A 57,671-nucleotide genomic window follows, 5' to 3' on the forward strand; every position below is an offset into this window, starting at 1 on the left:
TTTAAATCACAGATGCTTGGGGTTGTTTGAGCCATGTCGGATACTCATCTTAAAACAGCAAAATGGTTCAGTTAGAACCGAGTAAAATATACTTGGCTTATATATCTGAAATTTAAATTGCGCAATTAAATTTTGCAGTCGGCTAAGATTAATTTTTGCGTTGGTTTTTTGAAGGCGTGCAGGCTTTAGAATAAGTGCTTAATGAGTTCGCTGTTAACAGGCGTTTCAGCTTGTTTATTTCGGTTAAACAAGCTGAAAATTAGTCTAGAATTATGCGTCTGTAGCTTGAGCATCTAAGTTATCGGCTGTCGATATTGCTGGTTTACTTTGGACAAAATAAACCGATATTGCACCAATGACTAAGGCTGCACCCGCTAAACTCATCATACTAATGGCGTGATTATCAAAACCATAAAATAAGATTGGCCCTGCAATTAACCCGCAAATTATTTGTGGGCCAGCAACCGTAAAGTTAAAGATCCCCATGTAAATTCCAGTTTTACTAGCAGGTACTGCTCCCGCTAAAATGGTATATGGCATCGCAATTAACGCTGCCCATGCAATGCCGACACCCATCATAGGGACTAACATGCCAACTGCACCCATAGGAACAGAGACTTGAGTAATTAGTAAGTTTAAATCTACGATTTCAGGGTTAGTAAATTGCCCCATAGTTAAGAAGCCAATGCCGCCAGCAGCAAGACCAAAAGCATAAGTTGGTTTTCTACCTATAACATTAGCCATTTTACCCATAACGGTTGAGAATAAAGCAGCTGAAATATACATAACCGCATATAGAATACCGATCCAATCACCAGCTGCACCTCTGGCTGCCGTCACTTCAGCTGGAACTTGATCAACAGATTTAATATAGTCAGGATCAAACCATATTGGATCAACGCCCCATGCGGTTTGGGTTACGGCAGCAAATATGTATACCCACATCAAAAACATAGGTGTCCAAGAGAAAAACTGAACGATAGCGAGTTGCTTCATCACACTTGGCATTTCACGCATTATACCAATCGATGCTTTTAGCCTTTCAATTAAACTTAATTGAGGTTGCGTGGTTCGTGGTTGCTCTTCCGTTTCTGTTATTCCTTTGTATTCACGGTAAGTCTTAGGATCGTATTCTTTGGTTTTGTAAACTGTCCAAATCACAGATGCCAACATAATTGCTGCACCTAAGTAGAATGACCAAGCAACAGTTTCGGCAACTTCACCTAATTCAGCTTTATTATTCATTGCCAATACATTGGTTAATACAAATGGTGCGATAGAACCGACGACAGCACCTAAGTTAATCAGAAGGGATTGAATTGAGTAGCCTTGATTTCTTTGTTCTTCCGGTACCATGTCTGAAACTAAAGCTCTAAACGGTTGAAATGCAGTATTAAAAGCTGCATCCATGATGGCGAGCATAATTAGACCAAAAATAATCGGCTGGACAAACATGACAAACACAGGTGCTTGGGGCATTAAAATCATTGCAATAGTGGCAATAATCGCTCCAGCAAGTATAAATGGACCTCGGCGGCCATATCGAGTCCAAATTTTATCTGAAGACGCGCCAACAAGAGGTTGGATTATGATCCCCATAATAGGTGCTAGTAACCACATGTATGAAAGCGAATATAAGTTTGCGCCTAAGTCTGAAAGTACCCGGCTAATATTTGCGTTTTGTAAAGCAAAGCCAATTTGTACGCCTAAAAAGCCAAAGCTAACATTCCAAATTTGCCAAAAACTGAGTTTAGGTTGTTTCATGACGTGAAGTCCTCTTTTAACAGCATTTAATATCGCTCAATATAATCTGTATTAATTATTTGTATATAGAATGTTGCAATACATACGTATGCAGGCTTAAGAAGGTCATTAATTGTTTGCTGCCCTAATATTATTCCGTTATTTATGGGGGGATATTTTTGTTGTTTTAGATCAAACTTTGGGGTGACTTAATTAGAAATTTATAACTTTAGGGAGGATAATTAACCATAACAGTAGTATGGGATTAAATCATCAGCTATCGATTGCTTAGCTTTCATATTTATTGTTGTCTGCCCAAATGCCACCCTCAAAATTGGAATCTATTATGAATAGACGGAACACTCAAATAATTGATGAAGAAGTCACTTTTTCTGAAGAGCAGGAATTGGTCTCGACAACGGATTTACGCGGCGTGATAACTTATGCTAATAAAGCATTCTGCGATATAGCGGGATATGAGCTATCTGAACTGGTTGGTAAAAATCACAATATCGTGCGGCATCCTGACATGCCTAAGGCTGCATTTGCAGATTTATGGGATAAACTAAAAGAACAGAAAGCTTGGCGTGGAGCAGTTAAAAATCGTTGTAAAGACGGCCGATATTACTGGGTGGATGCATTCGTTACCCCAATTTTTGATAAGGGACAGTTAGTTGGATATCAGTCTGTTAGACGTAAGCTCGCGCCAGAATATAAGGCTCAGGCAACTAAACTTTATCTAGATATAAACGCGCAAAAACGCATTCAAGCGCCTTTTTATACTTCCAGCCAATTTAAAAACTTTTGTTTTGGTACAATCGGGGCCGCCATTGTTGGTTTGTGTTATTTGTCACCTTTATTTGCTATCTCGTTATTAGTTTTACCTTATTTAGTTTTTAATTTAGAGCTATTTAAAACGCCCTTATATTTTAATCAGTTAAAAAACGATTATGACAGCGTTTCAAGATTGGTTTATTCAGGCTATTCAGCGACGAGTCCTGCTGATTTTTTATTTAAGATGCAGCAAGGTAAAATCAAAACGATTTTAGGTCGAGTGATTGATAGCACAAGTACACTTGAACAAGGCGCTGAATCTTTATTACAAGCTTCGGAGAAAGCCAAATTGGGAGTTGAGAAAGAGGTCGGTGAATTAAATCAAGTTGCGACTGCAATTGAAGAAATGGTGGCAACTAACACAGATGTCGTTAAAAGCACGGTCGAGACTTCACAAAAAGTGGAATCGGTACACAGAGATTGCCAAACAGCTACCGAATCTATGAGTTCAACGATGGAAAAAGTTGCTAAATTGGCTGAGGATGTTTCACGCTCTGCGAGTGCAGCGACTGAACTTGCCGCTGAAGCTGAGCGAATTGGTGAAGTGATGAATGAAATTCAAGGCATTGCTGATCAAACCAATTTACTCGCTTTAAATGCCGCGATTGAAGCTGCTAGGGCGGGTGAACATGGCAGAGGCTTCTCCGTTGTAGCGGATGAGGTCAGGGCTTTGTCTAGTCGAACACATACTGCAACCGAACAAATTCAAACTTCAGTTAATGAGATTCAGTCAACTTTGATAAATTGGTCAGAGACTATGTTGGAAGGTAAAGCGTCTGCTGATTTATGTGTCGCAGAAACAAAAGAAACTCAAAGTTTAGTATTTAAGGTACATGATGATGTAGCAATTATTGCTGATTTAACCGCACAAATATCAACAGCCTCTGAAGAGCAAAATATGGTATCTCAGGAGATTAGCCGAAATATCATTAACATTAATGACGCGTCGCGGGATAACTTGGTACAAGCCAACATAGTGGAAGCAGAAGCGATTAAAATTGAAAATAGATCCGCTAATCTCGCATCGCTTGGTATTACATTCGGTCAGTAGGGCATAACCGATTAAAATTTTGGGTGCAAAGGCAGATTGCTATTATAGAGTTTAACTTGTATAAATCGATAATCTAAAATGATGCCTACTGAATGTGTTGGTTGCTTAAATTTCACTGAATAGGAAGCAAAATGCCATATGATCTGACAACCCGCCTAGTTATAGGGTTATCTTCTAGTGCTTTGTTTGATTTAACTGAAGCTGATACCGTTTATCGTAACCATGGCGAATCAGAATACAGGCAATACCAGCAACAAAATTTAGACCGGCCACTCAATAAAGGCGTTGCATTTCCACTTATTCGGCGTTTACTGAGTCTAAATAAATTAAGTTCCCCGGACGATCCGCTTGTTGAAGTTATTTTGTTGTCTCGAAATGATCCAGATACTGGGTTAAGGGTCATGAATTCGATCGAGCATTATCAGCTAGGTATTAGCAGAGCCGTTTTTCTCCAAGGAAAATCGCCTTATAAATACATACCTGCTTTTAATATCGAGTTATTTTTATCTGCAAATATTGAAGACGTTCAACAGGCAGTGGCGGCTGGTTACCCTGCTGGTCAAATTTTATCTGGTCATATTTTAGATGATATAGCAGACACTGAACTTAGAATTGCTTTTGATTTTGATGGTGTGCTGGCAGATGATGAATCTGAATTAATATATAGGAACTCGAAATCCATATCAGATTTTCATGCTTACGAAGCTGAACACCAAGATGTTCCTCATAAACCTGGTCCTTTAAAGAACTTCTTACAACGAATCTCTCGCATTCAAAAGTTAGAACTCGCCTTGTCAGAAAATGATGCCAGTTACCGACCTATTTTAAATGTTTCTATTGTTACGGCGCGTAATGCACCTTCACATAAGCGGGTGATTAAGACGATGAAAGCTTGGGATATTATGGTTAATCAAGCCTACTTTATGGGCGGGGTTGAAAAGTTAAAAGTCCTTGAAGTGATAAAGCCGCATATGTTTTTTGACGATCAAAAATTGCATTTACAGGCTTCTTCCGCGTTTTTACCTTCTGTCCACATACCTTTTGGGACCGCTAACCAAAAATCTAATTAGCCTGTTACGGATGAACCTTGGGTTGTAAAACCAATTCCCCGGTTGAAGTGAACACAGTCGCTTTCGTAATTTATTACTTTCATTAAGTTGAGAGGCGCTTGGTTAAGCAGGATGTAGATGATTATTTTCCCAGTATTATTAGTTGGTTATTCAAATCTTGTTATTTTTTGTCTGAATTAAATTTATTTTTATTGTTTGACCTTTTGTATTATTTGTAAGTTGTGACTACAATTGAATTGTAATACATGTTTTCGTGTGGTGTAATACACAAAACTTTGGTCAAGATAAAAAGGTAACTAATATGAAGGGTAAAACTGTACTTGTTTCTGGTGGTGGTCGTGATATTGGTAAGGCATGCGCAATTGAATTAGCCAAAAGAGGTGCTAATGTATGTATTACTTATTACTCAAGTGATGCTTCTGCTGCAGACGCTGTCAAAGAAATTGAAGCATTAGGTGTTAAAGCCATTGCGATTAAAGCAGATTTAACAAAATTAGAAGATGTTGAACATGTTGTTAGCAAAACGGTAGAAACTTTTGGTAGCCTAGATAGTTTATTACATGTTTCTGGTGGTTTGATCGATCGTGTGAAAATTGCTGAAATGAGTGATAGTCACTGGGATAGAGTAATGGATGTTAACTTAACTTCATTATTCATGATGACAAGAGCTTGTATCCCGCACATCAATAAAGGCGGCAGTATCGTTACTTTTGCTTCTCAAGCAGCGCGTGATGGTGGTGGCCCTGGTGCTGTGGCTTATGCAACTAGTAAAGGCGCTATAATGACATTTACTCGCGGTTTAGCTAAAGAGTTAGGTCCTGATATTCGTGTAAACAGCTTGTGCCCAGGTATGATTAGCACTGGTTTCCACGACACTTTTACTAAGCCTGAAGTTCGTGTAAATGTTGCTGGTGCAACTGCATTAAAACGAGAAGGTACATCTGAAGAAGTGGCTAAGTTAGCTGCGTTTTTAGCGTCTGACGAATCTTCTTATATGACAGGTAACTGCGTAGATATTAACGCAGGTTTATTCTTCTCATAAAACCTACAAGGGGATACGTGTTATCCCCGTGCCCTACTTGAGTTCTAGATAAGAAATTAGCCAATTAACTGTATCTAACACTATTCTCATTTTAGGCATGTCATTTTTCTTATAACAGCCGGACTTTACAATCGAATTAAAGCTGTTATCAGGAAAAAGGCCCTCAAGAAAGCAAGTTGTTATCCCGAATCGCTAAGTGTTTCTGCCTGCTACGACATGATCAAGTGAATATAAGCCTCTAGTCTCTGTCGTTTTCTTTTTAACCTGCTCTAATGCCTTCGCTTCACTGGCATCAAATAATGCATTTATCAAACGCTCAAAGTGTTTATGCATAGCGGTTCTGGCTGCTGATGAGTTATGCGTTTTTAGTGCTTTAAGTATTTCTCTATGTTCTTCTAAGCGCTTGTCATGCCCTTGATTACATATGTCTTTATAGGCATTGACGACTTCAGCTCTGCTGCTTCTTATTTTCCATAACCCTTGTATCGCAGTTAGTACTGCATTATTTTTAGTGGCTTTAGCAATTAGAAAATGAAATTCTTTATCTGCCTTGTCGACCTCTACCCCGGATTCCATTTGCGACATGGTTTTTTCTAGGGATTGTATTATTTCATCTGAAATTGTCACTGCTGCTAGGGCGGCTGCTTCACCTTCGAATAAAGCACGAGTTTGGGTTAATTCAAATGCACTTATTTTTAGGTTGTTAGGTGCTTCATGTTGGTTGTTTAACACGTACACACCAGAACCTGTCTTTACTTCAACGCGTCCTCTAACTTCTAGTGCAATGATTGCTTCTCTAATTGTCGGACGACTGACTTTGTAAGTTTCTACAAATTCTCGTTCAGGCGGCAAACGGCAACCTGGAGCAAATTCCCCAGAATCTATTCTCGCTTCAATTTTTTCAACTATGTGCCAAAACATTCTTTTATTTTTCATATTTATTCTCTAAAGATATTGGTTGATAACCATAGTTTTATCCCATCAATCCCCTTATTTGTTAGTGCTTATAGGTGACAGTCGTAAAACCAAAAATAATAAAAACACTTATCATACATAATGGTTATATTCTAAAAAATATTGTAAGTCAAATTATTGTATTTTGTTTGACATATTAAGGGGTGTTTGGTTAGAATGAATTATCAGTCATTTATTGATTGAATACTAAGTAACCAAAATAAAGGTTCAAGCATTATGAAAAACATAACTACAAAGAAAAACGCAATAACGAGTTCAGCTGTTTGTCATTGTGTTTAGTGGAATAGATTTTAACGATTAAGTCTGTCCTTCGGGAGCGCTCCGTTTTATTTAGGGCGCTCTATTTTTTTCCAAGAGGTTGGGAATATGAAATTAATTATTAAAAATATTTTAGCTTGTTTAGTTCTAGTATTAACAAGCTTAGCCTTAATCAAAAATTCAGTTGCGGCTGAATATTTAGTAGGCTCACAACAAGAATATCGTCAAGTTACAAAAAAATTAAAAGCGGGTGATGTTCTAGTTTTAAAAAATGGGGTATGGAAAGATTTTGAAATTGTTTTTAAAGGTAAAGGAACGAAAGCTAATCCTATAACCTTAACTGCTGAAACTAAAGGTAAAGTCATTCTATCTGGTTTGTCTAATTTACGTATAGCTGGAGAATACTTAATCGTTAAGGGATTGGTTTTTAAAGATGGATATACACCTACAAACGAGGTTATTTCATTTAAATATAACAGTAAAGAATTAGCTCATAATAGCCGAGTTACTGAAGTTGTTATTGACGAATATAGTAATCCTGATCGTTTTGAATCTGACTATTGGGTCGGCATGTATGGCCAAAATAATAGATTTGATCACTCTTTTTTACGTGGTAAACGTAATAAAGGTGTGACTATGGCTGTTCGTTTAAATACCAAAGAGAGCCAAGAAAATCGTCATAGAATCGATCATAATTATTTTGGTCCGAGACCAATATTTGGCTCTAATGGCGGCGAAACTTTACGCATAGGTACTAGCCATTACTCATTATCTAACTCTTACACTTTAGTTGAGAATAACTATTTTGATCGATGTGATGGTGAAGTTGAAATTATTTCAGTTAAATCTGGAAAGAATATATTACGAAATAACGTATTTTTTGAATCTCAAGGTACGTTAACTCTTCGTCACGGTAATGGTAATTTAGTTGAATCAAATCTATTTATTGGAAATGGGGTTAATCACACAGGTGGTATTCGAGTTATTAATAAAGACCAAATTATCCGCAATAACTATTTATCAGGTTTAACGGGTAGCCGATTTGGTAGTGGTTTTACTATTATGAATGGTGTACCTAATTCTAAAATTAATCGTTATCACCAAGTAGAAAATGCATTAATTGAAAATAACACCTTTATTGACATAGATAATATTCATTTGGCAGCGGGTGCTGATTCTGAGCGCACGGCGGCACCAATTAATTCAGTGTTTAAGCGCAACCTGCTGGTAAATCAGTCTAAGCAAACACCGTTTAGTATTTTTGATGATATCTCAGGTATTAAGTTTAGTGACAATCTAGCTAACTTTAACTTGAGTAAAATTAATAGTGGTTTTGTCAGCAAAAAAGCAATAGAGCTAAACAAAGATGCGAATGGCTTGCTTGTGGCGAACTCTAAAAACTATGGTGCACAATTAGATTTTGTGATTGATAAAGCGAAAACTGGTCCAACTTGGTATGATAAATCTGATCTTGCTAAGCAATTTGATAGTGGCAAATTAGTCAAAGTCTCGCCAGCGGATAGCGCACTTTCAAAAGCAGTTTCAGCGGCGAGTTCAGGTGACATTATCGAACTTGAATCTGGTGAATATGTTGTTAGTAAAATCTTAATGTTGAATAAAGTCTTAACGATTAAAGCTGCAGATAATGCCAATGTTGTTGTGTATCCAGAAAGAAGTACATTGTTTGAAATACAAAATTTTGGCGCACTAAAAATTGATGGATTGACTATAAGTGGTTTAAAAGCACCTGATTCAAGCGGTAATACACTGATTAGAACCCAAAAGTGGGGTATGTTTTATAACTATCAATTAACTGTGATAAATAGCAGAGTCATTGATTTGGATATTAATCATTCTTATCATTTCTTTGATGCTGGTTCTCGTAGCTTTGCTGATCACATCACAATCAAGAATAGCGTATTCAAAAATATTACTGGTGACTTCTTACGTTTGAACAAAGAGACTGATGACCTAGGTATATATAATGCTGAGTATGTCACACTGAAAGACAATGAGTTCGACAATATAGGTGGTGCTTTACTTGACCTTTACCGTGGCGGGACGGATGAAAGTACTTTTGGTCCTCATGCTTATGTTAAAGGTAACAAGATACATAATATTGGCCATAGCAAACGCAATAAAATTAATGCCGCGATTAAACTTCACGGTGTGCAACAAAGCTATGTTTCTGGCAATCAATTTACCCAAAGTGAGCTGATAAAGGTTGAACATACAGTCGGTGATCCTGTCACTGAGATCGAGAACAATCAATTTACTGCTACAGCTAAACCAGAAGCCGTTGAGTTGGTGTTTAAACAAGCATCAACTGCAAAAATCACTAACAACACGTATCAATAAGGATAGGGTTAACTGATGAACTTAAGCCAATTAAATAAAAGCATTGTTTTGAGTTGTGTACTCGGGGTAAGTAGTTTCACTCTAACGACTTTCCCAAGTGTTGCGGGACAAATCTTGGCAGATAAAACCGTTCAGCAAATCACGCATCCTAACCTGGTCAATACATTTTCTGATGTTGAGGCTATGCGATCTCAATTGAACGTTGAAGGGCGATTTAAAGCGACATTTGAAGCAACTAAATCAGCTCTAGATATCGCTATTTTAGAACCGATTAATGTTCCTTTTCCAAAAGACGCGGGTGGTGGTTACACGCACGAAGTACATAAGAATAATTACAAACTTATGTACGATGCTGGCATTATTTATCAGTTAACCAAGCAACAGAAGTATGCGGATTTTGTCAGAGATGTTTTAGTTAAGTATGCTGAGTTATATCCAAAATTATCATTACATCCTGAGCGTAAAAGCTCAAATCCAGGTAAGTTATTCTGGCAGGGATTAAATGAAGCTGTTTGGTTAGTTCATACAATACAAGCTTATGATGCTGTGTTACCTGCTTTATCTGCAGAAGATCGCCAGGTTATTGAGCAAGGTGCTTTAAGACCGGTTGCCTTATTCTTATCAGAAGAGTCACCAAATACTTTTAATAAAGTGCATAACCACGGAACTTGGGCTACTTGCGCGGTTGGTATGACAGGTTTTGTATTAGGTGAAGATGAATGGGTTGAAAAATCATTATATGGTTTAGATAAGACCGGAACTGGCGGATTTATGCGCCAGTTAGATGAGTTGTTTTCGCCAGAAGGCTATTATAATGAAGGGCCTTATTATCAGCGATATGCATTAATGCCGTTTGTTACCTTTGCAAAGGCGATTGAAAATAATCAGCCAGAACGTAAAATTTTTGAACACAGAGGTCAGGTTTTATTAAAAGCGATAGAAGCAACTGCTCAGTTAAGCTATGCGGGTTTGTTTTTTCCAATTAATGACGCCATCAAAGATAAAGGTATAGATACAATCGAATTAGTTCATGGTGTTGCCATTGCTTATGGTGTTACCAAAAAGGCTGGTTTATTGGGTTTAGCACAACAGCAAAATCAAATTATTTTAACGGGTGACGGCTTAAAAGTAGCCAAAGCACTAGATGCTAATTTGGCTCAGCCTTATCAATTTAAAACTCAATTATTTGGCGATGGTGCCACTGGTAAAGATGGTGCGTTTGCCGTTCTGAGAACTGGTAGCGAAAGTGACTCAAGCGTTGTGACATTTAAAGCTACGGCTCAGGGTTTAGGTCATGGTCATTTTGATAAGCTAAATCTATCTTTTTACGACAAAGGTCGTGAAATATTATCTGATTATGGCGCAGCTAGATTCTTAAATGTAGAAGCTAAGTTTGGTGGTCGTTACTTACCAGAAAATGAAACTTACGCGAAACAAACGGTTGCTCACAATACTGTGGTTGTTGATGAAATTAGCCATTTTGATGCTGATACTGATACCGGAAATATGAACCACCCCGAGGTAACATTTTTTGCTGAATCAGACAAAGCAACAATTGTTTCAGCAGAAATCAGTACGGCTTATAAAGGTGTCAAATTAGCAAGAACGATAGCTTTGATAAAGGATGGCGACTCTGATTTAATCCTTGATATTTTTGATGTTGAATCAAAATCTGAGCATCAATATGATTTGCCATTTCATTATGAAGGCCATTTCATTCAAGCTAATTTCAAATATCAGCCTGAGCTGGAATCCTTAACTGCATTAGGTCAAGCAAATGGCTATCAACACTTGTGGTTAAAAGCACAAGCTCAGCCAAAAGAAGGCTTAGCAAAGTTAACTTGGCTTAATGATAACGGACGTTTTTATACCTTGAATACTCTAAATGAAGAGGGTGGAGAGGTTTTATTTGTGACGACAGGGGCGAATGATCCTGACTTTAATTTACGTCATGATAATGCATTTATCTTAAGGGTCGATGGTAAACGTAAACATCAATTTGTCAGCGTGATTGAAGCTCATGGTGAGTACAATCCATCTAAAGAATACACACTTGATAGTGAAAGCTTGATTACGAGTATAGAGCAACAAAAACAGGGCTCTGTTAATTTGGTCATCATTAAACGAGCGCGTGCTGAAGATATGATATTAGCTTACCAAACAGGTTCTGCAATCACTCAATCTTTCGTTATTGATGGTCAAGAATATACGCTCACTAAAAATATTGAGCTCTTCTAGTGAGTGAATGTAGCAGCGTCAGCATATAGATATAAGCGTGATGTTGACGTCGCTATAGTATTGGCGTGAGGAAGGAAAGGCTCCTTTCTGAGTATAAGTCGTTGTGTAATTGGCAGTCTGGTTGATGGGTCTGTTGAAGCCGTAAAAAAGGTTAATTTTGATGAATAAAATTGCATTAATGGGCGAGTGTATGTTTGAACTAAGCTCGGTTAAAGATGGCTTACTTAAGCAGTCTATAGGTGGTGATGTATATAATACCGCTGTGTATTTAAAACGGGTATTTCCTTCTGTAGATGCTGGGTTATTTACTTGTGTCGGTCATGATTCAATCAGTGACAGTATGCTTGAGCAATTTAATGCAGAAGGCCTAAATAATAGCCTTATCAACCAATCAGATAACTTGATACCGGGTGCGTATTTAATCAACACAGATGACGAAGGTGAAAGAACCTTTGTTTACTGGCGAGATAATTCTGCCGCGCGACAAGTGATGAAAAATATGACTCACGCTCAGGCTAAAAATTTAGAAGATGTCGATATGTTTTTCTTCTCCGGTATTTCACTTGCCATTTTGCCTGAAGAAGATTTAAGTGCTTTTTTTGAATTAGTGACGAAGCTTAAATCGGCCGGTTGCAAGATAGTATTTGATCCAAATTATCGAGCTAGGCTGTGGCAAACACCAGCAAAAGCCAAACAAGCTTTTGAACAATCATTTGAACTATCCGATTTATTATTACCGGGTGTTGATGATTTTAAGCAGCTTTATCAATTAGAGACTGGACAACAAATACAGGCATTTCTAGCAAGTTATTCAATTGACGAGGTTGTGATTAAAGACGGCCCACAAATGGTAACTTGCATTAAGGGATCACAAACTTACAACATAGAAATTACACCAGTTAATCATGTTGTCGATACAACGTCTGCCGGTGATTCGTTCAATGGTGTTTATTTAGGCGCTCGATTGTCCGGAATGACAATTGAAGAGTCAGTGAAATTAGCTGCACAAGCGGCAGCTATCGTAATTCAATACAGTGGTGCGATTGTTCCTAAACAATCTTTTACATTATCTAGGCCAGCAGCCTAATACAAGGGTGATAATTTCATGAAAAACTTCTCTGATTTAATGGGGAAACAGCAAGTCTTACCAATTATTCAAGTTGATACAGTCGAAGACGGAATCAAGGTTGCAGAAGCTATGCAAGCTGGTGGTGTAAAGGTAGTTGAACTTGTTTTACGTTCGCCAGCTTCTTTAGAAGCATTAAAACAAATTAAACTAAATTTACCTGATTTGATTGTTGGTGCAGGCACAATTTTAGACAAAGAAACGCTTGATAAGGCGCTAAGCATGGGGGCTGATTTTATTATTACCCCAGCAATCACGCCGACATTATTAGCAGCGTTAAAAACCTGTCCAGTACCTGTAATCCCTGGTGTTTCTACAACTTCTGATGTTGCTTTAGCGTATGAAGCGGGTTACCGCGAAATGAAATTATTCCCTGCTGTGTTATCTGGCGGTGTTAATTTCTTGAAAGCCGTTGGTAGTGTATTTCCTTTAGTGAAATTTTGCCCAACGGGTGGGGTTAACCGATCTAATGTGGATAGCTTCTTAGAGCTAGCTAATGTTGCTGCTGTTGGTGGAACTTGGTTGGCTGATAAATCTTGGGTTAAAAACCAAGAGTGGCAAAAAATCACTCAAGAATGTGAGTTTGTTCAACAAGCTTAAAATTGAGTGTCATATTTACTAGCGCCCAAAGTGACAAGGTAGTCACTTTAAACTCATTTTGAGGATACTTAATAGGTAATACTTATGCATACAAGAAGGCCCATCATTATAGCCAATTGGAAATTGAATGGCGGCATTGATCTAATGTGTAGCTCAGTTGTCTCATTTATTCGTAAACACTACGAAGCTGAAATTGTTGTCTGTCCACCGTATATTTATATTCGTGACATGTTAAATTTTTTACAGTATTCCGAAATTCGAATTGGTAGCCAAAACGTCAGTAAATTTGAATCTGGTGCTTATACGGGTGAAACGTCGGCGCAAATGCTGAAAGAAGCTGGCTGTAAGTATTGCTTAATAGGTCATTCTGAAAGACGCTCCATGTTTAGAGAAAACAATGCGAGTTGCCGAATTAAAGTGCAAAGAGCATTAGAAAACAACTTAACGCCTGTACTGTGTATTGGTGAAAACCAAGAAGAGCAAGAGAATCAAATTACTAAAGATGTGTTAATACGCCAGCTAACGGAAGGTTTAGAAGGCATAGATGTGCAGCAGCAGAATATTTGTATTGCCTATGAGCCAATTTGGGCTATTGGCACCGGCAAGGCCGCAACACCTCAAATGGCGCAAGAAATTCACCAATTTATTCGCCATGAATTAATTAGTATGTTTGGTGAAGAAGCGGGTCAAAATATTCGTTTACTTTATGGCGGTAGCGTCAATAAAACCAACGCCAAAGAATTATTGAATCAAGATGATATAGACGGTTTATTGGTAGGCGGCGCGAGCTTAGACCCTGAACACTTTGTTGACATTTGTCAGCAAGCGACCAATCAAGCAGAAGCACAATTAGCTTAAGTTGGAGATATTAGTATGACTACAAATTTAAATCCTCAAGTTGCAAAAATATTAACAGAAGGCGGAGTTGTGACTGGCGAAGATGTCAGTGCTTTATTCGCCTATGCAAAACAAAATAAGTTCGCTTTACCAGCTATTAATGTAGTAGGTACAAATTCTATTAATGCAACATTAGAAGCTGCAAAAATAGCTAATTCACCTGTCATTATTCAATTTTCAAATGGTGGTGCAGGTTTTGTTATTGGTAAAGGCTCTGAGTTATCTTCAATTGATGCTGCTGTTCAGGGGGCCATTGCTGGCGCTCATTATGTGCATCATGCTGCTAAGGTTTATGGCGTACCCGTTATTTTACATACAGATCACGCTGCGAAAAAATTATTACCTTGGATAGATGGCTTACTTGATGCAGGTGAAGCTTTTTATCAGCAAACGGGGAAACCTTTGTTTAGCTCTCATATGTTAGATTTATCAGAAGAGAGTTTGCAGGAAAATATTGAAATTTGCGCAGAATACCTAAAACGTATGGCTAAAATCGATATGACTTTAGAAATCGAATTAGGTTGTACAGGCGGTGAAGAAGACGGCGTTGATAACACTGGTATAGATAGCTCAGCTTTATATACTCAGCCTGAAGATGTGGCATATGCGTATAAAACTTTGAGTGAAATTAGTCATAAATTCACCATAGCTGCGTCGTTTGGAAATGTGCATGGCGTTTACAAGCCGGGTAACGTCAAACTTACACCTGAGATATTAAAGAATTCTCAGCAATTCGTTAGCGAAAAATTTGGTTTAGCACACAATAGTCTAGATTTTGTTTTCCACGGTGGCTCAGGCTCTGACATTCAAGATATACGTGATGCGATTGATTACGGTGTGATAAAAATGAATGTCGATACCGATACACAGTGGGCTAGCTGGCAAGGCGTAAAAGATTTTTATATCGAAAATGAAGGTTACTTACAGGCACAAATCGGTAATCCAGAAGGTGAAGATAAGCCAAATAAAAAATATTATGATCCAAGAGTTTGGTTAAGAAAAATGGAACAGCAAATGGCTGCGCGTTTAGCCACTACTTTTGCGGATCTTAATTGTGTTAATCGTTGTTCGGTGGACGGTTAATATGCAAAGACTGATATATACATTAAAACAAGATCAAGTCGATTTAGACTTGATCATGGTGATTAGAACTGTCCTTGCTAGCTGCAAAGAAATTGCTTTCAGAGTTGGCCAAGGCGCGTTAGGTGACGTTTTAGGCTCAACCTTAGATGAAAATATTCAAGGTGAAACCCAAAAAAAACTCGATGTTATTGCTAATCAACTGATAAAAAATATGTTGTTGACTGAGAGTAATGTCGCTGCAATTGCATCAGAAGAAGAAGATGACATAGTTGCAGGCAATGCAAACGGTAAATACATCATAGCTTTTGATCCTTTAGATGGTTCTTCTAATATAGATATTAATGGTCAAATAGGTACTATTTTTACTATTTTCCCTGCTGTTGAAGGGCTGGCACAGGATGATCCTCGTCAGTTCCAACAAAAAGGTCGTAATCAACTTGCTGCTGGTTATGTCCTTTATGGCCCATCAACAATGTTGATGCTAACAACAGGTAAGGGTACTAGATGTTTTACACTTGATAAAACCCATGGCGGCTTTTTATTAACAGATGAGCAAGTGAGCGTTCCGGCTGAAACCCAAGAGTTTTCAATTAATATGGCTAACGCTAGGTTTTGGTATGAGCCTACAAGTCGTTATATTGATGATTTGCTTTTAGGTGAAACTGGCGTACGCAAAAAACGTTTTAATATGCGCTGGAATGCCGCGATGGTTGGTGATATTCACCGAGTTCTATCTCGTGGTGGTATTTTTATGTACCCTAGTGATAATCGAGATCCGAATAAACCAGCTAAATTAAGATTGTTATACGAAGCATATCCAATGGCAATGCTAGTTGAAAATGCCGGCGGAAGGGCTTCTAACGGTACTGCAGATATTTTAGATCTAGAGTTAGAAACTTTGCACCAAAGAGTACCTGTTATTATGGGGTCATCAAAAGAGGTAGAAATCTCAACTAGCTACTATACTTAGCTCATTATAAATCAGCTCGATTTTTTCGGGCTGATTAACAGTTCCTGTAGTGTGTGTAAGCTCAGGGAAGAGCTTTTTTGGAGGCGCCATGAGAAAAGTATATTGTGTGATCTTGTTATTAATAATGAGTTGTCAACATGCAATAGCTAGTAAGCGGGTCGCCTGGTTAGCACCAATGAAAGCAGACACCAATGGACAGGTTGTTTTTAATGAAGGAAACCAATTTTGGCAGTTGACTCATGACTTTATCATTGATGCTGCAAAAGATTTAGATATTCAAGTTGAAATTTTTTTATACGATAAAAATCGATTTGAGATGGTGGCTAAAGCCAATCAGATTACAGAAAGCAAGGTAGCATTCGATGCTGTTTTATTTGGTAATTATCAAGACAAAGGTAATGAAGTCTTAGAAATTTTTGAAAAAGCTAACATCCCAGTTTTTACTTTTATTACTCATTTTAATCACAGTAACAAGCAACTCATACCGCGTAAATCATACAAGTATTGGATAGGCCAATTTATTACAGACGATGTTGCCTCAGGTAAAATCCTCGCCAATGCCTTAATTGACAAAGCGAGTAAAATAAATGGCAAAACCCCAGCTATGGTTGCGATTGGTGGTGAATATGGCCACTCTGCTAATATAGACCGTCATTTAGGCTTAATGTCTTCAGTACAAACACTTAATGTTGACCTCAAACAATATTTATTTGGTTCGTGGAAACGAAGCCGAGGAGAGCGTGTATACCGTTCTATTACTAAGCGATACCCTAATTTATCGGTAATTTGGTGTGCTAACGATGAATTAGCCCTAGGTGTATCAGATGCGATGAAAAAACGTAATGAGACCAATGTGATTATTGGCGGGATAGACTGGAATCTTGAAAGCTTAGCTGGCGTTGCCAATGGGGATATTTATGCAAGTGTGGGTGGGCACTTTTTACACGGGGGATTTGCACTGGTATTAATTTATGATTACTTATCAGGTTTTGATTTTGCTAAAGCGAGCTCCGAGCAGCAAGTCACTTTTTCTCAAACCTTATTGTTGTTGACCCAAGAAGATAAAATTAAAGTAGATAAATTACTTGTTAGCTTAAAATCTAAAGCAATTTTTGACCATTTAGACTTTAAGTCGCTTTCAGCTGCTAAGCAAAAAAAATACAAGCAATATAATTTTTCAATTCAAGATTCATTGTTTTTAAAATGAATGTAAAACATTATTATTTAATTGTTTTACATTGTGTATTACATTTTTCTTGCCTGATGTATTATTCTTTGCTATTTTGTGTATAAAGTTTTTTGGTTGTTAATAAATGGTTTTAATTTTTGTCATTAATTGGATTTGTTGACTAAAATGTCACGATCTAAAATTAATTTTGGCAAGGCACCGAGCAATGCCAGTGTGGTCGTTTGAAATGTATGCTCGATGAATTAATACTTTTTTTATATTTGATAAATTTACAATAAGTAAGATTACATTCATTTGTATATTATTTTATGTAAAACAATATGTATGCTTGAGGTGTTTTATGTCGGTTGGATTTAAGTCTTTATTCTTGCTTGTATGCTGTCTAGTGCTAAATACAAGTTATGGTTATGAACAAATTAGACACAATAAAATTAGCTCTGCCAAAGAAGATTATCAATTTAAAATGCTCAAACTGGCACTTTCCTATAGTGACAAGCAGTTTACTTTTCAAGAGCAAGCTCAATATCTCAATCAAACTAAATTATTAAAAGAGTTAGAATCCGGCAGAATTGATGTTGCTTGGGTCGGTACTTCGGTTGATTATGAGGAATCTTGTTTACCTGTCCGCATTCCATTATTTAAAGGTTTACTTGGCCACAGAATATTCTTAATCAAAAAAGGTAACCAAGCCAAATTTGACAACATAGATAACCTAGCTGCATTATCAAAGCTTAGAGCAGGGCAAGTAACTAGCTGGACTGATGCTAGAATACTGAAAAAAGCAGGTCTCAACTTAGTCAGTACCAATAAATATAATAATTTGTTCCATATGTTGGATGGTGAAAGATTTGACTATTTCCCAAGAAGTCTATATTCGCCTTGGAGCGAGATGCTGAACTATCCAGAACTAGACTTAGAAGTAGAAAAGTCATTAATGATTGTTTATCCCTTACCCGCATATATTTTTGTTAATAAAGAAAATAAAGCGCTCCATCAACTCATTTTATCTGGTTTTATGAAGGCGATAGAAGATGGACAGTTTGATAAGCAATTTTATAATCACCCGTTAATTAAAGAAGGTTTAGCTAAAAGCCAGATAGATAAACGGATTATTTTAAAAGTGTCAAATCAAGAAATTTCACCATTAACGCCATTAGACGATGATCGGCTTTGGTTTGATATTGAAAAATTTAAACAACAAAACGCAATGTAATACTGACTTGAACGCATTAGATTCTATTCAGATTGATTAATGAATAAAATCGGCTATTTTTCAAAACAGAAAAAAGCTGAACATAAGAACTAAGCATATTTTGCTTAGTTCTTTATTCGTAGCTATAGGTGTAAAGATAAACGCTTTTAAACTGTTTCATATTCAACCCTGGTGTTATCGATAAGTTATTGTATTGTTAACGTTTATTTCTAATTTTATAAGGTGTAAATTTTTACTCTAACTATCTCTTAAAAGTGTAATTATTTACTTTCGTATCTTAGGGGGTGTTGACGTTTTCTGTACATATTTTGTTCTTATTAAACACTTTTTGATCGCGGCGCGAGATATACAGCATTATAGCTCATTCAGGTAGCTCACTACATTTCAATCGCTATGCTTTGTCTAAATCTCAAACAAACTGCTGCAAAATTGTACTCAAAAGATCAACACACCCTAGCTAGACGACTCGTAAAAACCATATTTAAAACGTTAATTTTCAAACTTATTGCTATTTTATGTCCTACTTCACCATATTCACAGCTGTGAGTTTTATTATCTCAGTTAAGTCAGAGCATGCTTTTGCTCCGAATAATTAACTTCAAAGCAAATAATTTTGAAAAGGTGTAGTGTTTTACTTGGCATCAACTCGTCTAACCATGCTGAATAGCACAAAGGTGTAGTATTTTACTTGGCATCAAGTCGTCTAAACATGCTAAATAGTACAAAGGTGTAGTATTTTACTTGGCATCAACTCGTCTAACCATGCTGAATAGCACAAAGGTGTAGTATTTTACTTGGCATCAACTCGTCTAAACATGCTAAATAGCACAAAGGTGTAGTATTTTACTTGGCATCAACTCGTCTAAACATGCTAAATAGCACAAAGGTGTAGTATTTTACTTGGCATCAACTCGTCTAAACATGCTAAATAGCACAAAGGTGTAGTATTTTACTTGGCATCAACTCGTCTAAACATGCTAAATAGCACAAAGGTGTAGTATTTTACTTGGCATCAACTCGTCTAAACATGCTAAATAGCACAAAGGTGTAGTATTTTACTTGGCATCAACTCGTCTAAACATGCTAAATAGCACAAAGGTGTAGTATTTTACTTGGCATCAACTCGTCTAAACATGCTAAATAGCACAAAGGTGTAGTATTTTACTTGGCATCAACTCGTCTAAACATGCTAAATAGCACAAAGGTGTAGTATTTTACTTGGCATCAACTCGTCTAAACATGCTAAATAGCACAAAGGTGTAGTATTTTACTTGGCATCAACTTGTCTAAACATGCTAAATAGCACAAAGGTGTAGTATTTTACTTGCTGTTAGCTCAGTTTAATCTGCCAAGTAGCACAAAGGTGTAGTGTTTTACTTGGCATCAACTCGTCTAAACATACTAAATAGCACAAAGGTGTAGTATTTTACTTGCCGTTAGCCCAATTTAATCTGCCAACTAGCACAAAGGTGTAGTATTTTACTTGTTGTTAGCTCAGTTTAATCTGCCAAGTAGCACAAAGGTGTAGTGTTTTACTTGGCATCAACTCGTCTAAACATATTAAATAGCACAAAAGTGTAGTGTTTTACTTGCCGTAAGCTCAGTTTAATCTGCCAAGTAGCACAAAGGTGTAGTGTTTTACTTGGCATCAACTCGTCTAAACATACTAAATAGCACAAAGGTGTATTGTTTTACTTGCCGTTAGCTCAGTTTAATCTGCCAGTTAGCACAAAGGTGTAGTGTTTTACGTGTCGTTAGTTACACTGTGAAAATTTAATAATTCAATAGCTTCATGGGGTTAGCTAATTCTTATCCTGAGTTAAGGTTAGGTAAAAAGTGCCACTAGTAATACAACTAAACACGAATAGTGTTCTAAGTAACAGCAATCCAATCATGAACATTTTCATCTATCGAATCTTTTATTACACACTGACGCAGTATCTTCTCGGTAAGTCGATGTGTGTATTTATCTACTTTTAAGCTAGTTAACATAAAAAATGACACTATTAGTTATGCCTAATAAAAAGGTTAATTGTTAACAATATATTGTATTTTGGTTGTTCTTGTGTATTATTGTGCTGCACTAACTTAACAAAATATAAGTTTTTTATTACAGCTTGATTTGAGGTATTAGATTTAAATGAATGTATTTAATTTAGATAAATGTAAAAAAATTGGCTTAGTCGCAGCATTGGGTTTAACGAGTTTTTTTACACAAGCGTCTACCTACAATGTTTATACTGAAGCACAATTAAACACAGCTTTAGAGTCAGCTAAAAATAATGGTTTAGACACAGTAGATACCATTAGAGTGAATGGTACGATTAACATTTACGGCCAAATCGATGTTAAATCTTCAGTTATCATTACGGGCGCAGAGTCGAATAGAGGTTCTAAATTAGTTAGACGTAATACCGTTTTTTATAATCCGCTTATAAATGTTCAATATAAAAATGTGACAGTTCAAAATATTACACTCGAGGGTATAGGCGCAAATACGAATCAACAGTTACTTTCTTTAGCGGGTGACGACACAAGTAATAGCGCTTTAATTAACCTGCCTGCAACGAGTTATGCGGCTAATCCCAAAGCTTTTTCTGCTGTCAATGTTAACTTTTTTGATAGTGCAATTGGGGTCGCATCTGTCGGCATTTTACCGCAAGATTTAAATATTTCTTATAATACGTTTCAAAACATTAACCGAGCAGTGGAATTACTTAGAGATGTAGATAGAGTCGATGATGCATTACTTGCTAATGTAAGTATTCAGATGAATGGCGAAGTTATTGGTATGTACGGTGGTAAATTAAATATTTCCAATAACCTAATTAATGCAGAAAATATGCGTTTAGCCATTTCTCTTGATGGCGGTAATGATGGTGCTGGATTTGTTGGGACTGGCTTTCAAAATCCATGGTCTGAAAAACGTCAAAGATTTACAGATAAACCCGTTTATTATTCTAATACAATCGGCGAAGCAGTAATCAACAATAATAAAATTGGCTACTATCAGCATTCTGATGGCAATGTTTGGACCATTGGTCAAACTCGCGAGTTTGGTATTGCATTGGCAACAGTCGCAAATATTTATGTTGTGGGGAATCATTTACGCACTGGATTAAATTATATTACTCAAGCTGATGGTGTAACGCCTGTGGCGAATGCAAGTTATGGTTTTGGCTCTGCAATTAATGTTGAACACAATGGAGAAAATATTGTTGTGCAAGCTAATCATATCGTTGTCGGGGCTAAAGGGTCAGGCGCAAATGCATTTACTGTGCTTGCATTTAATGATCATGGTGCGTTTTGGAATATTGCACAAGCCTCTAAAAATTTAACTTACGCTGATAATGTCATTTCAGGCACGGGTCAAAACGTGTTTTATGCTATTGGCTATCGAAATCTTAATATGATTAATAATGATGTTCGTAATTTCAACTCAACAGGCCCTGTGTTTGGTTGCGCAGGCGTTGTTTCACCCATCAACAACTTTCTCGCGAATGTTCCTGGCGGTTACAGTAATAGTTACATGCAGCAAAATGTATCTACTAAGGGGCGTTTATGGTTTGATGCTGTCCGAGATAATGGCCAATTAGTTGGTGCTTTCAAAGGTCAAGGCCCTAGAGCTCCAAGATCTTTCTACTATCTTGCTGGAGATGACCCAAAAAATCCAAGATTTGGAGATGCTCAAATTGTCGATTCGAGCAGTGTTCTAAGTTGTAATTAGTTTAAGAAACATGGCCTAAGATTTTTTCAAAAGTTCTAGGCCATTTTTGTTTATTTTTAAATTTGTGCTAGTTTAATTTTATCGAGGAAATGTAATCATTAACCGTAGGTCAAGGAATGAATCGACTCATCACGAATGGACTATTAGGCTTAATTGCTGCTAGCTTGCCTTTATTTGCTCAACTTTTAAGTACCAGTTATGGTACAAAATCTACACTTGGTTTTGATATCCTGCTGTATCAACCTTTTTCTTTTGCTTATATTTTATTGATCTTTGTTGTGTTTAATTTATCCAATCTTTATTTACCTTGGGCAATAAAAAAAGAATCTAAGGTACGTTCTATGTCTGAAGCTTTACTTTGGACTTGCGGCTGGTTTATTAGTACATTTTTACTATTGTCGCAGCTGCATTTTATATTAAGTGGTCAATGATAAATTCATGTGAATTATGAGCAAAGCGCACATAACAGCGATATGTGCGCTTTATGATTAGCTAATCACAAGTTTGAAGCGTGTTTATCCACTCTGATATTAATTGAGTCGCTGCTGTATCTTCTTTTAACCTTGCGATAGGTGGCATAGTTAGGTTTTGATCATTTGATTTCATTCGCATTAATAAAACGGAACTATCTGCGTCCCCTAGCTTAATTAACTTAGCGCTATCATCTCCTAGATTCGTTAAAATAGGATCGGACTCACAAACATTCATGTTATTTAATGGAGTTGACATTCTTAAGTCCATAGTGGAACGATTGGTTGTGCCTGGTCGATGACAACCTGAGCAGTTTGAATGTAAATAACTTTTGGCTCTGTCTTCTAAGCTAACGGATGAATCATCTAAAGCAAACAATTTATCGGACTCGCTACTCCAAATTGGCTGGGAAAAATAACCAGCACTAGTTAAGTAATCAACTTGGTTCGCATTGATGTTTGGATCTTGTTTATTTAACTGGCTTACTTCTACACCTAAACTAAAGTTTGCTGCATTAGTATGGCAACTCCCGCACTGGTTTTGACTTGGAAAAGTATGTGTAAAACCATCTCTTTTTGTCGTTTTTCCACTTGATAATAAATTTGCTTCAGTTTGCTCTGAATTCCATTCGTAACTATAGCCTTGCCAACCCGTAGAATGATTCACTAATAGCCGAGTTTCTAAAAATGTATCACCATCGAGAAAATGTTTAATGAGGATACTATTTTCTGGGAATAAGAAGTCTCCATCTAACTGAACATCTATTTTTGTGTTGTTTGGAATCGCAAATGCTCTCTGCTTTAAAGCACCATCAGACCACAATGAATTGTTTATTGAGTATTCAAATACACCTTGAGCAGAGCTTTTATTGATAGGATCAAAACATCCGGTATCACTTAATTTATCTGGCATAGTGGCATTTACACCACCGCCTCCAGAAATTTTATACACATTGATACCTGTTTCTGTTTCATCGTCACTAAAAAATTGTAGTTGGTAAACTTCGCCATTGTTACCTTGTGCCATAGCCGCTATACCGTGGCTTGAGATTAAACTTGATTCATCAGTTCCGACTAACGCATCTGCAGCCACTTGCCAGAAATTGCCGCTATATATATCACCAAATATATATTGGCCGAATAAACTCGGTGATTCGGTACCGCGATAAACATAGCCGCCTACGACAGACACGCCTGAATCTCGCCCGTAATCTGAAATGGGCAGTTGGTAAGCCGATTGGTCACAATTCGCTTGGATACAATGGGCTCCTTCCATGATAGGCCAGCCGTAATTACCACCAGATATAATTCTATCTATTTCTTCGTAACGGCTATCGCCTACGTCACCAACCCAAGGTATACCTGTCTGGCTATCGATGCTAAATCGCCAAGGGTTACGGAAGCCATAAGCAAATACTTCTGGACAATCACTCGTGCGAGTATCTTCAAAGTGCTGGCAAATCGCTTGCCCTGTATTGAACGGGTTATCGTTTGGAATGGTATAAGGGTATGTGTCCACATCGATCCTGATTAAACTTCCATAGAGGTTATGTAAGTTCTGCGAATGAAAATCCATTTCACTATCGCCAAACGAGGCGTATAACATTCCATCATTACCAAAAGCGATATCGCCACCATTATGGAAGGGGATTGGTTGATCAAGCGTGAGTATGACTTTTTCGCTATTGGCATTTATTTGCCAATTAGTTGTGTCGAAATTAAAAGAAGAGAGTGTCGAACGTCCTTGATTGTTAATATCATTATATAAAATAAAAACTCGATTCTCGGCTTGGCCAAAATTAGGATGAAAGGCAATGCCTGTCATGCCCATTTCGCCATTGGTTGATACTTTACTGCCGATATCTAGTACTTGATTAAACTGAGTCACATTATAATTATTCTCTATGTGGAAGACTTTTCCTGAGCGGTTTAGTAACAGCCAATAACTATTATCGTTTTGAGGTTGAACCATCGCCAGCACATTCGGTATAGCAGGTAGATTAGGGAATGCTTTGGTTTTTGTTGGAGAGCCTGTTGTCACTACGGCAGCTGGTGGGACACAAGAATCATTATTTAGTCTTACTGCATGTTCAATCGCGGGGTTTTGTGGTGGAACCTCCACTGGCGGGTCTGGTTGTTCTGAATCATGATTAGATATCTCTATTTTGGTATCATTACAAGCTATTAGAGTTAACGATCCTATTAGCAGTAGACTAGAATATGTTTGTTTTATATTCACAGCAATCTCCTGTTTCTGTGTCCTTGTTTTAGGCTAGAAATTATTTTATTTATCTTAATTATTGAACCGAGCTCATTTTATATTTCCATTAGTCACTAAATCTCGACTGGAACAAATCAAGTTTGTTCTTGGCTTTAACAATAAGATCAAATCCTTATGCTTTAAAGATGAAATCTGTGAACGCTATAACAAAAGGAACTAATTACGCTTTGCTTTTGGTCACGAAAATACAAATGTGTGAACCTAGTATCAAATTATTTCACGCTAATTTTTGCTGTAGTTAGGGTTGCTAATACTTATTCGGTTGTTTAAACATATACTTGATTTTCTTTCTCTCTATGTGGGAAGGTATGTCCAACAATCGAGCTAATCTATATTACTTAGCATTTACATCCAAGGGTAAAATGAAAGGATAAAGTTTGGCAAAAATTATTTTACAAGGGCATATCTTAGTTCCTGAAAATGAGTTATTAGAAATAAAATCTGCGTTGCTGATTCATAGCGCTTTAACCCAAGCTGAAGCGGGTTGTATTATTTTTGAAGTTAATCAAGATGCAGAACAAGCTTGCAAATTTTATGTCTATGAAGAATTTATCAACAAGGCAGCATTTGATTTTCACCAAGCTCGAGTAAAGCAATCTGATTGGGGAAAACAAACTCAGAATGTTTCAAGACATTATCAAGTTAAAAAAGTTGATTAATTGCGCTATTGGTAATTAACATTAAATACAAGGACGTATTATGCGACAAATTAAACTCGTACTCGCATTTTTGGTTACATTAGGATTCAGCTTGGTGTGGATTGATTATTTAACCCATAACCAACTTCTGTATGCCACTAAAGACTATTTCTTGCTAGAGAGTCAAGTGGATAATAAGCGTGTTGAAATCCCTCAAAGAGTCGTTAAACCAAAACCTGAATTTTCCAGCTTAGCGCTAAACAAAACGCCACCAGATAAACTTTCTTCGCACCAACAAAAATCACTCAAAGAATTGAATGAAGCTGAAATTTTAGTCCCACCAAGGGATAACCAGACAACAAAAACACATAAATTAAATCATGCGGATAATCCATATCTAGTTTGTACAAGATCAGGCAAAGAAGAAATTAAGGTTAAAAAGCATGGAGGTTTATATGTGTGGGTAGACGACAGTGGCGTTAGACATATTAGCAGCCAACAACCGGATTTAGATTTGCAAAAAGTTGAGTATGTCGGGGGAGAATCATCACTGGATTATTTTGATCTTAAATTAGATGTTACAGGCTTATCCGCACAGTTTAAACCGGAGTTAAGTGCTAAAATTACCCAGATATTTAAATACTACCACGCCCTTGTGGGTTTCGGTTTATTACAAAAAGTGTATATAGATCAACACATGTTTGCAGATAGAGTCGATTATTTAAATTTTGCTGAAGAAAATAGCTACGCTGATGCTGATAATGCTTCAGGTTTTTATTTACACAAAAGTAAAAAAGCGGCGATTTTGATGCAACACAGTGAAGCTAAAACATTAAGCGTCAGCTTACATGAGGCAAGTCACGCGATTCATCACGGTATATTCGGCCAACTTCCGAGATGGTTGAATGAAGGTCTATCTGAGTATAATGAAAACCTGTCTATTAGATACCAAACTAAGCATTTTTTACCGAATCCAAGTTGGTCAAACAATAATTACATTAGCGCTAAGCTATTACCCTTAAAACAGTTATTGAATGCCACTAAAACTGATTGGGATGGAGAGTTGAGACAATCTCTGTATGCAACGAGCTGGTCATTTATCTATTATCTAATGGATAGCCCAGAACGTAAATCTGCGTTAGCTCAGTTATTAATATACGAACAACAGCAAGCTTGTAGCCAAGTAGTTGCATCGGACCTAGAAAGATATTTAGCGAGATCACTCGACTTAATCCAGAGTGATTTTTCTACATGGCAAAGGCGTGCATTAAGGCAGCATCAGTTTTAATTTGGTGTGTTTTAAAATAGCCACAGAGTGTAAATAAAGTGTATTTTACTTGATTCATAAAACATATGATGTTTATATAGATTGTAATTGTTGTGTTTTCTGATTTGTTATTGGTTAGTTAAAACTGGCGGTAGCAACTAAATTGAAATTATAAAAAGTTAAATGTTATGAAAAATAATCAATTAAAATTATCAGCTGCTGCATTAATTTGCTCTAGTTTACTTACAGGATGTCAATCTACTCAAGTTGCCGATGAAGCTAACGAAGTAAAAGCTAATCAGCTTTTTGCTGAAGCGACTAAAAATTTTCCACGTGAAGAAAAGAATTTAAGACAGTGGGATGCACCCGTTGTTGCTGATTTAGATCAGGATGGATATCCAGATTTATTGCTAAATGATCATGGTTTTGCCATTAGAGTGCTTTGGAATAATAAGGGCACTTATACTAAGCCATATGATTTAATTATGGGTGACATGCATGGCATTTCAGCCGGTGATTTTGATTTTGATGGAAAAATTGAAGTTATTATTTCACGTGGTGGCGGCTCAGGTAGCAATGCTCGTAATTCTATTATCTACAGAGTAGACACTAACCGCCAGTTCTCAGTAGTTGAAGATTTTACGCCGCCATTGGCTTTTATGCGCGGGCGAACCGTCAAGTTTTTTGATGGTGATAGCGATGGTGATTTGGATTTAATTAATTTTGCTTTCCCTTCAAAAGAGATGAAAGGGCAAAGTGAAAATTATGTTTATGAAAACAAAGGCAATCGCGAGCTTGTCATAGATAATACATTACCGCCAGTTAAAGGCGATGGTCAAAAAACACTGCTAACAGACTTTAATAACGATGGCGTTGAAGACATGCTCATTTATGGGAATGGTCCGGTTAAAGCCTATCAAGGCAAAGGTGATTTAACTTTTGTTGATGTAACATCAGACATTTTCACAACTAAATTAACTCATGTTACGGCTATAGCTGAAGTCGATTATGACAATGACGGTGATTTTGATTTGTTCTTCACTAGAGGAAAAGAATTCACCGCAGGACAGAGTTTCTATAATGCCGATACCAAAATATGGGGTTATTACACTAAGCGTGGCGCGTTTAATTTTGAAGGCATAGAGGCTGGAGATATATTAAACATAGAAAATTTACAGTCACAATGGCCGAATAAAGACCTTTATCTGGGAGAGTCAGCATACAGTTATGAATTTCCTGGTGAAACACACTCTGGTCGAGATGTTAGATTAGTGAATAGCGATACATTAGGCTTTCCAGATAAATTAGATAAAAAAGGCACTTACATTGGCTATGTCGGAAATCGACAATGGCGTATTGCAGGCAATATTTGGTCGCCCTCTACAGGAGTAATACATAATGTAGATGCAGGTCCTGTGAGTGAATCTGATCCAGGCTTAACGGACTTATTATTACGAAATAACCAAGGTAAATTCACAGATGTAAGTCAGCAATTGAACTTAACTTTAGCAGAGCACTCGACAGGTTTGGCTATAGCCGATGTCGATAACAATGGCTATCAAGATTTAATCATTACTAAGCGTGGCAACTTAGTTGATCAAAATGAGCCGATTGTTTACTTAAATCAACAAGCTAAAGGTTTCACTCAAATCAAGCAACACGGCATATTGTCTACTGAATTAGGTGTTATTGGCATGGGCATTGAGCCATTGGATTATAACTTGGATGGTAAAGTAGACTTTGTGCTGGGTAATGAAAGGGGTAAGTGGCATTTGTTTGAAAATACAAACCAAGCAGCTGAAGCCAATCATTTTATTACAGTACAGCTAGGCAGTGGCTTAACGACTCAAGTGACAGCTTTAGGTGCTTTAGTTAAAGTGACGGCATGCGGTAATACTCAAACTAAACGACTAGGTTCAACAGGTGCTAATTACTCATTAAGTTTTGATCCAAACCTTCACTTTGGTTTAGGTCAATGTACTGAGCCAGCGAGTATTAATGTGACATGGACGAATAACGAAACTTACCAAACTCAGATCACAGAGTTTAATAAAGTGATTAAAATTGGAAAATAGTGAGTAGCGGGCGTTTAACCTAAGCTAAATTCGTTATCTATCTACAAGCCTCTAGCCTCAATTGCTAGGGGCTTTTTTATTTTTCCTATTAATACGTGTATTTTAGTTCTAAGCCGAAGTTTTCACAAAAAATTACAAACTTAATACTATACTGACCAGTAATGGAAAATTTTAATAGCTTATATCTATGGCAGAGTTGACTCGCTCACTGGAAGAAAAAATTTCGGATCTAGAATCACAGCTAAAAATAGCTAATGCAGAACGTATTAAATATAAACAATTGTTTGAAGCATCGGGTGATGCGCTCTCTATTATCGACTTAAGTACGGGAAAGTTTACCGAGTGTAACCAAGCTGCTGTTGATATGCACGGGGTAAAAACCAAAGATAATTTTTTAAACCTTACGCCTGCTGATATATCTCCCGAATTTCAGCCATGCGGTCATTCTTCACAAGAGCTAGCCGAAAAGCACATACAAAATTCTTTTACTGAGGGACCACAACTTTTTCAATGGCAGCATTGTAGGTTAGATGGTTCTAGTTTTCCCTGCCTAGTATCACTCACAGCACTACCATTAGAAGATCAAAATTTAATTCTAGCTATTGGCAGAGATATTAGTGAACTGGTGGAAACTCAAGATCGTTTAGAGCGAGTTATTTCAGAGAAAATGCACTTTGAAACTGCGTATTTAGAAGAAAAAGAGAAGTTTGAGAAATTTGTCAATCTAGCGCCAATAGGAATCGCAATAAATAGACTTGAAGATGGCGCATTTGAGTATGTTAATAACGAATTTAGCCGCTTTACGGGTTATGAGGTTGATGAATTAAATACATTGGATTATTGGCAGCTCACACCTAAAAAGTATGAAGCGCAAGAATTTGAACAGTTACAATCGCTTGCTGAGTATGGTCGCTATGGACCTTATCAAAAAGAGTATATTCATAAACAAGGACACACTTATCCAGTCCTATTATCTGGGATTAAAATAGCCAAAAACGATGGACAGGAATATATATGGTCAGTTGTCCAAGATATTTCTCAGCAAAAACAGATAGAGCAACAAATCCAAGTCGCTTGGGAAAAAGCTGAATCTATGGCTTTTAGAATGAAACTCGCTAATGATTCTGCTGGAATTGGTGTTTGGGAGTGGGATGTACTGAGTAACGAATTGATCTGGGATGATTGGATGTATACGCTTTATGGCGTATCAAAAGCTGAATTTTCGGGCGCTTATGAAGCCTGGGAAAACAGTGTTCATCCTGATGATATAGAAGATGCGAAAACTAAATTGTTTGAAGCTGTCCAAGGTTGTGGAATCTATAATCCAGAATTTAGAGTTATACATCCCAATGGTCAAGTGAGAACATTAAAGGCGAGTGCTGAAGTCATTAAAGATGATAAAGGTAATACCTTAAAAGTCATAGGTGTAAATTATGACATTACAGATAAGGTTGAGGCAATAAAGGCGCTTAGTTTGGCCAAACAAGAAGCAGAAAGAGCAAGTCAAACCAAGAGTAAATTTTTAGCCAATATGAGCCATGAAATCCGCACACCAATGAATGCGGTTTTAGGTGGCTTGCAGTTGTTGAATAATCAACAATTAACTCAAGAAAACCAAACTATCTTAGATAATGCATCATGGTCTGCTAAGTCTTTGTTAACTATAATTAATGACATACTTGACTACTCTAAAATTGAAGACAATAAATTAAAATTAGAGCAAAAACCTTTGTCTTTAATAAAGGTGTTAGATTCTGTTAAGTTCGATATGGCAATACCAGTAAACAATAAAGGCATTGAGTTTGTTAGTATTATTGATAACAATTTTATCGATGGTTGGGTTGGTGATATTGTTCGAATAAAACAAATTTTACTTAATTTAGTTTCAAACGCGGTCAAGTTTACTGAGCGAGGCAATGTCAAAGTAGTATTAAGTTGTATCCAGTATCAAGAGCAACAGGCAGTTTGCTTTAAAGTGATAGATACCGGCATTGGTATGAGTAAAGAAGTCCAAAATTTGATTTTTGAGCGTTTTTCTCAAGCTGATACTTCAACAACTAGGAAATTTGGTGGTACTGGGCTTGGAATGTCGATCACCGATAACCTTATAAAAATAATGGGTGGGACGATAGAGATAGAAAGTGAACCAGGAAAAGGAACCCAAGTACAAGTTATATTGCCCCTAGAGAAAGCCGAGCAAGCTAGTATTAAAGAAAAGCACACCTCAGCGGATATACCAAATTTAGCAGGAAAGAAAATATTGATAGCTGAAGACAATGAAATCAATCAAATGATTTTGGAGTCTATGTTAAAAGTTACTAAGGCTGAAATTACAATCGTAAACAATGGTCAATTAGCTGTTGATGTAGCTAAAAAACAAGACTTTAATATTGTTTTGATGGATATTCAAATGCCGCAAATGGACGGTTTAGAAGCCCAGCAAAAAATCAGACAAATCAAAAAAGATTTGCCTATAGTTGCCTTGACGGCAAATGCTATGTTGGAGGATGTAAAGCTTTACCTTTCGCAAGGCTTTGTTGAGCACGTTAGCAAGCCTATTGATATCCAACTCTTATATGGCGTTTTAGAACACTATTTAAACTAAAGATTTACAGCTGGGCTTGTAAAGAGCGGAAGTATTCGAGAGGTCATTGGTAAAAATCACCGCAAACGAGCAACTAAGCTCTAATTGTTATCTATACTTATAAGAGTTTTCGTGTATCGGATTGCTCATGATTTTTCGTCGATTTTTTTCTGGTTTTTTGTGTAGTCTCTTGTTCGGTTTAGCTGTATTTCAGCTAGAGTGTTATGCTGCCGAAAATAATTTTCGAATACTTTTACTTAATTCATACCACCCTCAATACCAATGGACAGCCGATTTATCTGATGGAGTTAAATCTGAACTGTTAGGGTTTATTCCGCCAGAAAATTTACATATAGAATATATGGATGAAAGACGCTTTGTCTCTGATCCCGATTACCATCAAAAAATATCTCAATTATTGGAATATAAATATAGAAATTTTCCAATCGACTTAATTATTTCTAGCGATGATGCTGCCTTCTACTTTTTAATTAAAAACGAATTTAATTTTGCGCAAGATAAGCCCGTCGTCTTTGGTGGGGTTAATGTACTTGATGTCAATGTATTACAAGGGAAAACTAACTTCACGGGTGTGTTAGAAGGGATGGAGATTAAAGACAATATTAACTTAATTCAAAGCCTGCAACCTGAAGTTAGCCGCGTGATATTACTTGCAGATAAGAGTGAATTAGGCGTTAGGATGCGACAACAAGCTATCCAAGATATAAAACTAGTTAATAATTTACTTCAAATAGAAATTTGGGACGATTTCAGTTTTGACTATTTATTGAAGATGGCAGCACAAATGCCGCAAGATACCGTTTTTTTATTACTTGCTATACATAAAGATAATCAGGGTAGATACTTCTCGTTTGAACATGAACTCAAAAAATTGACAGAAATTAGCCGTGTGCCTGTTTATGGTATGTGGGGTAGCGTCATGATAAATCAGGGCGTGATAGGCGGAATGATGAATAACCCTTACCAGCATGGCAGTGAGTTGGCCAAAATAGCTAAAGAAATTCTAAATGGTCAGGCAGTTTCTAGTATACCCATAAAACAAAAATCCGAATTCGTGCCTACGTTTAATTATATGGTGCTTGAAAAGTTTAATATCAATAAAGATTATTTACCTGCTGGCAGCTTAATTCATAACCAACCAGATGGATTTTATCGTAAATATTCTGTCTTAATTAACCTGACGCTTTTCATTGTTGCGCTCTTGTCAGCAGTTGTTGTGATCTTATCTTTTAACATTAACCGCAGAAAAAAAGTTGAAGCTTTACTAAGTGACCTAAACCGAGATTTAGAACAAAGAGTTAAAGCCCGAACTAAAGAGCTTGCGAGCAAAAATGTAGAGCTCGAAAGTATGATGCAAAATATGAAGTACTTGGCAAATACTGATGTGTTAACTGAGCTACCAAATAGAAGAGCGGGGATGAAACGATTACAAAAATTACAACAAAGGTATTCGCACTCTCGATTTAACCTATCCGTCGCTATGATAGACATAGATTATTTTAAAAATATTAATGATTGTTTTGGCCATGACATTGGTGATCAAGTACTCAAGCAAACAGCGGATGTCCTACAAGACCTGATTCGTCCCTCTGACTTTGCTATTCGATGGGGCGGTGAAGAGTTTTTACTGCTTTTACCCAATGCAAATACCCAAGAAGCCTATTTGATATGCACCCGAATCCAAGCTGGGGTTAAGAAAATTGTAATGGCAGATAATTCCTATATTACATTAAGCATAGGCCTTGCTGAACATTTAGCTTCTGACAATACAGAATCCTTACTAAAAAGAGCCGACGAAAATCTTTATTATGCTAAAGGTAATGGCCGCAATAGAATTGAAGCTGAAACAAGGAGCTAGTTTGATTTAGCTCTAAATGCTTCTAAGCTCTGATTTTCTGACTACGAACTAGTTAATGTCATTGACAGTGATTAGCTTCAATTTAAAACATTATATTTACAATTATTTATCAAACAGGATTGCTAACATGAATAGATTCGGTTAATTTAATCAAAAAACAGCTTAATGTCATTTGGACTTAATCTGAATAATAAATATGTTAGGACAATATATGCATAAAAAGTATTTAATCGGCAGGGCTGTCAGTGTAATTATCATCACACTTTTATTTGTATCTGGATGTAAGCAAGAAAGTAATAGCCAAGTCTCGAACCAGACTGAAACGATTAATCAGCCTAATAAACTATTGGCGTTTTCTAAAACAACAGGTTGGCGGCATGACTCTATTGCAGCAGGCATAAAAGCAATCCATCAAATTGGGGAGGCGCAAAACTACCAAGTTTTAGCAACTGAAGATGCGGCCATTTTTAATGATCGAGATCTTTCCAAGTTTAGCGCTTTAATATTTTTAAATACCACAGGTGATGTCCTAAATGATGAGCAACAAGTTGCGATGGAAAGATATATCCAAGCAGGAGGTGGTTTTGTTGGTATCCATTCCGCAGCAGACACAGAGCACGCGGGTGATTGGTATTGGTATAGAAAACTAGTCGGTGGTGTATTTAAAAGCCATCCTAATATTCCATCGAATGTTCAATTAGCAGAGCTAACCGTGGTTGATGACAAGCACCAAGCTACTCACTTTATGCCAAGTCAATTTCAATATGCTGATGAATGGTATGACTATAAGGATTTATCAAAATTTAGAAATGATTTACTTAGCCTAGATGAAGATAGTTACCAAGGTGGTTTATCAGGCCATTATCATCCAATTGCTTGGTATCAAGAATTTGATGGTGGTCGGTCCTTTTATACTGGGATAGGGCATACGGCAGATAATTTTACCAATCCATTTTATCTAGAGCATTTATTAGGCGGGATAAAATATGCGATTGGTGACAATGTTCAGTTAGATTATTCAAAGTCAAAACCTGAGCATAATCGATTTGTTAAAGAGGTTCATCTTGAAGGATTAAATGAGCCAGTCAGCTTTAGTATGACAAATGATGCTAAAACTATTTTGTATATAGAGCGAAAGGGCGGCATTTTTCAATATAACCTACAAGACAAGTCAGTTATTAACTTAGGTTCAGTACCGGTTTACTCAGGTAAGAAAAATAGTGAATTTGGTTTAATAGCGATTGCGCTAGATCCTAACTTTGATCAAAATCAGCAAGTTTATTTAATGTATAACAAAGTGTTAGAACAGGATAAATTAGTACAAAGCATTTCTCGTTTTAAGCTTTCAAATCAAAAAATAGATTTATCGAGCGAACAGGTGCTACTTACAATACCTTCGGATAATACTTGTTGCCATACAGGTGGCAATATGGAGTTTAACCAAGCTGGGGAGTTATTTATTGCGGTCGGTGACAACACAAACCCGTTTAACTCTGATGGCTTAGGGCCAACCAATAATAAAGCCGAAGAAGCCGTTAACGACGCTTTACGTACGTCAGCAAATACCATGGATTTACGTGGTAAAATTTTAAGAATTGTGCCAAATAGCGATACAGGCTACTCAATTCCAAAAGGAAACTTATTTACCGACGCTGAGCAAGGCAGAGCCGAAATTTATGTGATGGGAACGAGAAACCCGTACACAATTAGTTATGACGAAGCGAGCAAAGCACTCTATTTTGGCGATGTCGGTCCAGATGCCAAAGCCGATGATCCAAAAAAAGGCCCTATGGGTTACGATGAAATTAATAAAGTGACGCAGGCGGGTAACTTTGGTTGGCCTATGTTTATTGCAAACAACCAAGCCTATCGTGATTATGATGAAACAAACGACAAGCTAAAGGCTTGGTATAATCCATTAGATCCAATTAATAACTCACCTCGAAATACTGGATCTCATAAACTACCTCCAGCGCAGCCAGCTTTAATTTATTATCCCTATGGTAATAGTGAAAAATTTAAAGCCTTAGGTGCGGGTTCTAGAAATGCCTTAGTTGCAGGTGTGTACAGGCAACCAACAAGCACAGAAGCTGGCATAAAAAGTTATCCCAAATACTATGACGGTAAATTATTTATATCAGACTTTATGCGGCGTTGGCTGAAAGTTGTCACGACTAACTCTGCCGGAAAAGTGATTAAAATTGATAACTTTGCACCGCAATTAGAACTCGCCGCGCCAATTGATCTTAGCTTTAGTGCAAACGGTGAGTTATGGGTACTTGAATATGGCTCTAAATGGTTTAAAGGTAATGACGATGCTAAGTTGAGCCGAATCGTTTATACCGGAGATGGTAATCGAGAGCCAATTGCTAATATTCAACTAAAACACAGCCAAGGTGCTGCGCCTCTGTTGATTAGTGCCGATGCTAGTTTATCAAAAGATTTAGATGGTGATGCTCTTACATATGGCTGGAGCCTGCAAGCACTTAGCGCTGAGCAAGTTAAACTGGGTCAAATCTTAGATTCAGTTGCATTCAACCCAGAAAAAGTCATTTCAAATCAAGCAGTTTTATCCACTCAAATTCATCAGCCAGGTCAATATGCACTTATTTTAAAAGTAACAGACTCGCAAGGTGCTGATGCATACAGCAAAAAATTAATAGAAGTTGGCAATGATGTACCGGATATCTCAATTAGTATTTCGGGCAATCAAAGTTTTGTTTGGCCTAATGAGGCTAAAGCATATCAAGTGGTTGTAACGGATAAAGAAGATGGGTCTACCGAGAATGCCTCTATTACTGCTGATGCTGTCAATGTATTAGTTCGAAAACAACAATTAAACAAAGTTAAATTAGGTCATCAAATCCCTAGTGATAATCAAATGGGGAAAGATGCGGTTAAACAATACAATTGCCTTGGCTGTCACCAACTCAAATCAGCATCAATCGGCCCTTCTTTTAACCAAATTGCGGATAAGTATACTCAGCAAGCTCAAGCAAACACTATTATTAGCCAGAGCATTGCGCAGGGCAGTCGTGGTAAATGGGGGGACCATCAAATGCCCGCACATAATTTTTTAAACTCAGAAACTAGGCAAGCGATCGCACAGTATATTTTATCTTTCACATCGCCTGATCCTAGCTTACCGCTGACCGGCCAATTTAAAGTAACACAGCCAGCCGACTATAAATTAATGGTGGAATACACAGACAAAGGGGCAAATAATTTAGCGGGTATTACTGCTAAAGCAGAATATCTTTTGAGGTCACCGATATTAAGATTATCGGACTTAGTCAATCGTCAGCATCCAGCAAAATCAGTTCGAGTAAATGATGATGCGAGTGTTAAGTTCATAGGGGAAGCTAGCTATTTATATCTAGGTAAATACGATTTAACCCAGATCAACTCGATTAAGCTAACGCATAAAATCAATCAATCCTATCAGCAAAAATCAAAGTTTGAAATTAGAGTTGATAGCATAAATGGCGATTTGATTGGTCAAGGTCAATTTAACTTATCGGCTGCTGACTCTAGTAAACAATCTATTCATACCAGCAAAATAACGCCCTTAAATCAGACAAGAGAGCTTTATTTGTTAGTAAACAGTAAGGCGGACGATAACTTGGTCAAGCCAATTCAAATAATTTATATGGAGTTTAGCCAGTAATAAGAGATTACTTAGTCCGGTTAGCAGCGTTGATACCCTAGCCGGGCCTTATTTTACTTTACCTTTAATCTGTTTTATATGATTTTTTATATAAGATTTGTTTTTGACAATTCGAGCAAGATCCCTTAAATTTGGAAAGGTCATCTTACCAATTTTTAGTGATGGACTATTTTTTAGTTAATACCTGCTCGGAGCTAGAGATGAATACTATATTAAATTTGAGATAAAAAAATTGTGCTAGTATTAACAATCAAAACAACTCATTTTCATTCATATAATATAAAAGAAGAGGAAAGTCGATGAAACGTATTCTCACGCTGTCTGTCATTTCGGGTTGCCTGTTAACCAGCTTGGGTTGCAGCCAGCAGTCTGAACCTGTGGTAGCTAAGCCAGAACAAGGGAAAGTGTTTTCGGTTGAAGCGGCAAAAGACAATTTAACTTTTGCTAAAAACCAATATTTAAAAATGATAGATCATGTTAAACATGAAAGGCATCTTGACGAAAAAGAAGGCTGTGAGGTTTCTCCTGATATTATTTGTGTCCCTCGCTCTCAAGAGCGTGATGAGATTCATCTAGAGTTACCTGAAAAATGGACTAATGGTTTTTATCCAGGGGTTTTATGGAAACTTTTATCGTCAAAGCAACATATTAGCGATTGGCAACAAACAGATGAGAATACCTTATATAGTCAGGCAACTTACTATCAAGATACACTTTTTTCTGAAGCAAAACGCGATTCAACCCACGACTTAGGCTTCATATTATATGACTCATTTGGCGAGGCTTTAAATTATGACGGTTTAGATGCAGAAACTCGCGAACAATACGCGAAAGCCTTAGAGCTCGGTAGAGCAACGTTAGCAACTCGATATAAAGATGATGTTGGTTTAATTCGTTCATGGGATTGGATCCCAAGAATGCGGATTTTAACTTTAGAGAACGGTGAGAGACAATCTGATAGATATACCTTGTCTAATCCTTGGACGTATCCGGTAATCGTCGACAATATGATGAATTTAGAGTATTTATTCTCTAGCGACGTACCTAGATATCATGAAATAGCGTTTAATCATGCTAAACACACCAGTATCAATCATTACTTTTACGATACATCAGACACTGAAAAGCAATACCCATTAGCCTATCATGTTTACGATTATGGCGCTGGCAAACCAGGTAACTGGCAAGGCGTTGGTAATGTATCAGCATGGGCGCGAGGCCAAGGTTGGTCATTATATGGTTATGTGACTGTGGTAGAAGCAATGGAAAAGGCGAAAATAGACCTATCAACTTACCCAGATTTTAAAGCGCATTTAAGTCGTTTATTCACAAGCGTTGAGCACTTATTACAGGATGGTGAAGTGCCTTACTGGGATTTCTTTGCCGCGCGCGATAACGCTTATGAGTATGCCGAAAACATTTCATCGGACACGGCTGTTTTTCACGGTGTTTTAGGTTTATGTGATAAACAAATCGAAGAAAATATTAAGCCATATATGGGCTACCGTCCAATGACGCTTAAGGCATCTATGCTATCTGAGGAATCTCTTCAGCGTTTAGAGGGTAAAGTTAACTGGCATGGTGAAAAAATTATTCAAGGTGATAAATTATTACCATGTGGTACCAAAGCTTATCCTGATACACATGTAAAAGTACCGAGAGATACCTCTGCTGCTGCTATTTATGCTGCTGCTTTATATCGCTATGCGACATTCACTAAAGACATAAATGAAAAAGCTAAATTTGCTGCATTAGCGGATAAAATTATGGCTAAGCTAACCAATGAATATCGAACTGATCGCAAAGGTAAAGGACGAGATTCTAGCTTTGATTTAGGTTTTGTATTATCAGAAGCAACGGGTGATATGGGCAATGGTGGTGAAATTGATACACCAATAATATATGGTGATTTTTACTTTATCGAAGCAAATATACGTAAAATAGAGTTTGAGAAAAGTAAAAGTTAATACTGCTCAATATTAAACAAAACCCCAAATCGGATCATTCTTGATTTGGGGTTTATTAACATCAGTAGAGCTCGAGTTAAGGTTATTTAGCCAAATAACTTTCGCTTTGCTTGATGACTTGTCCTAGATAAGCAGATAAACGCTTAACCTCTTTTTGATATTTAGGCTCTGAAACCACATTAGTTGTTTCTTCAGGATCAGCTGCTAAGTCAAACAACATATACTCTTTTTTACCTTCAGCAGTTAAATATTCAGTATAAATTAACTGACCGCTTACGACAGTATCACCTTCTTTAAATCGAGAATAAATAAACGGCTTGTGGCTTGCCTCTGGATTGGTTAGCAAAGAAGCCATGCTACGGCCAACCATTTGCTGTTTTAATTTTTCATCCGCAGGTATGCCGGATAAATCAACTAGAGTTGGGAATATGTCGACTAAGCTGACTAATGCATCTGACTTAAGAGCGGCTTGTGCTTTAGGTGAATCAATAATTAACGGCACATGCAAAGCCTTATTCAGCATATTATGCTTACCCCAAAAATTATGCTCGCCTAAGTTGAAACCATGATCACTGGTTAATACCACTATGGTGTTGTCTCTTAAACCAAGTTCGTCTAACTCAGCTAAAATATCACCCACTTGTTGATCAATAAAGCTGACAGCAGCGTAATAGCCTAACAAAGAGAAACGATGAAATTCATCAGAGTTGTACTCATGATTTTTGAAGTGGTAGGTGTGTATTTCACCAGAGCCTTTTAGGGATGCGGGTGCATTAATTGGTTTATCTCGTAATGCAGAAGGTTGAAAATTAGTATTTTTATACAGATCAAAATATTTTTGAGGTGCATTAAAAGGCAAATGTGGTCGACGGAAACCAGTGGCTAAGAAAAATGGTTTATCAAGTTTAGCTAATCGTTTTAAATCACTAATTGTTTTTTCCTTTACTTGGCCATCGTAATAAGCTTCGTCAGGCTCAGAAGCACTTTCATACCATGGTCCTCTATTACCCATATTTTGGGTAGACTTAACATATTTTTTGGAATCTTCACTATAGTATGCCAGCCCTTCCACCTTAGGTTCCCAAGCTAATTCAGTCCAGCTTTTTTGATTTGAATCTTTTCTACTATGGAAAACTTTACCATTTGAAATGGTATGGTAGCCGGCATTTTTAAAAAATTCGCCCATGGTTGTGGCTTCTGGTACTTCTCGCTCAGCATTGGCTAAATAATTAACAAACCTTGTTTTATGTGGGTATACACTGGTCATCATGCTTGCTCTTGATGCACCGCAAACAGGGACATTGGCATAAGCACGATTAAATAAAACGCCTTCAGATGCAAGTTTGTCTAAGTTCGGCGTAACAGCTCGTTTATCTCCCATCGCACCCATAGCAACACGGTAATCATCTATCATGATGAGTAAAACGTTTGGTTGTTTTTCTACGACCGAGCTTACCTCAGATTTTTGTTCGGAAGACGTTTGTTGGCAACCTAAAGCCAGCAAAGCGCAGGTGATAGCTGGCAATATTGGTTTTGTGAAAAAGTAATTCTTCATATCTTACATTTACTCTAAATGATTTAATTTGATTGAATTTTATCAATAATGAAAAGTTAAGTAAACGTTAATGAAAAATAGCGATTAGATTTTAATTGCTCAGATCAAACAAGCTAAACTCGGGTAACATCTTACTTCCTTGAGAGCTTTTGTACGGATAATTGAGTTGAATTAGCGTACGTAATAACCAGTTACTACAAACGCTAATTCGGTTTGTTTTTAAAAGATACTTCTCAAGAAATAGAAAATAAAAAAATTAATAATTTCATTGTGTTAGATTGTTTACTGCCCAGATTTTAGGTTAATAAGTTGAACCATTCCAGCCATGAAACAGTCATCGCCATTAGCGTAATCAGCTGCAATACCAAGTAAATTACAGGCGAGTAAATAGCGCTGACATAAGCCTTTTCCACCAACTATAGTGATCTGTGATTGAGTTAAACCCTTTAATTCGTAGCCGATTAACAACCCCGAAATAAACTCTTCGATATGCATGTCCGCAATATTGTCGAAGAGAAGGTGGGTTCGGGCTAAAAAAAGTAAATTGGTCAATTGTCCTGACTGGCTTTGTTCAACACCTTGGCGAAATACAGCATCGGATGCTTTTTGCTTTGGTAAATTTTTACCCAAAAGTGAATGTTGAGTGATAATTGAAAATAATTCACCCGTCATGAAAGTTTTGACCGATTTTATTTTGTCTTGCTCAAACGAGATGTGTTTACTATGAGTACCGGGTAAAATCGCGATGAAATTTGATGCTAGTTTTAGTTTAGCTAGGCCAAACACTTGAAGTTCTTCGCCGCGCATTACGTCTGCTTGTGTTCTATCTTTCACATGCTTCACACCCGGAAAAATACAAGCTGCCGCGCCCCAATCGGTGATAAATTGATAACTTAGCTGCTGAATTAATGCTGGCGCAGCTGGTGTTTCGACATAATCTAGGCTAACCCAACCATTGAGTGAGCCTACCATACCTGCCATATATATAGGTAAATGCTCAAATTCGTTCAACCAATCACTCAAAATGCTGTGTAGAGTCTCAGCAAATTGATTATCTTGAACGCTTAGCAGGCCTTTGTTTTGCTGGGTCGAGTCAATGAGCGAGTCTTTGTCGTTCATCAAAAAAGCTCTAAAATTGGTCGTGCCCCAATCAATAATTAAGTAGTTGTTAGTTTTGGTCATTTTAAACTTGTAGACTCGTTATTAAGGTATATCTGAAACAATGCACACAAGGGTTTAAAATGGAACAAACTAACTGACTAACGCATCAGCTAGTCTTCGAAATTAAAAATATCTAGACCAGTAGGTACCACTATTCGAGATATGTTTTCTGAGTATTTCAAGGGAAGCGTCCAAATCTCTGGCTTGGATAGCGACCATCATTTCTCTATGTTCTTTTAAACTTTTGTCTACACGCGAAGCTTTTATTGGTAAGTTTGCATGCATGATTTGCAATACTAAACGTTTTTGACACCACAGCTCGATTGCACTTTTATTGTAGTGCTGGCTATACATATGCCAATGAAATTGAGTGTCGAGATTACGGAAAGAGACCTGATCATCTTCAGCTACATTTTCCATTTTCTTTAAAATGTCATTTAGTATTTTTATGTCTTCTTTATCGTGCTCCAATACAAACCACTCCATTAAATAGGGATCAAGTAGTTGTAAAATTTCGAAGACATCACGCATGGTTTTATTTTCAAATTGAGTAACCCGAGCACCACTATTTGGACTAACAGTTACAAAGCCTTCGCCTTGCAATTGCTTCAAGGCTTCACGTATCGGATTGACACTCACCTCATATCGAGTAGCTAATTTAGTGGTCACTAAACGATCACCCGCTTTAAATACACCATTTGAAATGTCGCGAATCACCCGTGCATATAAGGATGTATCGTCTGAAAATAATGGTGACTGTAACTCTTGAGTATGCTCTTTACTCATAAAACGAACTCTAAATTTTAGTAATAAGACGAAATGATAGCATATTTAATGAATAAGCTTAACCAGGCTCAAAATTAACTGATTAGACTAAATTCAGGCGTCATACCCTATTCAATTTAGATAACAAAAATCCTTTAAAATTATTTAGTTGAGATGATTTTGTTGCATTGTCACAATCCCACTAATGACAATATTGAATATGATTATGGGCTTGATCATCTGTCAAAACTTCAATAAAAGCCGGTAAACTTTAAATTAATTAGAGTGTGAATACAAACTAAAAATGTTGTCATTTGGTTAAAATTGAGTGTTGATCTAATTTAAATTGTGTGCAATATTTATTTTGGTGAAATATTGTTCATTGTATTTGGTTAACAATATTTCGATTAAAGTAATTAATAACAACAAATTGCTATCAAGGGATTCAAATGAAAAAAATAGATCAAGCTTTCAAACCTAGCAAAGTGGCTATGGCGATTGCGTTAGTGACACTCAATTCAGTATCAATTAGTGCTCAGGCACAAGAAACAGCAGAAGAGACCGAAGTTATTAATGTGGTTGGTATTAGAGGCTCATTGATTAGTTCTTCAAATATTAAAAGAGAATCTAGCGGTGTGGTCGATGCAATTACTGCAGAGGACATAGGTAAATTTCCGGATACTAACTTAGCAGAATCATTGCAACGCATTACAGGCGTTTCTATTGATCGCTCTAATAACGAGGGTAATAAAGTTTCTGTACGTGGCTTCGGGCCAACATTTAATATGGTTACGTTAAATGGTCGAGCTATGCCAACTTCATCAACTCTATCAACGGATGTCGGGATTAACCGAGCATTTAATTTTCAGCATATTGCCGCTGAAGTTGTATCAGGTGTCGATGTTTATAAAACAGGTAAAGCAAATATAACCAGTGGTGGAATCGGTGCAACCATCAACTTGAATACAGCTAAGCCTTTAAGTATTGGCGAGCGCAAGTTAACGGCTGGTGCTAAAGCTATTATGGATACGAGTAATGTGAAAGGTCGAGATATTACGCCTGAATTTTCTGCGTTATACAGTGATGTTTTTTTAGATGGTAAGTTAGGCTTACTTGCAACTTATGCTCACTCGGAACGAGACAGTCGAAAAGAAGCTGTGGTTAACGATGGTTGGTTATCTGATGATGGTTCTGATTACACTAATATAGATACAAGTGGTATTACAAATCCAAATAACCCTAATAAGAATTTTTGGGTGCCACGTAACTTTGCTGTTGAATATGGCGATCACAAGCGAGAGCGTGATAACGCTCAGTTTGTTGCAGAGTTAGCCCCAACAGAAGGGTTAAAAATTGGTTTAGATTATACTATGTCGCGCTTTGACGAATCGATTAATCGGGTATTAACTGGTTTTTGGTTTGATTCAGATGCGAACACCACAGGTAAAGCTGATGAAAACGGCACTGTTATTAACCCTAGGCATAATAATCATAGATTAAATTTTACCGCGACGCATCAAGTGGTTGAAACAGAGAACGATTCACTTGGTTTAAATATTGAGTGGCAGGCGACTGAAAATTTGAAGCTTGAGTTCGATGCGCACGAGTCCACTTCGGAAACCCAACCGGGTGGTGAGATCAGTGAGTTTACTTCAGTAATTAGTACACCGCCAGATGCTAGATATGTTGATATAGGGCTAGACTTTGGTAATGCAGATGTACCAAGGGTAACAGCTGTAACAACCAGCACATTTGAAGCGGACAATGCACCTAGTCCTTTACCAGCTAACTATGATCCATTCTCTACTGCACATATTGATGGCGACGTTGTCGTATTGCGAGGTCATGCGATAAAAAATACCATTAAACAGTGGGAGTTTAGTGGTACTTGGACCAATCCAGGTTATGGTTTGTTGAGTAAAATTAACTTTGGGATTGGCAATACAGATTACCAGTTTGACACAGCTAAACGGTTCGGTTTTGACTTTTTATACGACGATTTAGATATGGATGCGTTAGGCATTTCTTTTAGTCCATCAAAAATTGGCAGTAACTTTAGTGGTGGAGACCAATTATTTGCGATGCAATTTAATGTCGATCCTAAAAGAGTAAATGCTGCGGTTACGGCTGGTAATTTTGTCACTGAAAATCCGATCACTCAAGATAATATTAATGAAGATACTTTATCAGCCTATATTTCAGCGGATTTAGAAACTGAGATTGGTAAAATGCCAGTCAGTATTAACCTAGGTGTAAGGTATGAAGATACGGATGTAACTGCATCATCAACTGCAACCTTACCGACTAATTTAGCTTATTTATCCGTCGAAGAAATTAGAGAAGTGTTCCCTGAAGGCTCGGGTGCGACCATAGATACCTTAACGGGTGGCTATAAAGAATTTTTGCCTAATTTAGATATCAATCTTGAGTTGGCCGACGATATTTTTGCCCGCTTTGCTTATAGCAAAACTTTAACCCGAAGTGATGTGACCTCGATAGCACCAGCGACAAATATAACTAACACTAGACCGGGCGGGCCATTTAACGCAACGCAAGGCGATCCAAATTTGCAGCCTTATAGCTCAACAAACTTAGACTTGTCGTTTGAATGGTATTACGACGAAGGTAGTTATGTTTCTATTGGTTATTTTAATAAAGATGTAAAAAACTTTATTGGCACAACCACAGAATTAAGAACAATTAATGATGCCAGTGGTAATCCATTAAGAGATCCATCAGCTAACCCTAGACCAGGTTGTCCGGATGCTAATGATAACCCTGATTGTTTAGCAAATAGTTCAGATCCTATTATTGATTTTGAAGTAACTATTCCAAAAAATTTAGAGGATGCCAAAATTGATGGCTTTGAGCTCGCTGCGCAGCACTTATTTGGCGATAGTGGCTTTGGTGGTCAAATTAATTACACTATGGTAGATGGCAGCGTTGAATATGATATCTACTCATTTGAGCAAACCGTTGCACTAACAGGATTAAGTGACTCGGCTAACTTGGTTGGCTTTTATGACAAAGATGGATTTCAAGCTCGTATCGCTTACAACTGGAGAGATGATTTCTTACTTAATACGGATCAGTTCCATAGTGCAAATGAACCTCAGTTTACTGAAGCTTATGGCCAAGTCGATTTTAGTATCAGTTATGAAATTAACGATAATATCTCTTTGACCTTAGATGGCTTAAACATTACTGAAGAAACCACTCGTCGTCATGGACGATTTGAAAATCAGTTCTTAGCTGCAGAAAACTTTGGTAGCCGTTATTCATTAGGGGTACGTGCTAAATTTTAACGGAAAACCAATGTGCATTTCAGCTTTTAGGATCTGCATATTATGAAGCATCTTGATTTGTTACAACTCACATATCAAGGATTAATAGGCTGCTATGTTAAATAGCGGCCTATTATGTTTTTGCCATTTTTAAAGGTGTTATATGAATACAGGCGTAACAAATATAGTGGTTGTTGGTGGTGGCACTGCAGGGTGGATTACAGCGGGGACAATAGCAGCGGAGAGCATAAAGAAGTATGGCCTTGGTGTAATTAACGTCACTTTGGTTGAATCTGCCAATATAGCACCAATTGGAGTCGGAGAGGGCACTTGGCCGACTATGCGGCAAACACTTGCGAATATGGGTATTTCTGAATACGACTTTATTAAAAAGTGTAATGCCACTTTTAAGCAAGGCTCACAATTTAATGCCTGGTGTAGCGGACAAATTGAAGATAGTTATTACCATCCATTTTCGTTACCTGCTGATTTTGTAAATACCAATTTAGCTTGGCATTGGATGTCTAATAGCCATCAAATGCCATTTGCTGAACTTGTGTCACCACAGCAAGTTGTTTGTCAGTATCAGCTTGCTCCAAAACCTTTTCCTTATGATGAATATTCAGCGGTTTGCAACTATGGCTATCACTTAGATGCAGCTGCTTTTGCCGAATTTTTAAAAAATCACTGCATGACTAAGCTTGGCGTTACTCATATTATTGATGATCTTGTGGCAGTAAATGCGGCAGATAAACTTAATACTAAAGATAAATGCAATTCGCAAAACCCAATTGATCTTGACATAGAATCAATCACGACTCGCAAGCATGGTAATATTGAAGGTGATTTTTTTATTGATTGTACAGGACAAAAAGCTTTACTCATTGGTGAGCATTACCAAGTGCCTTTCATCTGTAAAAAAGATGTACTCTTTATAGATTCTGCAATAGCAGTGCAGCTACCAACCGAGATTGAAGATGAAATCGCATCAGTGACTTTATCAACAGCCCAGCCTGCGGGTTGGATTTGGGATATAGGTTTACATAATCGTCGAGGGATTGGCCATGTTTATGCCAGTGACTATATCAACGATGAAAGGGCTCAACAGCAGCTTATTTCATATCTTAACAAACAAGCTAATCGAACCGTGAAGCAAGATGATTTAAGTTTTAGGCAGATAAAATTTAAACCGGGACATAGGGCTAAATTTTGGCATAGAAACTGTGTTGCGGTTGGGTTATCTGCCGGATTTGTCGAGCCATTAGAAGCTTCTTCACTCGCTTTAGTTGAATTGTCTGCGCAAATGATTGCTCAGCAACTTCCGAGTAATCGAGCTGCTATGTCTAGGTTAGCTGAGCAATTTAATCAACGGTTTTTATATCGTTGGCAGCGCGTTATTGATTTTTTAAAATTGCACTATGTCCTGAGCCAGCGTCAGGATAGCCAGTTTTGGCTCGATAATCGCAAGCCAGATAGCATCCCAGAAAGTCTTAAACATCAACTCGCTATATGGCAAGATCAAACGCCATGGCATTACGATTTTGATCGAATTGAGGTATTTCCATCCGCGAGTTACCAATATGTTTTGTGCGGCATGGGGTTTAAAACTAATCTAAATGGTCTCAAGCCTTCGTTGCAGCAAGAAACAATCGCGGTTGAAAATTATAATCGAGTCCAAGCTAGTACAGGGCAGTTTTTAGCTAAACTAGCAAGTCATAGAAAGGTGATACAACAGATTAGAGCGGCTTAATGATGAGTTTTTGTTGAAAATACCAGCCAATAAATTAGCTGGTATTTAAATTAATCGATATATCAATAAAACAAGCGGGCGCTTTAATGATTACTGCTGTAACTTACATTTGTTAGAGTTGCTTTAGAGGTTGTAATACCAAACTCTTCAAAACATTCAGCCCATGAGTCAGAATCACCTCGTGTACCACATTCTTCACGGGTATACGGGTCTTGAGACTGCATATAGTTACCAAATTTAAAGTAAGTAGCAGCGTCATCTTGTACTTTTAGCATTGCGGTTTGACCAAAAGCGCTAATTGTTACAGTACCATAGTTGTTCACCATGCTTAGATCAAAAGAACCTCCGCTGGTAATAGTGCCAAGCGCCCATTTTTGCTCAGTGCCATTAGTGCCACGTAAACGTACATAAACGTCAAATATGCCATTATTAGCAACGCTGTCGATGAAACCTGATTCACTTGAATCAGCAACAAATACTTTCATTAAAGTAGATACTGTTGAACCGTGAGTTTGCGCCACAATTGTTTTAGCACCATTTGACAGATCCATTTTGTACGTTGCAGAAAAAGTTTCGTAAGTATCGTACATGTCTTTACGTTTACTGGTTTTGATTTTGTATTCATGACGCCAGCCGCCACCACCAGAAGTGGTATATTTTGTTGTTAATGGAACAAACTCAAGCGTTTTACTATTTACTAATGGATGCGGGTTATCACCTTCTAAATCAAATAAAGATCCATCTGTAATTATGCTAGGAATATCAGAATTGTTACCACCTGAAGATTCAGCACCATAAAGCTTCACTTCTGTGACATTCATCCAGTTACTACCAGCACTGTTTGATTGCGCTTTAACTCTTACTTGGCGTGCATTAATGTCTGTCACATCGTATTTTTCAATTGCCGTAGTGTTACCTGTGCTGACTGCATCATGAATTTTTGTCCAAGTGCCACTGGTACCTGGTCGAGCATATATTTCGAAGGTATGAGTGCGAGAATCGCCTTGTCCCCAAGCAATCCCAACTTCTTTAACCTCTTTTGCTTCGTCTAATTGAAGGGTTAAATTAACAGCATCTCCGCCGGCTTCTGCAGCCCAGCGAGAAGTCCAATCTGTATTGTTATCTATTGCTTTAGATGCAGGGTAGCTAGAGTGGCTAGTACCGTCATCAAAGGCGGTATCTACTGCTAGTTCACCATCTGCTGAGTTACCACCAGTGCCATATAATTCTACTTCTTTAATGTTAGTCCAAGTTGAACCTGAGCTGTTTTCGAATGTTTTAATTCTTACTTGCTGAGCATCAATATCATCAATGTCGTAAACTTCAATACTTGCACTTGAGCCAGTGCTGACACTGTCGTAAACCTTGGTCCAAGCGCCACTCGTTGCAGCTCGTGCCCAAATCTCAAAAGTGTGAGTTTGATCGCCGCCGTTCCCCCACGAAACGCCAACCTCAGTTACAGTTTGAACTGAATCTAGGTTAAGTTGTAAATTAACTGGAGAGCCAGAAGCTGCCCAACGAGATGCCCAAGCTAAACTACCGTCTATTGCGTTTGATGCAGGGTAACTGGCATGTCCGTTGCCCCAGTCTTCTGCGCTATCAATTTGTAAAGTATTTGCATGCGAAACGTTTGTTACTGCTAGCGCAAGAAGTGCCAAGCTTAGAGTTTTCGTTACTTTCATTAATTACTCCGATAATTTTGGTTATTAAGACCAAGGTTCTGTTAGTAAATATTGAGTTTAAAAAAGTTGTTATACCAAAATTAAGGATTTGTTTATTTTGTATTACAATTATGCCTGTCACTTTGGTTTGCGTAAATTAACACTTGATTATCATTGTTGCAACTTTTGTTTTTTAATTGTTTTTATTAATCTGGTTTTTTGTGATTAACCAGTTGTTTTATATTTATTTTATTTCTATTTTGTTGTTTGACATTTTTGTCTTTTAAGACTTCTGTTTTTAGCTTGTGTGAGCATAATCCAAGCAATAAAGTCGAAAAAACAACAGAAGAATAAGGAGCAAAAAGAAGAGGCAAGGGAGAAGATACAAGAAAAGAACTGTCACAAAATGGAGATTAGACGGGAAATAATGGAAAGAATTAAGAGTATTAGATAAGGGAAAAACAAGGAAATAAAAGCGAGTGGAAGGTGAGCGAAAGCTGAATTTTACAATTTCAGTCGTACCTGAGGTGGCAATATCGAGTAATCAGTATTTGTGTGATCTTCATGCTTAGAGCTTATCAATTATAATTTTTTATCGTCTGTTTTCAGCTTTGTAAGCGAGAAGCATGCTCGCGCCTGCTACAAAGCTTTAGAGTAGAGCTGGTTATCCATTATTTTAAAATAACCAGCTCTAATTTAACATCGCTAGCCACTTATAGTTCATCTGATGCCGAGGACATTCTTTGTCGCACTTGGTGTGAGTGCAAAATAGCCGGTATGATGACGAGCGCAGAGATAAAGGCTAATACCCAAAGGTAACTTTGTTCTAATAAAGCTAGATGGGATAATTTAGTTGCCGCTTCCGTATTCACTTGAGCTGCAAACGCAATCGGTGCTATGGCTGCATCTTTTGCAATTGAAAAACCCCCACTGACGGCACTTTCCCATCCTAAAGCAGAAAAAGCAGCGTAAGCCTTATATCCAATAGCTGCAGAGCCAAATCCAATGATACCAATGCCAACAGTGCCTAAACCAATTAAGCCAAAACCGACAGCACCAATACTTACAATACCAACGGATACTATACCGACACTAATGGGTGCAATTGCAATCGCTCCCCAAGCAAATAGCAAACCGTAGGCTGTGGTACCGCCTGCTACCCAAGCTACGGCAGGCGTATCGCCATATTCAGGTGAACTAAACTGAAAATGAAATAATGGAATACCTAATAACTTTAATCGGCTTTTGTATTCTCGTTTTTTATCTGTTTTTTGATCAATAGGGCGTTGGAATGCTTCTGCATTCAATATTCTTTCTTGTGCGCGTAATGCTTTGGCTTTATCAATCATTTTATACACTAAAAATAGATAACTTAGGGTAAAACCAAAAACTAGAATTTGGGCGCTAGTTGCATAAAATATTAGGTTTTCAGATGTGGTGATGGCTAGGTGTTTTAATAAAAACATACCTAAAATATACACAATGACAATGGAAAAGAAAATGGCGACTACTTTAAACACCTGCATGCGCTCGTTTTGCGTACGAGATTGTGCTAAAGCTGCTTTTACCCCAAAGAATGAGCTTATCACACCGGAAAATGCGGCTAGAAAAATAATAAAACTGGATATTTTAAACAAAGCACCTGCTTTAGCGCTGCCAACCCCGACACCCGCAATTTGAGCTGGTGGAGCCACGCCTTCTATTGCAGCAAGTACACCTGTGGTAAAACTAATGCTAGGTTTGCTTTTCGCTAATCCTTCCTCAACAAACGTGGTCATAGCTTGCTTTAATAAACTTCGCCCTCTAGATAAACGTTTTTTAGCGGCATCGATTGATAAATCTAATTCGCTAGCGACACGTTCTATGGATTGATGTTCTCGATAAAATAAGACTAATGGCTCACGGTAATTGCTTTCCATTTTGTTTATGGCTTGCCACAACAAATTTTGTTCTTGTTCTGATATGGCTGCTTCATCCATTGGCAAAGATTCGGGCGCTTGATCTACTTTTATATCTATATCACTCGCCTGTTTTAATGTTTGATTGTCTGTGACGCGGCGATAACGGCTTACTTTGAATTTGAGGATGCCACACAACCATGCTTTTAGTTTTTCAGGATCCTTGAGTGTGTTTAGTTTTTTCCACGCTTCTACAAAAGTTTCTTGGGCAATATCTTCACTATGCTTAATATCACCAACGGATGAATAAGCTAGAGAGCATAATAAATTTTGATATTTAGCAACAATTTCGCCAAACGCAGTGCGATCTCCACCTAAAGAGGCTAAAACTAAGTTGGCGTCACTTGTATTTGTTGTGGTTGAATTTAGCTTGTTTAACATACTCATAAAAATTTTCCTTTGGTTTATAAAGTATGTGCCGTTTTTTCGCTAAAAGGTGACAAAATTTATTATTTATTTTGTATTTAACATGGATGGAGCGCGGAAAATAAAAAATTTCTTTGAGCAGACCAAGATCGAACTTTTCAAATATGAATAGGATATGGTTTTAGTATTTGTCATTTCAGTACTTAACTATATCTAAGCTGTAAATAGGCTATTTTATTTTTGGTTAACAATAAATTGTTTGTTAACTGTTTTTTTACCAAGTTATAATGCATGCTTGTTTAGACTGGGTGGTATGTATTTTGACAGTTAAGTATATTGGAGATAATTTCGTAATAGATGAATTAGCGCATTGCATCTATATAGCTGAGCATAAGCATACTGTCAGGCCTAAAACGTTCGATTTGCTTGTGTATTTATTGTCCAAACCGAATCAAATTGTTGATAAAGCACAATTGCTCGCTCAAGTCTGGGACGATGTAACGGTTGAAGAACAAGTTATTTTTCAATCGATTACAGAATTGCGTAAAATTTTTGCTGGGCAAACCGTTATTCAAACACACCCTCGTAAAGGCTATGCTTGGGTCGCACCTTTTGTGCTTGAAAAAATTCAAGTTGAAAAACCATCACCACAGTTTAAGGCATCTAAATATTTGGGTAAAAAATGGTTGATGGCGAGCGCAGTTTTAGTGTTTATCAGTATTTTGATGATTTTTAGCTATTTCCATCGTGATGACAATATATCCAAGTCTAACGTAAAGCAGCCAACACAAACCATATTTATCTTACCGACAAAAAACAAATTGATGGATGCTAATTTTGGTTGGGTTAGTATGGGGATCATGGATTCCCTCATTACTCAGGCGGGCGATCATAGTAATATTATGCCGCTTGATTACGTATTATTGTCTATGCGTAATGCTCAAATGACACGTGATTATGATGCGGGCCAAATTCAACGCTTATTTAAAATTACAAATGCGAGTGTCGTGGTTGAATCTGAGATATCGCGTATTTTGGGTGAATATCAGCTGCTGTACCAAATTCATTTTTTAACCCATCAGCAGCGCGGCGTTATCCAACATACTTCTATTGAAGGTTTAATTAGTCGGTTAGCCGATATTTTGGCGAACTCAACCAATGTGCAATTGGCTGGGCAATCTACTCAATCAAAAACGATTTATAGTGAGATGTTTGTTGAGGCGGTTTTATTGTCGCAACAAGGCAAGTTGGCTGATGCGATTCAGTTGATGCAAACTCTAATTAAACTAGAGCCGACTAATATAGCGGCATATAAGATGTTGATTGATTGGCTGCAATACCTTGGTAAATATGCGCAAGCTTTAGTATTCAGCCAACAAGTTATAGAGGTATTAGAGCAATCGAATTTACCTAAATCAGAGTTGTATTATCGCCACGCTTATAATTTATTTAAATTAGGTGATATTGCCGCCGCTACTGAGTATTCCAAGCAGCTCAACCAATTGTTAGCAGTTGAAAATAACCCATATTATTTGGGATTTGCTAAACAATTAGAAGGTGAACTTTTGCTTGAACAAGAGCAGCCTAATGCAGCACTTCAAGCATTCAAATTATCCTTGCAGCAGTTTGAGCGAGTTTCTTTTTCTATAGGCATGACAAGTATTCATTGTTTAATGGCTAAAGCCTATCAACAACTTAATCAGGCTGAGCAGCAAGATAAACACTTGCAAGCAGCGCGTAAAGTCGTGCGAGAATATGAAATTCACAATTTACTTGGCTTGTTTAGAATAGAATTAGATATGTTAGAGAATTAATCTAACTAACTGTATTTAAAGGTTTATAGTTTTTTATAGAAAGTTTTAGAACCTTTATAAGTAAAAGTTCATTAGTCTGTTTTCGTCATCTTGGACACTAACGATGGGAAAACAATATGAAACTAAAAAAACGATATTTAGCCAGTTTAGTTGCTGTGCTCACTAGCCAACTTAGTGGTTGTAACAATTTAAATAATCAAGAAAAAGAAAGCCAATCAAGCCAAGTAAAGATGGCTGAAGTGGTATTGTTTGATTTTGAAAAGGGTCAGGTGCCCGACGGCTTTGAATTTTGGAATGCCGCGAGTTCAGTAACGGATAAAACCAGTGCAATTGACGGTAACCACTCTTTATTAGTTAAAGTTAATACACTAGATAACAACAGCGCTGGTATGCGTATTAAGCCTGAAAAGGCATTCGATTGGAGTGAGTATCAAGACTTTAACCTAGCGTTTGATTTAACCAATGCAGGTACTGAGTCGTTACAAATTGATTTAACTATTTCGGATGAGAATGGCGGTTTTTATACGCGAGGTTTAGTTGTTCCTGTGGGGAAAACACAAACTTTTTACGCCAAAATGGATGGTCACGATCAACAAGATCCCCCTTGGGCAACGCAAACTGAGTTTAATTTTGCTTCAGGTTTACGCTCAAACCCAGTCACTTGGCAGTCAGATGATAAACAAGTGTATTCGTTTTGGGGCAAAAAACGTTTAGACATATCAGCTATAACCGCCATTAATTTTTCAGCCAATGGATTATTGTCTGATAGGCAGTTTACCGTCGATAATATTCGTTTACGCGCAAACCCTAAAATGGATGAAAACTTTTTAGTTGGTTTAATTGATGAGTTTGGTCAAAACGCTAAAGTTGATTATCCAAACAAAGTTAAGTCGGATGCGCACTTAAAACAAATGGCAGCAGAAGAACTGGCTAGTCTGAATGCTGAGTTGATGGACGATCGCACTAAGTTCCATGGTTGGAAATCAGGTCCAAGGTTTGCAGCGACAGGGTATTTCCGCACCGAAAAAATTGAAGGCAAGTGGGCACTTATTGATCCTGAAGGTTACCTATATTTTTCTTCGGGTATAGATATTATTCGCCTGTCTAACTCATCTACTTTAACAGGGTATGATTTTGATCAGAATTTAGTTGAAAAACGCACTGCAGATATGACAGTGGCGGAAGATGATCAGCCGTTAAATCCTGTTAGTAAACAAGCTCAAGCGACTCGTTATGTCGCTAATCAGACACGGAAAGATCTATTTAACTGGTTGCCAGATTATAATGACTCCTTGGGTAATCACTATGGCTATCGCCGCGAAACCCAAAGTGGTCCACTTAAACATGGCGAAACCTTTAGTTTTTATAGTGCCAATTTAGAACGTCGATATGGCGAAACGTATCCTGAATCGTATTTAGACACTTGGCGTCAAGTGACGCTACGCCGTATGCTAGATTGGGGTTATACCTCTTTGGGTAACTGGTCAGAAAGCAGTTACTATGGTAACAACCAAATTCCATTTGTCGCCTTTGCCGATATTATTGGCGATTTTGGCACCTTATCAAGCGGGTTTGATTTTTGGCATGGTGTGCCTGATGCGTATGACCCTAAGTTTAAACAAAGAGCGGTTGCCGCAGCAAAACATGTTGCTGCGCAAATAAACGCAACGCCTTGGTGTATGGGCGTGTTTTTAGATAATGAACAAAGCTTTGGTCGTGGCGGCTCTGATGAGTCTCGTTATGGCATAGTGCTTAATACACTCACGCGAGATGCCAAGGAAGTGCATGCTAAAGCGGCATTTACACAGTCACTTAAAAACAAGTACAAAACTATATCTGCACTGAATAAAGCTTGGCAAAAAGATATAGCTTCGTGGCAAGCATTTGCTGCCGGTATTGATGCTAGCTTTAACACAGAGCAACAAAAGCAAGATTATTCAGAGTTACTTTATCAATATGGTGTGCAGTATTTTGGCACTGTTAACGCTGCGCTTAAATCTGTGTTGCCAAATCATTTGTATTTAGGATCGCGTTTACCTGTTTGGGGTATGCCGTTAGAAATTGTTAAAGCGGCTGCTGAAAACAGCGATGTCATTACTTACAATCTGTACGAAGAAGGTTTGGTTAAAGGTCAATGGGACTTTTTAGCCGAAGTCGATGCGCCTAGCTTAATTGGCGAATTTAGTTTTGGTGCGGATGATGCTGGGCATGTTCACCCTGGAATTGTGATTTCTGCCGACCAAAAAGACCGCGCAGAGCAAATGAAGAAATATATGCATTCAATTATCGACAATCCATATTTTGTCGGCGTTCATATGTTTCAATATGCAGACGGACCGATAACGGGTCGTGCCTATGATGGTGAAAACTACAACACAGGTATTGTGCGAGTTACGGATGTGCCATACGAACATATGGTTGAAGCCGCGAAAGATGTGCATCAAAACCTATATCAAAGACGTTATGGGTATCTGTTGAAGGATTAAATTTGTAGACCCTAGGGAGCGTTAATGCTCCCTATCTTTTGCAGAGATTCAGCTAAGCCGCTATTTTCTCTCTCTGTAGAGTTAAGTGTTTATCTACTGCCACTGCTCAGCAGCAAAATCTTTGATTTTATTTTAGTTAACAATAAACAATTCTTGATCTTAAAATATCTATCTATTAGATTAGTTCATCTATTAAATTGTTAACGATTTTTTCCAATTAAAGGACAATACATTATTATGTTTAAGATAAGCTCAATTATTTTAACATGTTTCTTAGTAACGGCCTGCAGTCTTGAAATTGATTCTGGTGATGAAGATATCTCACATTATGGTCTCTATAACAGTATAGAAAGTCAGACTACGACGGATCAAACGAGCCAAAATAGAATCTCAGTCGGTCAATTTGGTTATGCCATCATTGACAGCCAACACCATTTATATCAGGTGTCTATGCCAACGGTTGGCACTGCTTCTGATATATTAATTGAGCCAGTTGGCTACGACTGTAGTAGTGGAACATGTGTGCTAGTGACTGTACAAGACTTAGATTCGAATGGCTCCATGGATTCACTTGGCTACGACTGTGACACGCTAGATTGTGAGCTAGATGTCGCAACTAGTAAAATTATCACAGCTAAGCTGCAATTTACCGAACAAAAAATCAGTGGTTCTGCTTTACGTTATACTCCAGCCCCTGAAAATTATTCAGCTACTGGTGAATTTAAGCAAACAGATTTTGTTTTAAACTTAACCAATGATTCCACTAATCAGCCAACTCTTTTTTTACAAAAATCGTCTCAATTAGTCGCTTCCAACTTAGACCAAATTTCAGGGAACTGGACAAATACTAATGCGACTAGCAGTTATAGTATTGATAGTGTCGGTAACATCAGTGGTAGCAATCAAGCCGGTTGCATTGTTTCGGGTAAGTTGACTGGTGAACAAGATCAACTGCTAGAGAAAATCTCATTAGTTATCTCAGGTTGCACTGCAAATAATCAAACAGTGCAAGGCTACATTGCTCGCATCGCCTCTGAAAACAATGCGAACTTCACATTACTACTCGTTGCGAATAATGACAACTTCGCATTTGGTGAAATATTAATAAGATAATCCGAGCGGTATAGCGCTAAATTTTTAAAATTATTGATCGGAGTCATCTAACTAAACAGAAGTTACGTAGATTAGCTATTGCCGTTTTAGGATTGATAAAACAGCAATAGCTCATTTTTTAATTAGTGGCTTTTAACTGGACAATTTCGATATCAGCAGCCGTAATCGCGCTTTATTACGATACGCGGGTGGAAAATAACTTGTATCTATGCCACCCAATTGCATCAACCATGGCCATTTAATTACATACAGCGTTGCCACCGCTTAGATGTGATAGTATCAAAGGACTGCTCCGTGCCATAAGCAGACATTGAGGCTAACTCATAATTGCCCCATTACGAGTTTAGTCGAGCGTCGCAAATGAGCGAATTGCGGACGGTCGAAATTTTAAACATTACCGCATTTTATTTTATATAAGCAGACGCTTAGCCAACATCGTTGATGTGCAAGTTATGTTGGAATATATTGCAGCTTGATTTTTTGACTAAAAATCTATATATTTAGTGGCATACCTAGCGACTAGGAGCATCTCCAGTCAGTATGCAAGGTCACTACA

The 57,671-nt window shown here is 37.5% G+C and carries 35 protein-coding genes (1 of these 35 running past the window's edge); 26 read left to right on the plus strand and 9 right to left on the minus strand.

Annotated features, from left to right (window positions below):
• Together XM47_RS01335 and XM47_RS01340 are read right to left on the minus strand one after the other, a co-directional pair.
• Window positions 1-35, minus strand: partial view of a peptidase M42 gene (locus tag XM47_RS01335; protein WP_048688511.1) — the 5' portion only. The gene continues 1,063 nt to the left of window position 1, outside the view; 35 of the gene's 1,098 nt are visible here — the first part of the coding sequence; it begins with the start codon at window positions 33-35; the stop codon falls past the left edge of the window.
• A 235-nt stretch (window positions 36-270) separates the two neighbouring features.
• Window positions 271-1,764 carry an MFS transporter gene (locus XM47_RS01340; RefSeq protein WP_048688512.1) on the minus strand — a complete coding sequence of 498 codons (1,494 nt, stop codon included), beginning with the start codon at window positions 1,762-1,764 and terminating at the stop codon, window positions 271-273.
• A gap of 325 nt (window positions 1,765-2,089) precedes the next feature.
• On the opposite strand from XM47_RS01340, the gene XM47_RS01345 reads away from it, so the two are divergent.
• The 3 genes from XM47_RS01345 to XM47_RS01355 all read left to right on the plus strand — a co-directional run bounded on the left by XM47_RS01345 (window position 2,090) and on the right by XM47_RS01355 (window position 5,740).
• A complete protein-coding gene (locus XM47_RS01345) occupies window positions 2,090-3,628 on the plus strand; it encodes a methyl-accepting chemotaxis protein (protein WP_048688514.1) in 1,539 nt (512 codons plus the stop codon).
• 131 nt (window positions 3,629-3,759) lie between these two features.
• A complete protein-coding gene (locus tag XM47_RS01350; RefSeq protein WP_048688517.1) occupies window positions 3,760-4,698 on the plus strand; it encodes a 5'-nucleotidase in 939 nt (312 codons plus the stop codon).
• Between the two features lie 301 nt (window positions 4,699-4,999).
• Window positions 5,000-5,740 (plus strand): SDR family NAD(P)-dependent oxidoreductase, encoded by a 741-nt coding sequence (locus XM47_RS01355; protein WP_048688520.1) that lies wholly within the window; start codon window positions 5,000-5,002, stop codon window positions 5,738-5,740.
• Between the two features lie 192 nt (window positions 5,741-5,932).
• Here the strand turns inward: XM47_RS01355 and XM47_RS01360 are convergent, their stop codons facing one another.
• The gene (locus tag XM47_RS01360; protein WP_048688523.1) at window positions 5,933-6,676 is read right to left on the minus strand and encodes a FadR/GntR family transcriptional regulator; all 744 of its coding nucleotides are present in this window, start codon (window positions 6,674-6,676) and stop codon (window positions 5,933-5,935) included.
• A 405-nt stretch (window positions 6,677-7,081) separates the two neighbouring features.
• Here XM47_RS01360 and XM47_RS01365 point away from each other — a divergent pair, with 405 nt between their 5' ends.
• From XM47_RS01365 to XM47_RS01415, 11 genes are all read left to right on the plus strand, one after another.
• A complete protein-coding gene (locus XM47_RS01365; protein ID WP_078061800.1) occupies window positions 7,082-9,331 on the plus strand; it encodes a polysaccharide lyase 6 family protein in 2,250 nt (749 codons plus the stop codon).
• 15 nt (window positions 9,332-9,346) lie between these two features.
• Window positions 9,347-11,569: an alginate lyase family protein gene (locus XM47_RS01370; protein ID WP_053084488.1), complete on the plus strand. Its 2,223-nt coding sequence runs from the start codon at window positions 9,347-9,349 to the stop codon at window positions 11,567-11,569.
• A 160-nt stretch (window positions 11,570-11,729) separates the two neighbouring features.
• Window positions 11,730-12,656 (plus strand): sugar kinase, encoded by a 927-nt coding sequence (locus XM47_RS01375; protein WP_048688525.1) that lies wholly within the window; start codon window positions 11,730-11,732, stop codon window positions 12,654-12,656.
• A gap of 18 nt (window positions 12,657-12,674) precedes the next feature.
• Complete coding sequence (eda, locus tag XM47_RS01380) at window positions 12,675-13,295, plus strand: bifunctional 4-hydroxy-2-oxoglutarate aldolase/2-dehydro-3-deoxy-phosphogluconate aldolase (protein WP_048688528.1); 621 nt, start codon at window positions 12,675-12,677, stop codon at window positions 13,293-13,295.
• An 84-nt stretch (window positions 13,296-13,379) separates the two neighbouring features.
• The gene (gene tpiA / locus XM47_RS01385; protein ID WP_048688531.1) at window positions 13,380-14,153 is read left to right on the plus strand and encodes a triose-phosphate isomerase; all 774 of its coding nucleotides are present in this window, start codon (window positions 13,380-13,382) and stop codon (window positions 14,151-14,153) included.
• 15 nt (window positions 14,154-14,168) lie between these two features.
• Window positions 14,169-15,275, plus strand: a complete 1,107-nt coding sequence (gene fbaA / locus XM47_RS01390) for a class II fructose-bisphosphate aldolase (protein ID WP_048688534.1) — start codon at window positions 14,169-14,171, stop codon at window positions 15,273-15,275.
• Between the two features lies 1 nt (window position 15,276).
• Window positions 15,277-16,245, plus strand: a complete 969-nt coding sequence (locus tag XM47_RS01395; RefSeq protein WP_048688535.1) for a class 1 fructose-bisphosphatase — start codon at window positions 15,277-15,279, stop codon at window positions 16,243-16,245.
• Between the two features lie 175 nt (window positions 16,246-16,420).
• Window positions 16,421-17,452, plus strand: a complete 1,032-nt coding sequence (locus XM47_RS01400) for an ABC transporter substrate-binding protein (protein ID WP_172656485.1) — start codon at window positions 16,421-16,423, stop codon at window positions 17,450-17,452.
• Window positions 17,453-17,774: 322 nt separating this feature from the next.
• Complete coding sequence (locus tag XM47_RS01405) at window positions 17,775-18,647, plus strand: type 2 periplasmic-binding domain-containing protein (protein ID WP_053084489.1); 873 nt, start codon at window positions 17,775-17,777, stop codon at window positions 18,645-18,647.
• 2,140 nt (window positions 18,648-20,787) lie between these two features.
• Window positions 20,788-22,374: a hypothetical protein gene (locus XM47_RS01410; RefSeq protein ID WP_048688539.1), complete on the plus strand. Its 1,587-nt coding sequence runs from the start codon at window positions 20,788-20,790 to the stop codon at window positions 22,372-22,374.
• Between the two features lie 116 nt (window positions 22,375-22,490).
• Window positions 22,491-22,805: a hypothetical protein gene (locus XM47_RS01415; protein ID WP_048688541.1), complete on the plus strand. Its 315-nt coding sequence runs from the start codon at window positions 22,491-22,493 to the stop codon at window positions 22,803-22,805.
• 61 nt (window positions 22,806-22,866) lie between these two features.
• Here the strand turns inward: XM47_RS01415 and XM47_RS01420 are convergent, their stop codons facing one another.
• Window positions 22,867-25,083 carry a PQQ-dependent sugar dehydrogenase gene (locus tag XM47_RS01420; RefSeq protein WP_048688543.1) on the minus strand — a complete coding sequence of 739 codons (2,217 nt, stop codon included), beginning with the start codon at window positions 25,081-25,083 and terminating at the stop codon, window positions 22,867-22,869.
• Window positions 25,084-25,502: 419 nt separating this feature from the next.
• On the opposite strand from XM47_RS01420, the gene XM47_RS01425 reads away from it, so the two are divergent.
• The 7 genes from XM47_RS01425 to XM47_RS01455 all read left to right on the plus strand — a co-directional run bounded on the left by XM47_RS01425 (window position 25,503) and on the right by XM47_RS01455 (window position 39,202).
• The gene (locus XM47_RS01425; RefSeq protein ID WP_048688545.1) at window positions 25,503-25,784 is read left to right on the plus strand and encodes a putative quinol monooxygenase; all 282 of its coding nucleotides are present in this window, start codon (window positions 25,503-25,505) and stop codon (window positions 25,782-25,784) included.
• Window positions 25,785-25,824: 40 nt separating this feature from the next.
• On the plus strand, window positions 25,825-27,051 hold the full coding sequence (locus tag XM47_RS01430) for a hypothetical protein (RefSeq protein WP_048688547.1): 1,227 nt from the start codon (window positions 25,825-25,827) through the stop codon (window positions 27,049-27,051).
• A gap of 167 nt (window positions 27,052-27,218) precedes the next feature.
• Entirely contained in the window at window positions 27,219-29,105 is a 1,887-nt protein-coding gene (locus XM47_RS01435; protein ID WP_048688548.1) for a CRTAC1 family protein, read from the plus strand.
• A gap of 187 nt (window positions 29,106-29,292) precedes the next feature.
• Complete coding sequence (locus XM47_RS01440; RefSeq protein WP_048688550.1) at window positions 29,293-31,710, plus strand: PAS domain-containing hybrid sensor histidine kinase/response regulator; 2,418 nt, start codon at window positions 29,293-29,295, stop codon at window positions 31,708-31,710.
• Window positions 31,711-31,837: 127 nt separating this feature from the next.
• Window positions 31,838-33,568, plus strand: coding sequence for an ABC transporter substrate binding protein (locus tag XM47_RS01445; protein ID WP_048688553.1), 1,731 nt, complete (start codon window positions 31,838-31,840; stop codon window positions 33,566-33,568).
• A 211-nt stretch (window positions 33,569-33,779) separates the two neighbouring features.
• Entirely contained in the window at window positions 33,780-37,235 is a 3,456-nt protein-coding gene (locus XM47_RS18670; protein WP_053084490.1) for a ThuA domain-containing protein, read from the plus strand.
• Between the two features lie 299 nt (window positions 37,236-37,534).
• Window positions 37,535-39,202 carry a hypothetical protein gene (locus tag XM47_RS01455; RefSeq protein ID WP_048688556.1) on the plus strand — a complete coding sequence of 556 codons (1,668 nt, stop codon included), beginning with the start codon at window positions 37,535-37,537 and terminating at the stop codon, window positions 39,200-39,202.
• Between the two features lie 82 nt (window positions 39,203-39,284).
• Here XM47_RS01455 and XM47_RS01460 read toward each other — a convergent pair whose 3' ends face one another.
• The 3 genes from XM47_RS01460 to XM47_RS01470 form a co-directional block, all read right to left on the minus strand.
• On the minus strand, window positions 39,285-40,757 hold the full coding sequence (locus XM47_RS01460; RefSeq protein ID WP_048688559.1) for a sulfatase: 1,473 nt from the start codon (window positions 40,755-40,757) through the stop codon (window positions 39,285-39,287).
• Between the two features lie 282 nt (window positions 40,758-41,039).
• Window positions 41,040-41,939, minus strand: coding sequence for a 2-dehydro-3-deoxygalactonokinase (locus XM47_RS01465; RefSeq protein WP_048688562.1), 900 nt, complete (start codon window positions 41,937-41,939; stop codon window positions 41,040-41,042).
• Between the two features lie 102 nt (window positions 41,940-42,041).
• A complete protein-coding gene (locus XM47_RS01470) occupies window positions 42,042-42,704 on the minus strand; it encodes a GntR family transcriptional regulator (protein WP_048688565.1) in 663 nt (220 codons plus the stop codon).
• Window positions 42,705-43,132: 428 nt separating this feature from the next.
• On the opposite strand from XM47_RS01470, the gene XM47_RS01475 reads away from it, so the two are divergent.
• Window positions 43,133-45,988, plus strand: a complete 2,856-nt coding sequence (locus tag XM47_RS01475) for a TonB-dependent receptor (protein WP_048688566.1) — start codon at window positions 43,133-43,135, stop codon at window positions 45,986-45,988.
• A gap of 142 nt (window positions 45,989-46,130) precedes the next feature.
• Window positions 46,131-47,717, plus strand: a complete 1,587-nt coding sequence (locus XM47_RS01480; protein WP_048688568.1) for a tryptophan halogenase family protein — start codon at window positions 46,131-46,133, stop codon at window positions 47,715-47,717.
• A gap of 83 nt (window positions 47,718-47,800) precedes the next feature.
• Here the strand turns inward: XM47_RS01480 and XM47_RS19290 are convergent, their stop codons facing one another.
• On the minus strand, window positions 47,801-49,399 hold the full coding sequence (locus XM47_RS19290; protein ID WP_048688569.1) for a discoidin domain-containing protein: 1,599 nt from the start codon (window positions 49,397-49,399) through the stop codon (window positions 47,801-47,803).
• 692 nt (window positions 49,400-50,091) lie between these two features.
• Window positions 50,092-51,723 (minus strand): RNA polymerase sigma factor, encoded by a 1,632-nt coding sequence (locus XM47_RS01490; RefSeq protein WP_048688572.1) that lies wholly within the window; start codon window positions 51,721-51,723, stop codon window positions 50,092-50,094.
• Window positions 51,724-52,022: 299 nt separating this feature from the next.
• On the opposite strand from XM47_RS01490, the gene XM47_RS01495 reads away from it, so the two are divergent.
• The 3 genes from XM47_RS01495 (at window position 52,023) to XM47_RS01505 (ending at window position 57,115) form a co-directional block, all read left to right on the plus strand.
• Window positions 52,023-53,516, plus strand: a complete 1,494-nt coding sequence (locus tag XM47_RS01495) for a transcriptional regulator (RefSeq protein ID WP_172656486.1) — start codon at window positions 52,023-52,025, stop codon at window positions 53,514-53,516.
• A gap of 116 nt (window positions 53,517-53,632) precedes the next feature.
• Window positions 53,633-56,002 (plus strand): beta-galactosidase, encoded by a 2,370-nt coding sequence (locus tag XM47_RS01500; RefSeq protein WP_048688578.1) that lies wholly within the window; start codon window positions 53,633-53,635, stop codon window positions 56,000-56,002.
• 237 nt (window positions 56,003-56,239) lie between these two features.
• Complete coding sequence (locus XM47_RS01505) at window positions 56,240-57,115, plus strand: hypothetical protein (RefSeq protein WP_048688581.1); 876 nt, start codon at window positions 56,240-56,242, stop codon at window positions 57,113-57,115.
• Window positions 57,116-57,671 lie beyond the last annotated feature (556 nt).

The organism is Catenovulum maritimum (assembly GCF_001050375.1).
Taxonomy (GTDB): Bacteria; Pseudomonadota; Gammaproteobacteria; order Enterobacterales; family Alteromonadaceae; genus Catenovulum; species Catenovulum maritimum.

What these genes read in the sequence shown, in the direction of transcription:
- XM47_RS01345 (WP_048688514.1), top strand. Translation starts at nt 2,090, where the DNA reads ATGAATAGACGGAACACTCAAATAATTGATGAAGAAGTCACTTTTTCT.
- eda (WP_048688528.1), top strand. Translation starts at nt 12,675, where the DNA reads ATGAAAAACTTCTCTGATTTAATGGGGAAACAGCAAGTCTTACCAATT.
- XM47_RS01475 (WP_048688566.1), top strand. Translation starts at nt 43,133, where the DNA reads ATGAAAAAAATAGATCAAGCTTTCAAACCTAGCAAAGTGGCTATGGCG.
- XM47_RS01350 (WP_048688517.1), top strand. Translation starts at nt 3,760, where the DNA reads ATGCCATATGATCTGACAACCCGCCTAGTTATAGGGTTATCTTCTAGT.
- tpiA (WP_048688531.1), top strand. Translation starts at nt 13,380, where the DNA reads ATGCATACAAGAAGGCCCATCATTATAGCCAATTGGAAATTGAATGGC.
- XM47_RS01440 (WP_048688550.1), top strand. Translation starts at nt 29,293, where the DNA reads ATGGCAGAGTTGACTCGCTCACTGGAAGAAAAAATTTCGGATCTAGAA.
- XM47_RS01355 (WP_048688520.1), top strand. Translation starts at nt 5,000, where the DNA reads ATGAAGGGTAAAACTGTACTTGTTTCTGGTGGTGGTCGTGATATTGGT.
- XM47_RS01415 (WP_048688541.1), top strand. Translation starts at nt 22,491, where the DNA reads ATGAATCGACTCATCACGAATGGACTATTAGGCTTAATTGCTGCTAGC.
- XM47_RS01430 (WP_048688547.1), top strand. Translation starts at nt 25,825, where the DNA reads ATGCGACAAATTAAACTCGTACTCGCATTTTTGGTTACATTAGGATTC.
- XM47_RS01465 (WP_048688562.1), bottom strand. Translation starts at nt 41,939, where the DNA reads ATGACCAAAACTAACAACTACTTAATTATTGATTGGGGCACGACCAAT.
- XM47_RS01445 (WP_048688553.1), top strand. Translation starts at nt 31,838, where the DNA reads ATGATTTTTCGTCGATTTTTTTCTGGTTTTTTGTGTAGTCTCTTGTTC.
- XM47_RS01370 (WP_053084488.1), top strand. Translation starts at nt 9,347, where the DNA reads ATGAACTTAAGCCAATTAAATAAAAGCATTGTTTTGAGTTGTGTACTC.
- XM47_RS01375 (WP_048688525.1), top strand. Translation starts at nt 11,730, where the DNA reads ATGAATAAAATTGCATTAATGGGCGAGTGTATGTTTGAACTAAGCTCG.
- XM47_RS01365 (WP_078061800.1), top strand. Translation starts at nt 7,082, where the DNA reads ATGAAATTAATTATTAAAAATATTTTAGCTTGTTTAGTTCTAGTATTA.
- XM47_RS01400 (WP_172656485.1), top strand. Translation starts at nt 16,421, where the DNA reads ATGAAAGCAGACACCAATGGACAGGTTGTTTTTAATGAAGGAAACCAA.
- XM47_RS01340 (WP_048688512.1), bottom strand. Translation starts at nt 1,764, where the DNA reads ATGAAACAACCTAAACTCAGTTTTTGGCAAATTTGGAATGTTAGCTTT.
- fbaA (WP_048688534.1), top strand. Translation starts at nt 14,169, where the DNA reads ATGACTACAAATTTAAATCCTCAAGTTGCAAAAATATTAACAGAAGGC.
- XM47_RS01480 (WP_048688568.1), top strand. Translation starts at nt 46,131, where the DNA reads ATGAATACAGGCGTAACAAATATAGTGGTTGTTGGTGGTGGCACTGCA.
- XM47_RS01505 (WP_048688581.1), top strand. Translation starts at nt 56,240, where the DNA reads ATGTTTAAGATAAGCTCAATTATTTTAACATGTTTCTTAGTAACGGCC.
- XM47_RS01360 (WP_048688523.1), bottom strand. Translation starts at nt 6,676, where the DNA reads ATGAAAAATAAAAGAATGTTTTGGCACATAGTTGAAAAAATTGAAGCG.
- XM47_RS01435 (WP_048688548.1), top strand. Translation starts at nt 27,219, where the DNA reads ATGAAAAATAATCAATTAAAATTATCAGCTGCTGCATTAATTTGCTCT.
- XM47_RS01500 (WP_048688578.1), top strand. Translation starts at nt 53,633, where the DNA reads ATGAAACTAAAAAAACGATATTTAGCCAGTTTAGTTGCTGTGCTCACT.
- XM47_RS01455 (WP_048688556.1), top strand. Translation starts at nt 37,535, where the DNA reads ATGAAACGTATTCTCACGCTGTCTGTCATTTCGGGTTGCCTGTTAACC.
- XM47_RS01395 (WP_048688535.1), top strand. Translation starts at nt 15,277, where the DNA reads ATGCAAAGACTGATATATACATTAAAACAAGATCAAGTCGATTTAGAC.
- XM47_RS01405 (WP_053084489.1), top strand. Translation starts at nt 17,775, where the DNA reads ATGTCGGTTGGATTTAAGTCTTTATTCTTGCTTGTATGCTGTCTAGTG.
- XM47_RS01410 (WP_048688539.1), top strand. Translation starts at nt 20,788, where the DNA reads ATGAATGTATTTAATTTAGATAAATGTAAAAAAATTGGCTTAGTCGCA.
- XM47_RS01490 (WP_048688572.1), bottom strand. Translation starts at nt 51,723, where the DNA reads ATGAGTATGTTAAACAAGCTAAATTCAACCACAACAAATACAAGTGAC.
- XM47_RS19290 (WP_048688569.1), bottom strand. Translation starts at nt 49,399, where the DNA reads ATGAAAGTAACGAAAACTCTAAGCTTGGCACTTCTTGCGCTAGCAGTA.
- XM47_RS01470 (WP_048688565.1), bottom strand. Translation starts at nt 42,704, where the DNA reads ATGAGTAAAGAGCATACTCAAGAGTTACAGTCACCATTATTTTCAGAC.
- XM47_RS01460 (WP_048688559.1), bottom strand. Translation starts at nt 40,757, where the DNA reads ATGAAGAATTACTTTTTCACAAAACCAATATTGCCAGCTATCACCTGC.
- XM47_RS18670 (WP_053084490.1), top strand. Translation starts at nt 33,780, where the DNA reads ATGCATAAAAAGTATTTAATCGGCAGGGCTGTCAGTGTAATTATCATC.